Origin of the sequence: Alkalimonas collagenimarina (assembly GCF_030717845.1) — a bacterium.
Classification (GTDB): Bacteria; Pseudomonadota; Gammaproteobacteria; order Enterobacterales; family Alteromonadaceae; genus Alkalimonas; species Alkalimonas collagenimarina.
In genome coordinates this window covers 57,084-112,081 of sequence record NZ_JAUZVZ010000010.1, presented here as the reverse complement: position 1 = coordinate 112,081, position 54,998 = coordinate 57,084, and the positions used below count along the sequence as shown (strand labels likewise).

The window sequence follows — 54,998 nt, the reverse complement described above, 5'->3', positions numbered from 1 at the left end:
AGCGAACCCCAGGCACTTAAACCAATCAGATGTATGAGGAAGCTCGATGATTTGTATTGGGAAATCCAATGGTATCGTGTTGTAGTGGGTGAAAAATAATTTCTGATACTCTACAATGATTATACTTCGTTATAAATGATAAATAACAATGTCTATATTGCATAAAATCAATGTTTTACGTGATTTGTTCTCGCCGGGCGAAAAATTGTTAGCCGACTTCATCCTATCAAATCCGGATCAAATTCGTTACATGTCGTCGCGCACTCTGGCTGAAACGGCTGGTGTCAGTCAGGCCAGCGTAGTTAAGTTTACCCAAAAGCTGGGTAACAAGGGCTACACCGACTTTAAGTTTGATTTGAACGACAGCTTGCATCAAGACAACGAGAAACCATCGGTCCAATTGCATGGTCAGATCTCTTTAGATGATAGCTTTGATGTGACGGCTGATAAGCTGGTCGCCAGTAAAATTTCAGTGCTACACAACACCAGAGCCATTAATAGTCAACAAACATTTGAGCAGGTCTGTCATAAACTACTCAATGCTAAACGGATCATGTTGTGTGGTATTGGCGCTTCGGCATTAGTGGCTCGGGATCTGACATTAAAGTTACAGAAGTTGGGAATGGCTGCGATCACAGAAAGCGATACACATGTTCAATTGGCTAACGTAGCGAACTACAGTCAGCATGACTTGTTGTTTGTGATCAGTGAGTCAGGTGAAACCCCAGAGATTATCGCGACGGCAAAACATGCCAGAGCAAATCAGGTACAACTTATCAGTTTAACCGGTTACGGCAGCAACAGCATTAGCCGTCTGGCCGATGTGTGTCTGCATACGGTGGCGGATGAAACCTCTGCGCGTATCTCATCCATTCTGGCACGAACGGCGCAGGAACTGGTGATCGATACTCTTTTTATTCTGCTGACACAATCATCCGACAAAGGCCGAAAAATGCTGGAGGCTTCAAACAAGGCACTGCTTGATTTCCGCGCTGCGGCTAAATAAATCGGGAAGTGGTTTTCGTATTCAGCCACTACCTTACGCACTAGTGCATCGGTGCTAACCGTGCTTAGCTTGGGCTGTGTGGTAGCAAGACATAGGCGAAGCAAATAGATGTTGAGCAAGCAAGCAGGCACCATCCAGAGAGTTTCCTAATGCGGGCTGCACTCGTTGTTGAATCCCCTTTGGTAATAACGGGATGCTTATCTTTGCCAAACCACCAATCAGCATGAGTGGTAATTGTTTATCCAGCGTATTGATTAAGCGGAGCACCGCCTGAGTGTGTTGCTGCACTAAAGTTTCAGCTACAGAACAGGTAGTGTGAAGCGACCAAATAGCAGGCAATAAGGTTGCAAAATCAGTGCTTTTGGCAGAACGAAGAAAGTGCAAAATATCACTGCGCTTATCTCCTACTCGTGTGGTGATATAGTGTGCGGTTGGTGATAGTGGTTGCCTTGAGTCTAGCTCCCACAACAAGGCATTTACGGCATTGAGACCAAACTTTGCACCACTGCCTTCATCACCTGCTAATAGCCCCCAGCCACCAATCAGTGTTTCTTTTCCATCTCTATCCAGGGTCATTGCAACGGATCCTGTGCCTAAAGCGACCACAGCTACCGGTTTGCCCTGATTGGCGCCCCATGCAGATGTTTTTGCATCGCTAAATGTTTCGACCTGATAAAAGTAAGATTGCAATGCTTGTTGCGTTGCTGTACTCAAATTGCTATCACAGGCCCCTGCCAAGCCAGCCACTAAGGATATATCGGATAATTCGATACCCGCTCGTCGTGCTAACTCGTTGCCTTGTTGCACGATGCTGTTTACGGCCGGCTTGATACCAAATGATAACGAGGATGGGCCACCATGAGACTGCCAGCTTTGTCCTGTGCTGGTATTCATTAATCTGGCAACTGTTTTCGTACCGCCGCCATCGACACCTAAAATATAGTTTGTTGCTGTCATTTTTTCTCCACTTCTGTCGGCTCTGCTGTCTTGGCTTGATCAGTCATGCACTGCAACCTTGAGAGCTTCATTCCGCTTGGCAGTACAGTGGTACTGACAAATGAACCGGACATCTGTCTCAGCAAATAAATGGGAACTCACCAGCACTAACTTAGCATGAATCATAAATTTTGCAATCTATTATAACTGATTTGTTTGGATATGACGAATAAATGATTCTTGATTGGGTGCGTCTACGTAGAAATGACTAACTCTTGATCATGCAACTTCTATTGCAATTTGAGTAGGCTGTGCCTATGAATTTATTTACCCGGCGAGTCCAACCGTTGCCATAAGGTGTGCGATGAAAACCGCTGAAACGTGCTATATGTTAAGTCCCTCTGTGATCCGTTATACTCGTTCGCTTGATCTCACTTATTCCTATTCATTGCACCATGATAATACGCCTTGCTACAACCGCTGACTTTGACCAAATCTGGCCTATTTTCCACTCAATTGCCAAAGCTGGCGAAACCTATGCTTACGAGCGTGATATTTCGCAACCTCAAGCTTTTCAGTTGTGGATGGTAACTCCGCGCCAGACTTATGTCTGTGAAGAAAATGGCCAGATCCTTGGTACTTACTACTTGAAAACGAATCATGCAGGGCCTGGCAGCCATGTTTGTAACTGCGGTTATATGGTGGCTGAAGCGGCGCGTGGCCGGGGTATTGCCAGTGACATGTGTGAGCACTCTCAGCAGGTTGCCCTGGAGCTTGGCTACCAAGCTATGCAGTTTAACTTTGTTGCCTCAAGCAACGAGGGAGCCGTTCGGCTTTGGCAGAAATTAGGTTTTGCGATAGTGGGGCGTTTGCCGCAGGCATTTCATCACCCTACCATGGGATATATCGATGCGTTAGTACTGTACAAGTGGCTGAAAGCGGGCTGATGCTACCAGCGGATCTTACCACTCAGAACATCCTTAAACATCACCCAATCGCCTATCAAGCTGTACAGCGGGTATTTGAAGGTAGCAGGCTTGTTGTGCTCAAAAAAGAAATGCCCAACCCAGGCAAAACCATAGCCAATCACAGGGAGTAACCACAGCAACATCCAGTTACTGGTGATTACTGCTATAACCAGTACCAACAATATCAGGCTACTGCCAATAATGTGTAGCCGTCGACAGGTTGGGTGTTGGTGTTCTGCTAGGTAGTAAGGGTAAAACTCGCTAAAGCTGGCAAATTTCTGTTTCTCTATTGATGCACTCATAAAGTCCTCTACCGGATTGTACTACCAGAAAAATAATAGAGTAGCGAGTACAGCAAGTACAGCAAATACGCCACCCATTCGTCGTAGATCGCGAACGATCACATCCTTTTGCGCCAGCAACTCCCGTAGTTCATGGCTATCCAGTGTGCCGCAATCGGGGCACTTGGCTTTTATGTGGTGATTGTACAAAGTGCCACAGCGTTTGCAGGGGCTTTTGTGGCGCATTTCGCGTATCCAGCGCAGGCGATTTTCGATGTATAGCGGCATCAGTGTCGTACCTCAGCGGTGATTTGTTTCCATCATACTGTGGTGAGCGTCTGGCGCAAGATCTCTGGCATCAGCTATTTATCCACGGATTGCTGTATCTGCTTTCGTACCTGCTTGGCCAGTGCTCGTGCTGTGGTCCACTTGCCGCCACTGACTGTTAAGATCTGCTGCTGCCAATGCAGGTTGTATTCGCGGCTGGCGCGACTGCTGTCTTGGTTGCTTTTCAACAAGGGACGAACCCCGGCAAAACTATCCAGAATATTTGCGGCTTGTACCTGAGGTTGGAAGTAGTGGTTATACACTGTCAGTAATTCATCACGCTCTGCTTCGGAACAAGCGATAGGCTCATGCAGTTGTTGTCGCACTTCAGTAGTGCCAAGCAAGCACTGGTGTTGGTAAGGCAGTGCAAAGACGATGCGGCTGCTGTCTGGTACCTCCAGCATATGGCCGTATCGGCCAATAGCTGGCAGCAGTAGGTGGCTGCCACGCACTAAATCCAACTGTTGTTGCCCCGGTAGATCAGATTGCAGCAGCAAGGACTCACTCCAGGGGCCAGCTACATTGATGATGCGGTCAAATTGCTGCCAGCCACTGCTGAGTAATAGCTCACCGTCTGTGGTCAGCTTCAGTACTGGCTGTTGCTCAAAAATCTGCACTCCGGTTTTCCGGCACTGCTCAGCGACCCAAAGTCCCAGCTGATAGTCGTCCATTTGGCCATCAAAAAATAAATAGGCGCCTTGCAAGCCCTCGGAAACTAAGTGAGGTGAACAGCGGAGTGTTTGTGGCGCAGTGAGCCAGCGATGGCGGCCAATACCTTTGCGACCGGCGAAAAAATCATACAGGAATAGACCAACTTTCAACTGCCAGCGTGGGCGGCGTCCCTGACGATACATCGGGTACAGCAGTGGAATACGTCGCGTCAGGTGGCTGGTTTTACGCAGCCACCAGCGCCGCTCTTGCAAGGCTTCTCGCACCAGCCGGAACTCACCTTGCTCTAGATAGCGCAAACCACCATGCAATAATTTGGATGAAGCCCGGCTAGTGGCTTGCATCAACGCATCTCGCTCATAGAGCTGTACATCATGACCGGCCTTAGCCAGCTCCCAGGCTGTACAAAGCCCATTGATACCACCACCGACCACTGCGATGCGCATGCTTTTTTCCTTGGTTTGGTTGCAACAGTTACTGTATCAGAAGCCGAGCATTTTGCCTGTAGCCTCATTTAGTATTTGTTATATATTTATCATGCTTTGGTCAAGTACGGTGTCAAACTCTATCTATACTCATACTTTATAAGCGTTTTTCAGCGAGAGGTTGGCTGACAAGGAAAGGCTGAGCTTATGTCTGATGACTACTATCAATTGATTGCAGAGTCGACACCCGACGCTCTTGTCGCTTTGTCACCAGATGGTGAGGTGTTGCAATGGAACCAGGGGGCAGAGCATACCTTCGGCTATAGTAAGGAAGAGTGCCTTGGTCGATCGGTATTTAAACTGGTGGTGCCAGCAGATCTGTTGGCACAAGAGCGCACTATTCTACAGCAGGCATGTATGGAAAATATACCTGCCTATGAAGCCTACCGCGTTCGCAAAGATGGCTCACTGATTTACCTGAATATCTCGATGCAGGCTGTGCATCGAAGCGATGGACAACTCGATTTCATCCTGACCAATAATAAAGATGTGACGCACTTAAAAACAAAACGGGATGCCAGGTTTCTGGAAGCACGTTATCGTGACTTGCTGGATTCGACCCCCGATGCCATCGTGATGGTGAATGTATTTGGTCGCATCGTGCTAGCTAATGGTCAGGCAGAAAACGCGTTCGGCTGGCAGCGGGATGAATTGCTGGGTAAACCGGTGGAAAGCCTGTTACCTGAGCGCTATCACTCGTCTCATGTCGGCCATCGCTCTGATTTTTTTACCAATCCTCGTACCCGCTCGATGGGGGCTGGCCTGGAGTTGTATGGAGTGCGAAAAAATGGTGAAGAATTTCCGGTCGAGATCAGTCTTAGTCCGTTAAAAACGGAAGAAGGTGTTTTGGTGATGAGTGCCATTCGCGATATCACTGATCGAAAGCGCGTCGAACGCGAGCTGCAAAGTAAAAATATGGAGCTGGAGCGGGCCAATAATGCCAAAGATAGCTTTCTTGCGGTGATGAGTCATGAGCTTCGTACCCCGCTGAATGCCATCATTGGTTTTACCGGTACCCTGTTGATGAAATTACCTGGCCCTCTGACCTCCGAGCAAGAAAAGCAACTGAGTACGGTGCAACGCAGTGCCAAGCATTTGTTATCTTTAATCAATGATTTGCTGGATTTGGCAAAAATAAGCGCCGGAAAAATCAGTGTCGACATGGAAACGCTGGATGCAGGTACTATCGCCATGGAGGTGATCAGTACTTTGCAACCCGCGGCAGAGCAGAAAGGGCTTCAGCTAGAGCATAATTTGGCTGAAGATACGCCGAAGGTTCTGGCTGATAAGCGAGCGCTGCACCAAATTATTTTGAACCTGATTAACAACGCGCTGAAGTTTACCGAATCTGGCCGGGTTGACATCAGTCTGGAGCCGACGCTGGATGACGCTGGAAAACTCTGGGTGGAGCTGCATGTGAAGGATACCGGTATCGGTATTTCCTCAGAAGATCAGGCGAATCTGTTCTCGGCTTTCACCCGACTGAATTTAAACAACAACGCCGAGAAAGAAGGCACTGGTCTCGGGCTGCATTTAAGTCAGCAACTGGCCGGGTTGCAAGGTGGTCAGATCCTGTGCCAAAGCCAGCAGGGTAAAGGCAGTACCTTTACCCTGAGGTTGCAAGGAGCAGAGGAATGAGTGCCCGTATTCTGGTGATTGAAGATAACCAGGCAAATCTGGAGCTGATGGTGTATTTGCTGCAGCAGCAGGGAGGTCATGAAGTATTCACGGCAACTGATGGCATAGAAGGGCTTGCCGCAGCTGAAAAAGAGCAGCCAGCATTGATCCTGTGTGATGTGCGGATGCCAAATATGGATGGCTACGAGTTTGTGCGTTGTAGTAAAGCGGATTTAGCGCTTAAGCATATTCCAGTTGTTGCTGTCACCGCTTCGGTGATGGCTGATGAGCAACAGAAAATAGAGCAAGCCGGTTTTGATGGCTACTTTACAAAGCCGATTGATCCTGAGAGCTTCGTGCATGCCACCGAGCAATTTCTGTCAGTGAGTACGGGGGATTAGTCATGGTCACAATTCTGGTTGTTGATGATCACCCGGATGGTAGAGAATTACTGGTAACACTGCTAGGTTACCGCGGTTATCGAATGCTGGCTGCCAGTGATGGTCGCGAAGCCCTGTTGCTAGTGCAGCAGGAACGGCCTGATTTAGTCATAGCCGACGTGCTTATGCCCGTAATGGATGGCTACGAGTTTGTAAAACAATTACGAGCTAAACCTGATATTGCTCAGACCAGAGTCGTGTTCTACACCGCCAGCTATCATGAGAAGAGTGCGCTCGATCTGGCGAATAAGTGCGGTGTGCTGGCAGTGCTAACTAAACCGGCAGAACCTGCTGTGTTACTGTCGATGGTCGAGCAGGTGCTGGATGAGCTGCCTGAGCAGACGCCAGCCGTTGAATCGTCAGAGCTGGATCAGCAGCACTTACGGTTGATGACAGACAAACTCAAATTTATGGCGGATACGCTGGGGGTCGCTAATCAACGCTATGCTGCATTAATTGAAATTAATTTACAGCTGGCCTCGGAGCGCAACTCTCAACGATTACTCGACTGTTTGTGCCAACAGGGGAGGCAATTGGTTGGTGCTAGTCTGGCTTTTTTGCATTTGCCCGAGGAATCTGCAGATGGGGGCGCCGTAACCCTGGTCAGTGGTATGGATGCTAGTCTTGCTGCATTGAAAATTTCAGATAAGCAACTGCCGGAAGCATTTAGCCTCGTGTTGAGGGAAGGAAGTACCGAACGGCTGATGAATCGGACGGGTCAACCGCAGGCGGTAGGATTACCAGCGGCTTATCCAGCCGTGTTTTCGTTGCTTGTGGCTCCCATAGCTTCGCCGAATAAGGTGTACGGCTGGATTTGTCTTGGCAATCGTCTTGCTGACACTGAATTTAATGATGAAGATGCCCAGTTACTGGCTATTTTGGCGGCACAAGCCGGCCGAATGTATGAACACAGTAGTCTGTTTATTAAATTGCAGGAGCAGGAAGAACAATTTCGCCAGCTGGCAGAAAATATCAACGATGTATTCTGGCTGAAGTCTGTCGATACTGGCCAGAACCTTTACGTCAGTCCTGCCTATGAAGATATCTGGCAACAATCAAGACCAGAAGCTAGCGATCAAAGCAAAGTCTGGCAGAAGCAGGTTCATCCGGATGATCGAGGCTTATTGCCCGCACTTGAGGATGAAGCAGAGCAGTACGATATTACCTACCGTATTATACGGCCGGATGGGTCAATTCGCTGGATCCATGACCGAGGTTTTCCCGTGTTTAATGCCGAGGGTGAATTGTATCGGTTTGCTGGCATTGCCGAAGATATTACCCCTCGTAAAGAAAACGAAGAAAAAATTGCCCGCCTGACCCGTCTTTATGCGGTATTAAGCCAGATCAACTCGACCATAGTACGACAGCATGATCGTCAGTCGATGTTTGATGAATCCTGTAAGATTGTCATTAATCATGGTCACTTTGGCTTAGCCTGGGTTGGTTACTGGAGAGCAGACATTAAAAAAATCGAGCTGGCTGCTATTCAGGGCCGATTTAAAAGCCAGACCAGGCGTCGGCAAGTTATTGCGCTGAAAGGACAACGTTGCACGTTACCGGGAGGGGTGATGGCGCAGGCCGTTCGAAGCAAAGAGACGGCGTTTTGTAATGACGTGAGCTTGTTACCGCGTTTGGGGGCATCACCGCTGCATCGTTTGCGGGCAGACTTTGGTTCTGAGATCGCCTTGCCTCTTATTGTTGGTGGTGAGGTGGTAGGCTTATTTGTGCTGTATGCGAATGAAGCAGGCTTTTTCGATAAAACAGAACTGGCGCTGTTAAAAGAATTGGCCCACGATATTTCCTTCGCGCTGGAGTTTATTGAGAAAGAAGAACAGACCCATTATCTGGTGCACTACGATGTATTAACTGGCTTATCGAATCGATTTTTATTTCATGAGCGGCTGGGCCAATGGCTGCAGTCAGCAGAGCGCGAAGCTGAACAACTGGCTGTGCTCATTATAGATGTTGTGCGCTTTAAACAAATCAACGATACCCTGGGCCGTCAGGTTGGAGATGGTCTGGTGCTGGAGCTAAAGCGCCGCTTGCAGCTGTGTGTGCCACAGGCTGTAGACCTGGCCAGGGTTGGGCCAGATCAGTTTGCCCTGGCATTAGCGGATGTGCGTAGTCCGGGTGATATTGCCCGCTTGATTAAAGGCCCGATGACGGAGGAACTGGAGCAACCAATAGTTGTTGAACAACAAGAGCTGGTGGTGACTGTCCGGGTCGGGGTGGCGTTATTTCCAGATGATGGTAAAGACGCTGAAGCCTTATTCCTGCGTGCCGAACTGGCACTAAAACTAGCAAAACAACAAGCAGTACGCTATCTGTTTTTTAATCAGACTATGTCGAGTCAGGTGGCACAAAAGCTCGATATGGAGCATAAGTTACGCCGGGCGATAGAGCAGGCAGAGTTCCGTCTTTATTATCAGCCAAAGGTGTGTCTGCAGACGGGTACTATTATTGGCATGGAGGCCCTAATTCGTTGGCAAAGCCCTGAACTTGGTTTAGTAGCACCATTTCATTTTATCCCATTGCTGGAAGAGACAGGTTTAATCTTAGAGGTTGGCAATTGGGTGTTGCAACAGGCGATACTTGACCTGCAAGAGTGGAAACGTCAGGGCCTGGTTCCGCCTCGGGTGGCTATTAACCTCTCAGCACTGCAGTTGCGGCAGCAGCATTTTGTGCAGCACATTGAGCAGATGTTGCAGGAAAGCCCGGAAGCTGCCTTGCTGGACTTTGAGTTGACCGAGAGTGTGGTGATAGCCGATGTGGCCGATAGCCAGCGAAAGCTGGGGGCTCTTCGTGCGCTTGGTTTGCCGATTGCGATCGACGATTTTGGTACCGGCTATTCATCGCTAAGTTACATTGCCCGCTTACCGCTGGATACCTTGAAGATTGATCGCTCTTTTGTTGTTAAAATGACGGAGAATCATGCCGACAGAATGATCGTCTCTACCATTATAACTATGGCCCACAATATGAACTTAAACGTCGTGGCCGAAGGTGTGGATAGCACTGAACAGCTCGCTTTATTGCGCGAGCTGAAATGCAATCAAATGCAGGGGTATCTTTTTAGCAAACCGGTACCCGCTCAGGATATATGCAGTCTACTGCAACAAGGTACCCGATTAGAGCTCTGAATTTACCTTGATTGGTTACGTAGCTGGGAATGGAATAAACTCTTTCTCATCACCCGGTACTTTTTCAAAGCGACCTTGTTGCCAGTCCTGCTTCGCCTGCTCAATCCGATCTTTGCGGCTGGAGACAAAGTTCCATTCCATATAGCGCTTACCAATGCTTTCACCGCCAATCAGTGCAATGCGGCTGGGTTCGCTTGCAGTAATCATGACGCCTTCCGCTGCGGACAGTACTACCAGCTGATGAGCGTTTACCTGGCTGTCTTGCAACTGTATCTGCCCTGATAGCACATAAAGTCCACGTTCCGGGCTATCTGGCAGTTGCAGGCTTTGGCCTGCTTGCAACTCTGCTTCGATATACAACGTTTGATAAAAGGTTTTCACTGGCGATGCTACGCCATAGGCGCTGCCAATTAATACCCGCACCGGCACATTATTGATGGTTGTAGCCGGAATGTGGGCGGAAGGGTAATGGTAAAAGGCCGGATCGATCTCTTCATCGGCTTCTGGCAATGCCATCCATAACTGCAAGCCATGCAAACGGTGATCACGGTTGGTGACTTCTGGTCGCTCTCTTTCTGAGTGAACAATGCCTTTGCCTGCCACCATCAGGTTGATATCACCAGGTGTAATGGGCTGCTCACTCCCTAGTGAATCACGATGAAAAATCTCACCTTCGAACAAGTAGGTGACGGTGGCCAGATTGATATGTGGGTGCGGCCGAACATTGATACCACTGCCTGCGGCAAATTCGGCAGCGCCCATTTCATCAAAAAATAACCAGGGGCCAACACTGCGCCGCTCGCGCACTGGCAGGCTTCGTCGAACGGTAAAGCCGCCCAAATCATGTGGCCGTGGCTCTATTATCAGTTCAACTGCAGCGCAACCCTGTTGAATGGTGCAGTCAGATTCAAGTGTTTTACTTTGTGTGCTCATCGGATGCTCTTTCTTTAATTAGCCTTAGCAAGCTGTGGGTTTAATTTAGGCGCTCCGAACGGGTAAATCAAACCCGCGTGTCCGGATAGTTGTTTTTGATTATCGCTTAAACAACCAACCAGCCAGCAGCGATACCAGTCGTGGCATGATGATATAGACCACAAGGCCTACAATGATAGCCGCGCTGATGAAGTGACGGATCCCCCAGTAACCAAGCAGTGGCCAGGCATTAAAGGCCAGTTGCAGTACCGGAGGCACCAGTATCGTCAGCAAGCAAATCACGAACGTCGTCAGGAGCCATTGCTTCCAGCGCACCGGGTGAGGAACCGGGCTGTTTACAGGTTGAAACCAATGGTCAATACCGGTAGAAATGCGAACATTCTCGGGTAGTTGCAATAGTGGAGCTACATCTTCAATCAGTTGCTTGCGAATGTCTGACGTCAGCCATCGCTCAGCATCAGCCTGACTGGAAAAACGTACTGCAATGTCGTACTGCTGCTGTCCCTTCACTGGTTTTAGGATACTCACGCCCTGATGACCGGTAAATTCGGCAGCGGCCTGAATAATATCGGCCAGCCAGGATTCATAGCTATCCATACTATCTGGGCGCACCTGATGGTGGATCAGAATGGAAGCACCGGCTTGTGTCTGTTGTGGTGTTGCCATGATGGGCTCCATCATTGAACAGGGCCTGCATCCCGGATGCAGGCCCTGAGACGTTATTTACCAGCGGTTAAGGTGGTGAAGCTGTTGATCAGATTGCGGTAGTCTGGGATATGGTTGGAGAACAGTTGTCCCAGGCCTTCCACATCGTTGCGCCAGTCCCGATGCAGTTCACAGGCAACACCAAACCAGGTCATCAGCTGGGCGCCGGCATCCGACATCCGTTGCCAGGCCGAATCGCGGGTTAACTCGTTGAAGGTTCCGGAGGCGTCAGTAACGACAAAGACGTCAAAACCTTCTTCCAGAGCTGACAAGGTTGGGAAGGCCACGCAGACTTCGGTTACCACACCAGCAATAATCAATTGCTTTTTACCGGTAGCTTTAATCGCCGCGACAAACTCATCGTTATCCCAAGCATTGATTTGGCCGGGGCGGGCAATGAAAGGGGCATCGGGGAAGGTTTCTTTTAACTCAGGCACCAGCGGGCCGTTCGGGCCGTTTTCAAAACTGGTGGTTAAAATGGTGGGCAGCTTGAAGTAAGCGGCTAAATCGGCCAGGGCAAGTACATTATTTTTGAACTTGTCCGGGTCGATATCTCGTACCAGTGACAGTAATCCGGTTTGATGGTCAACCAACAGTACCGCTGCGTCGTCTTTATTGAGTCGTACATAGGGTTTGCTCATGGTTCGCTCCTGATGTATTCACCGGTGGCGGAAGTGCAACCGGTCATTGAAACTAAAGTCTAAATGGTGAACAAAAGAAGCGGTAGACTGCTAAAATGCAATGCAGCGTTCTTAAATTGGAACAATGAGGGCTCTATGCAGGATTTGAATGATCTTTATTATTTTGTGCAGGTGGTTGAGCATCAGGGGTTTGCCGCAGCAGGCCGGGCGCTCGGTATTGCTAAGTCTAAGTTAAGCCGCCGTATTGCGCTGTTGGAAGAGCGATTAGGCGTGCGGTTGATCCAGCGCTCGAGCCGTCATTTTTTGATCACCGACGTAGGTCAGCACTATTTAGCGCATTGCCGGGCCATGCTGGTCGAAGCTGAGGCAGCTCAGCAAGCGATCGATGCGGTCAGGGCTGAGCCGTGTGGCACCATTCGGTTAACCTGCCCGGTTGGTTTATTGCACTTTCATGTGGGGGCTATGTTGGCAGAGTTCATGCGGTTGTACCCTAAGGTCAATGTTCAGCTTGAAGCGACAAACCGGCGGGTTGATCTCTTGGCGGAAGGTGTGGATTTGGCCCTTCGGGTACGTCCTTTACCGCTTGAAGACAGTGATTTAATGCTGCGTATCCTCTCGGATCGTGGCCAGTGTCTGGTGGCTAGCCCTGAACTGGTGCAGCAGCAGGGTGGGTTACCCCAACAAGTTGGCGATTTGTTGGCCTGGCCAAGTCTGAGTCGGGCAAACCCGCAGGAACACCATGAGTGGTGTTTGCAGCATGCCGATGGCCGGCTGCAAAAGCTAGCCTTTCAGCCACGTTATACCACCAGCGATATGTTGACCTTAAAAACAGCGGCACTTGCGGGTGTGGGCGTGGTGCAGTTGCCACTATTGATGCTGCAACAAGAACTAGCAGCGGGCAGCTTGATCCATCTATTGCCTGAATGGGAACCGCGTCGTGAGGTGATCCATCTGGTATTTCCATCGCGTCGAGGCATGCTGCCAGCGATTCGCGCATTAATAGACTTTCTGGTTGAACGCTATGCCCGAATTATGGAAGACTAACTGTGTAAAGCTTAAATTGAAGCTGAGTAAAGTGTCTGTTCGGTGGTTAGTCGACGGTCTGACCTAGCAGCTCTTGCTCTATCTGTTGTAGTAAAAAGGTTTCACGCACAATGGATAGCCCCATGCTGTTGGTTTGGTGCTGCATCACTTGCTGATTATGTTGTATAGCCTCGGCAACAGGCACCCAGAGCGGTCGCATGCCGTTTTGCTGCTCATAGTGCTCTAGTTGCTGGGCACCAAGTTCATCAGCCATACTGCACTGGTAGCAATACGAACGCATAAACAGCACATTGCAATCGTTCTTGTACCAGGGGCGGTACTCCTCCACGATGCCAAAATCAGCTAGGATCTCAATATCACGGGCACCGGCTTCCTCAGCTAGTTCCCGTTCTAATGCTTGATGCAGAGATTCGTCGGCATCGACGCCTCCGCCTGGCAAGCTGAAGTCGTTGTAGCGTTCGGTAAACAACAGCAAGATGCGATCATCTTTTAAAACAATGCCACGAGTCACCAGACGTTGCTCAACCCGGCAATTCGGCGTGGGGGTGATGTGATGAAATTGCTGCAATAAGCGCATCTTTTTATTCCATTCGATCTGGGCTGTCTGTATACAGGCGGCCGATACTAGCAAAGTCTGTGTTGGGATGCAGCTATGCAGCCATCTTATCGCTATATTGATTCTTTTTATTAGAACAAAACGATTCTAATTATCCAATTTTATAATTCATTGCTCTGATCTATTCTAACCTTATCGACAACGCACTGGCATGAATGGCCACGGGTCGACATCAATCAATTACAGCGAGGGTGTTAAGATGAACAAAGCAATCACATTACTGAAAAAACTGATGGCCACAGAAGCAGGCTGGGGCGCTTTGGTGCTACGGGTGCCGATAGGCATAATCTTTGCCGCACATGGAGCACAAAAATTGTTTGGCTGGTTTGGTGGCTACGGTTTAGAAGGCACTGGGGGCTGGATGGAAAGTATTGGTCTTGCTCCAGGTGTGCTGATGGCTTTTTTAGCAGGTTCAGCTGAGTTTTTTGGTGGTTTGGCGCTGATAGTTGGTGTGCTGACGAGACCTGCAGCAGCGGTGCTGGCGTTGACCATGTTGGTCGCTATTTTTGCTGTACACTTTGAACATGGCTTTTTTATGAGCAACAACGGATATGAGTTCGGCTTGGCATTGTTAGCAGCCAGTGTTTCTTTGTTGTTTAGCGGTGCCGGTAAAGTATCGCTGGATGCTGTTCTAAGCCGCTCTCGTTAATCCATGCTGCATAAACCCGGTTAAGGCCGGGTTTAATTTTTTCTTTGAAGGAGGAAGTTATGGCCCGTTCAACCCTGGAGCAATGGCGAATGTTTCAAGCCGTTGCTGAACATGGTGGTTTTCATCAGGCTGCCGAGGCTGTGTTTAAAAGCCAATCCAGTATTCATCATGCGGTGCATAAACTGGAAGATGTGCTTGGTGTTACTTTGTTTCAGGTGGAAGGGCGAAAAACCCAGCTGACTGCCGCTGGCGAGCAGCTGTTGCGCCGAATCAACTTTCTGATATCAGAAGCCGGGCGTATGGAACAAGTTGCCATCAATCTGCAATCCGGTGTGGAATCGAAGCTAAGTATTGCGGTCGATGAAGCGTTTCCCCGCAGTATTCTTTACCAGACGCTGGAGGCCGTATCGCATGAGTATCCGTTGATCCGGATTGAGCTGATGGAAAGCATATTATCAGGTGCCAATGAGTTGTTAGCGCAGGGAAAGGCGGAAATAGCTGTGTCACCTTTTACTCTGGCCGATAACCTTAGTGAAGACATCTGTCAGGTCGAGTTTGTTGGAGTCGCAGGGGCTGGGCATCCATTGCATCAGTTGGATCGTGAGTTGACGCTGGAGGATTTAAAAGAGTGTAGACAAATCGTGCTGCGCGACTCTGGCTTAGCTCGGGAGAAAGAGCATGGTTGGTTAGGTTCAGAGCAACGCTGGACCGTTAGCCATGTCGGCACCTCGATAGAGCTGCTACTTAAAAATCTTGGTTTTGCGTGGATCCCACGGCATGCGGCTCAGTCGTTTCTGGCTAGTGGTCAGTTGATTGTGCTGCCTCTGCCTCGAGGAAGCAGCCGTAGCATGACCTTTTATCTCAACTTCAATGACGCCGATACGCTTGGCCCGGTTGCTCGGGCTTTTTTAGGGCATCTTCGTTATCTGGCGCAGCATGCTTAGCGACATATTGACTAATCCGGGTAAGTTTCCAATACCACGATCAAGTCATTTGGTTTTAGCTGCAGTGGCTGACTAAGATCCGGATTGAGCTGCAATGGTTTTTGCGCTGTTGATGGGGGCGTTGCGTAATAGATCCCTAAAGCAATTTCGCCCTGATCCCAGGCCTGTTGGCGGATCGAGCCAAACGAGGTGGTACCGGGCTGTAACTTATAGTCGGCTAAAGAGCGAAAGCTTATTTCCGGCCCTCCGGCGCTGAACAGGTCATTTATGGCAACCAGCAGCTCGCGGCGCAAAGCAACATGTATCAATAAGTGGCTTAACATCAGTGGGCTGATGATCACTTCACCTGCCCGGTGACCCAGCAAGCGTTCATTGCTTGGATCAGAAAACTCTAGCAGCAGTTGAGGTTGTTTTCTGGCATGTTGCAGTAGGTTTTCCAGTTGCAGGTAGCCAACAATGGAGCGAGCATCGGCCTCTTCACCAGAGCCAAGCCGATCGCTACTCATTAGGACGATACTGTCGAAATTGGCCAGCACCAGATGTTGCCACTCAACTTCATTGGTCACTTCGGCGACGATATGCTTCAAGGTGATGCCTGGGTGGTCCAGGTTTTCTGCGGCGAGTAACTGCTCCCGTTCTGCCACCGTCCGGCTGGACATAATGGTAATGTGGTAATGATCATGTCGATAGCTGGTAAATTCACGCAATAACGCAGGAACCTTTCGGCTCCATCCCGCAATAAGAATGCTTTTTTCCTGGATTTTCTGTTGTGCTTTTTGCTGTATTTGTTCTGGTTGAAGCAGCTTGCTGCTTTTCGTTTTAACAACCAGCCCGGGGGTAGGTGGCAATCGATGCTGAGCTTGCTGGTAGTCAGCTGCCAGTAACAATACGGCATCATCCGCAGTCAGTGGTAAATCTGCAGCTGGGTTGAGCATGGCGGTAAACTGATCTCCCTGGCTACGGATCAGGCCACAGAAGCAGGCCTGAGGAAAGCGGCTACGGATCTGTCCTACCAACTGACCAGCCAGAGCTGGATCACGGTGCAAGTAGAAGCTCTGACCAAGATGATGACTGAACAGCTCGAGGTAAATAGACGATAAACCCGGATGACGGATATTTTGCACCATCAGCCGGCTGATGGTGCAATCGCCGCTGATGATCTCCAGCGGGCCATGATAGGCTCTGCGGGCAATGGCAACTTTATGCGGGCTTTGTATTTCAGCGACCACGTAGGGCAGTGCTGTGGTCACTGTATTGGCTTGGCCATTTAACGCCAGTAGTACTTTTATGGTTTCAACATCAGCGGAAACGCTACTGTCCTGAGCAAAGGTTTTAGCAGGGACGATAATCGCCGCAGCTTGCTGGCAGGCGGCACGCTGCAAATGCTCACTGTTCAGTGATGAGCCTGAGCGCAGTATAATCTCATTGAAATGTTTGCCGAGGACTGGATCGGATCGCAGCTCTTCTGCCAGTTCTGGCCGAAGATCGTCTGCTAGTACCACCACTCGTAAGCGGCCGGATGCACCTAGTCGAAACAAAAAGCGCTTGGCTCCGCCTTCAGCCATCCATAGCTCGCGCAATAAAGGCAGAGTGCTATCCGTCCAGCCCAAAACAACAATATGATGCTTTAGGCTGACGGGAGTGAATCCGCGCTCAAGTGAGCGCATCTGGCCACTGAGCCACTGTGTCAGGATAGCGATGAGCGCACCCATGAACACGACGTAACCACTGACCGTCAGAATGGTAGAAACGATACGACGCCACACGCCTTCATCATCGCCGAGATAACCTGGATCGGTTAGTCGTAAAAATGCCCACCAGATGCTGTCTAGAATGTTTTCGCCGGTCTCACCAGTCCCCAAAGCCAGCACGCCGCCCAGTACCGAAATAAGACCGACCAACGCGGCCATCACAAGTAACTGATATTGGGTGCCGCGCACGAATTGACGTTCGAGAAAGTAGCGAAGGCGGTTTAACAGATTGGTTCGCATCATGATAAGGATAAACGGATAAGGATAGTTGAGGGTACTATAGCTGCTTTTATCGCAATTCAGTAGCTAAGTATCTGTTATGAGATATGGTTAAACTATTATTTAGTTGCGGTAGAGGGTTTTAATCAAATGGAAGCCAAACTGTGTTTTTACCGGTCCATGCACTTCTAAAATTGTCTTTTTAAAGACCACCTCGTCAAAAGCGCGCACCATTTGTCCTCGACGAAACTCACCTAAATCGCCACCTTTTTTCCCTGAGGGGCATAGTGAATGCTTTTTAGCTAAGGAGCCAAAATCAGCACCTTTGGCCAACTGTCGTTTCAGCCGTTCAGCTTCGGCTTGGGTTTTTACCAGTATATGCAGGGCGCAGGCTTTAGCCATAAAAACACTCACGGTTCATGGGTTGATGAATGGTCGGGGTTGGAATGGCGTTGCCTTCGACAACGCTCACTGCAATATTTTACCTGATCCCAGCATTTTTCCCACTTTTTCCGCCATGTAAAAGGACGCAGACACACCGGGCAGGTTTTTTCAGGCAGATGTGGTTTTTGATGCGCCATAAGGAACTAGAAAGAGCCCTAACTGGTGTAGATGTTTTTGATGTCGTGCTGATGCAGAAGCTCACCCAGCTCGGGCAATTGAAACAGTTCGAGCCCCAGTACATCAAGGATCTGCGGAGCGAATTGATCCCACTCTGGATCCAAAGTGAGATCCAGCAAAATACGGCTTTCTCCGCTCATGTGTTCAGCCAGTTTCAACATGGCAAAAAGGCGCTGTTCTAATTCACTATCTGAAGCCAAAATCAATGCCGGACTATGGTGATACGCGATGACATTGCAGATCTCTGCAGGCAAGCCCCACGATTGAGCAATCAGATAACCGAGGATTTCATGGCAGGTGGCAAAGCGTTGTTCCTCGGTTTCACTGTACCCTTGCCCAGCCAGCAAACCCAAGCGAAGCATGTCGGTGTAATTATTCGCCTGTGCAGTAATAAGAGCAATGCCGGCATTACGAAATAGCCCCAGGGTGTAACAATCGTCAGCTGTTTCTTGGCTCCAGTCCAAGTGCTTGGCCAAAGTGGCAGCGGTGGTAGCCACCAGCAAGGCATTGGACCAAAGTTTTTGCGAGAAGGGATCTTGCTGCTGCCCTTGTTCCAGAGTAAAGCGTAACAGCACGCTGCGCACCAGCTTGACAACACGGGTCACGCCCAAGAACTTGCATGCATGCTCAATCGAGGTGATTTTTGTGCGTAAGCCAAAGTAAGCGGAGTTGACTACTTTCAGGGTAAAGCCAGCCAGGCCGATGTCCAGATTGATCAGCGTAGCCAGGCGTTGAGCATTGGGTTCTGGTTGCTGCAGCAACTGCTGAATGTGCAGCAGCACATCAGGTTGTGGTGGGATGGTAAAGCCTTTTAGTGCCTGTTCTATGGCATTCATATCCAGTGGCTGGGCCATCCGGTTGTCTCCACAACGGTTAAGGAATAATCAATATTATTAAAGCAAAATCCACTACAGTTGCCAACTTAAAACGACAGCTAAGCGTTGGTTACCGATGGTGAGATAACTCAGGAATCGAGGTAGGGTCGGCCACTCATCAGGCTCTGTGCCAATTGCCATTCAGCATCTTTATCGGCACCGGACAAATCATTGAAGTGTACTTCGAACTGAATGTAGTCTTCTTCGGCAGGATGGCTGCTGATCAACCGATCGGGAACTTGACCAACCTGACGACAGGCGTGAATAGCAACCTGAGCAGCTTGCTCCATCAAGGCCAGAAACTTGCCTAAAGGCAATTGCTGAAAAATAGCATCATCAAGTTGCGACCAGCCCAGTAAATCAGCGCTGATATGACCATCTTTGTGATCGGTAAACAGCATCGAAACGGCAGGTGAGTCTGGGTTTTCTCCGGCCTTGTAACGGGCTAGATCATCGGCATCAAACAGCATGACATAGCCAAAGGCCGGGCAGCCTTCAGCATCCATATCGTCAAAAGACGGATCATAGATCAGAAAAAAACGTTGTTCAGACATCAAGGCCCCTGTTCTTATACAAAGGCATATTGTACCGAACTGTCACGCTGAGCTAAAGGGCTATTTTTACATCGCTTCAGCTTGGTATGGGATCTCCAGCAATAAAGAAAGCGCAAGTAATTGTACTTGTTGCTGATCAGAGACCACTTCATCGGCCTGACTGGTGGCTAAAATAGCTTGCCATAGGGTTTCTTTCAGTTTAGGGCTGGCTGCCATCAAGATAGGTAGATGCTGCTGAAGCTGTTGATAATCGCTCTCCGGTTTGGCCTGCTCCGTGGGTAGCTTCAATGCGGCCAAGCCAGCTTGCCAGCTTTGCAGTTGGCGCTGCTGATCCTGATGGGTGGCCGTGGCGATAAGACTCAACAATTGCAAACCAGGCTCGCGAATGGTTTTAAACTCAGTCGCTGAAGTTTTGCGTTGTACATCGCTGCTACGAAACTCGCTGGCTACCACATGATCAACCAGCTGGGCAATGGCCCACTCCAATAAATCAAGCTGGCCATCGGCTTGGATCAATGCCAGCAGTAATTGTTCAAATCGTTCAAAGCGAACCGGAGTTAGCGTCTTAAGGCTGGGGATACTAAGTTGAGCCAACATCAGCTTTTGGCGATCTGATAAGTGCTCCACCTGACTGAGCATCCGATCAACATCTTGCAGCAAGGCAACTGAGCTTTGCTCTCGGATCAGCGTCAATTGCTGTTGTCGATGCTCGTCATGTTCGCTGATCAACATGGCGAGAAGCAGTGGTTCAGCTTGCATGGGTTGATGAGCACTTTGCACCAGTAACATTGGCAGTGCCGCCAGTAACCGCTCGCCGGCACTGCCAGGGCGAGATGTTGTCTGTGATGCTGAGGACTGTGTTGCCGTTGACTCTTCAGCATCACTGGTGTTTTGTTCGGCGGCAGTTAAATTTGCGGCTGAAGTACGTGCCTCTGGTAAGCGGCCATTCCAACGAGGATCCAGCCGTTTAATGCGATCATTTAGTGGTGGATGAGTAGCAAAAATACTGGCCCAGCGGCTGATACCTTCGCCAAAAAACAGATGGCTGTTTTCATCGGCGTTGGGGTGTTTAAGTTTGGTACCGCGAGAGCTGGCGGCAATTTGTTTTAGTGCTCCGGCAATGCCCTCCGGGTTACGAGTAAACTGAACGGCAGAGGCATCCGCCAGATATTCACGTTGTCGACTAACTCCTGCTTTAATCAGATTGCCAAAAAACGCCCCGAGATAACCCAGAATGGTCAGGCCAAGCCCGAGCAATAAAATGGCTGCGGCGCCTCCACCGCCTTTATTGTTGCTTCGGCGACTTGATACCATGATGGCGCTGCCACGGCCACCTCGAAGCAGCAAATAGCCAATATGTCCGACAAACAAAATGCCGTTAAGCACAGCAATCATCTTGATGTTCATTCTCATATCGCCATTGAGTATATGGCTGAACTCATGAGCGATTACGCCTTGCAGCTCATCACGATTCAATTGCTCTAAGCAGCCTTCGGTGACACCCACAACCGCATCGGCTGGGCTATAACCAGCGGCAAAGGCGTTGATACCTCGTTCGGGTAAAATATAGACGGCAGGGGCTGGTAAGTTGGCTGCTAAGGCCATTTCATCAACCACATTCAGTAACTGGCGATGTCGTGGGTCAGCACTGTCAGGGCTTAACCGCACCCCTCCCAGCGATTCGGCCACCACTTTGCCCCCCTGACGCAGTTGTTGCCACTTAAACAGCATGGCACCACCAATGGTTGTCAATACCACCAGGCTGGTCCAGAGGATCAGATCCAATTTGACGAGTCCTTGCTGTAAGCCAGTTTGAATGGCTTGGCTATCGGCAAAACCAAAAGCTATTGCTACCAAAATATTGGTAAGAGTCAGTAGCACTAATACTGCGATGGCAAATAAGCCCACTAAAATACGGGTATTACGGCGGGCTAAATCTTGTTGACTAAAAAAATTGGTAGCCATAACTGTTTAGAAGCTGACTTTAGGGGCAGCTTGAATCGCTTGGCTGTCTTCAAACTCCATTAGTTTAGCATCGGTTGCGTGGCCAAAACTTGGCGCCAGCACCACCTGAGGGAAGCTTTGTTTGTAGCTATTGTAGCTGGTGACGGCATCATTAAAGGCTTGGCGAGCAAAGGCAACGCGGTTTTCGGTACTGGTAAGCTCTTCGGACACCTGCATCATATTCTGGTTAGCTTTTAAATCCGGGTAGGCTTCCATCACCACATTAAAGCGACTCATCGCACCTTGCAAGGCCGATTCGGCACCCACCAGTTGACTCATAGCCGCTGGGTCTCCCGGATTGTTGGCCGCAACTTTCAAGCCAGCTGAGGCAGCATTACGTGCATTGATCACAGCTTCCAATGTATCGCGTTCATGTGCCATGTAGGCTTTAGCCGTTTCAACTAAATTAGGAATTAGATCATAGCGCCGCTTTAGTTGCACCTCTATTTGTGCAAAGGCGTTCTGGTAGCGGTTTTTCAGCTTGACCAAGTTGTTAAAGATACTGATGACAAAGAAGATCAAAATCAGTACGACGGCTAGCACAATCAGGGAGGTCATGGTTTTTCCTTATTTATATGGCGGCATGATGTCATTACTTGTCTAGTGTTAACGTTAGTTTAATCATTTGTCCAGCCCTACCTGATAAAAAGTGATAAATGTGCGATATTTTGATGTTATAGCGATGTTTTGTCGGCTCTGGTGATGGATCTAAAGCAAGCTAAAAATGGTATACTCCTGTCATCGGTATTGATAGGGAAGGACCATGACGGATTTTAAACATATTTCAGTGGCTGAAACGGCAGAGCGACTTGCTAAACAGCAAGTGGTGATTGCTGATATACGAGATGAACAAAGCTTTGCCACGGCGCACATCGAAGGTGCCTATCATTTAACATCCACCAGTTTAAGTGTTTTTATGCAACAGCATGACTTTGATGCCGCTGTGGTGGTGGTGTGCTACCACGGCAATTCCAGCCAAGGTGCAGCTCAGTATCTGGTGCAGCAAGGTTTTGACGAGGTCTACAGCATGGATGGTGGTATGGCAGCTTGGCAGTTGACACTTCCAGTCATGAGCAGCACCGATGAATAAAATTGGCGAGCTAAACTCAGTTCGCGCGGCCATGGTGTTTGCTGACTATTGTGTCACTCGTGGTTGGCCAGTGCAGGCGGTACCCGAACCGGCAATGGCTGAGCAGCCTGAGCTGGCGGCCTTGTATGTTGAGCCTGATTATGAGGCAGATGTGGTTGCTGCATTGCAGCAGTTTTTGCAAGAGCCTGATCATCCACGTTATCGCTCAGCTGCCTGGCAACGTAGTCAGGTTGCTGTATCCGGGCCGGGCCAAAGTGTATTCAGTGGCTTGGATGCGCGTGCTTTTTCGGGGCTTGTCACCATACTGGTGTTGTCGGCTTGTCTGTTGGTGTATGGCTGGCAACAGCTGGCCCCACAAGTCGCATTTGGCTGGCTGGGAAGTTTTACTCAGCCAGAGTCGATCAGCTGGCTGCAGAGCTGGCGTTGGATTACACCGGCTGTGTTGCACTTTTCGCTATTGCATTTGGTGTTTAATCTTATGTGGTGGTGGTTTTTAGCCGGGCAGTTTGAGCGGGTGCTTGGGCGTTGGCAGTTGATATCCTTCACCTTAAGCTGCGCTTTGTTGTCGAATGTAGCGCAATATCTACTGGTTGGGCCCTATTTTGGTGGTTTGTCTGGCGTGGTATACGCTTTATTCGGTTATTTTTGGTGGGCTGGCAGGCTTAATCCATCACAAGGGCTGCAGTTAAGCCCCGGGCTGGTTGGCTTCATGCTGATTTGGATGCTGTTAGGCTTTTTGGATGTGCTATGGATCCAAATGGCGAACTGGGCTCATTTGGCTGGCCTGTTGGCAGGGTGCAGCTGGGCATGGTTGTTACGGCACAAACAACCACGACAGCACTAACAACATGATAAGTACAGCACCACTATTGATACAGGTATTTGGTAAACAGGAGATCACGCAGCATTTGCTGGCCGGTCTCTCGCTCCAGAATTTGTTGCAGTTCTTGCAGGATGGTTTGGCGGATCTCTTCCCGGCCAGTTAGTGATTTGATTTTATCTTCGTGCTGCTGATTAAAAATTCGGATAATGGTATTTAGGATCAGTGGTTCATGGTGCTCGATATCGGCCAAGTATCGTCGATCAGCGACCATCAATTCGACAGTGACGCGGATATAACCCAACGAGCGACGGCCAGAGGTCACGTAATTGGTCACGATATCGGGATCGAAGCCATAATAAACAATATCTTGCTCGTTCTGTCGAGCCTGACTCGGTGCAGCAAACAGGGCGGTGCACAGCAAGGTTGCCACTAGGGTGGTAAGCATCAACGCACGTAACATCATAAAACCAAGCTTCCTTTGTCATCTATCAATCAACATGGCATGGCATCATGCCACTCATGCTACCTATGGTAAATTTGTACAGCAACGCTAGTCTAATGATCATAGCAGCTTTTCCCGCATGCAAGTAGAGCCGTCGTTTTGCAAAATAGAAGGGGGCTGGTTGGTTATCGGCCATGAAAGCAAAAGCTGAAATGTAGCGCTGAACTTGCTATGATGCGGCGGTTTTTAACCAGATATCACAACCATGCCGATACAGACTGCAGATTATTTACTTCAAGCCCACTGGCAAGCTCCGGCTCAACTCCATTTGGCGCCGAACCTGAGCTCGTGGCTGTTGGAAACCGACTCGTTAACCGCTCGTTTGAAAAGCAAGAGCAGTCTCTTTCAAGTGCAACTTCTGAGTGAGGCAGAATATGCATTACCATCCCGGTTACAACGCGAGTTGGCTGATGCGAAGCGAGCTGTATTGCGGGAAGTGATCCTACGTTGCGATCAGCAGGCAATGATTTATGCACAAAGCTGGTTACCGCTGACGACTCTGCAGGCGATTGCCCCTTTAGCTGTTCTTGGCGAGCAACCACTTGGGGAGTTTATTTTTCGTCATCCAGCATTGCAACGTGGCCCTATCGAGTTGGCGCGGTTGGATAGTCGGCGACTCGGGCTACACCATGAATGCCCACAAGCAGATATTTGGGCTCGCCGCTCTATTTTTGTGCTAGACCAACATCCGTTGCAGGTGGTAGAAGCATTCTTGCCGCAGGTGTATCAGCTATGAACTGGCAGTTACAAGGTAGCCATTGGCCTTATTACCGGCAATTGATGCGCTTGGACAAACCCATTGGCATTTATCTTTTGCTCTGGCCCACCTGGTGGGCGTTATGGCTGGCTGCGGAAGGAGTCCCGCCATGGTCGATATGGTTGGTGTTTACGCTGGGGGTGGTATTGATGCGCTCGGCCGGCTGTGTCATCAATGACTATGCCGATCGCCATCTGGATGGTGCGGTGAGCCGGACCCGACAACGGCCATTAGCGGCAGGGCTGGTGTCGGCCACCGAAGCGCTGCAGCTTTTTGTCTTGTTACTTGTCGTGGCGGCAACCTTGTTGGTGTGGCTCAACTGGCAAACGGTATTACTTTCCTTTGGTGCGGTCGCACTGGCAGCCTGTTACCCCTTTATGAAACGCTATACCCACTTACCGCAAGTGGTGCTGGGGGCTGCATTTAGTTGGGGCATGCCCATGGCCTTTATGGCCATTCAGTTGCAATTGCCAGCCATCGTCTGGTGGCTGTATCTGGCCAATTTATGCTGGACCGTGGCCTACGATACCTACTATGCCATGGTAGATCAGCCTGATGATGAGAAGATAGGTATTAAATCGACAGCTATCTTATTTGGCCGTTATGGTTTTCATGTGATTTTGGCTCTGCAGAGCCTGACTCTACTGCTGTTAGCTTACGTTGGTTATCTGGCAGCATTAGGATGGATCTATGGGGTGGCATTATTGGTTAGTGCTACTCTGTTTGTCTATCAATACCGACTGGCACGACGAAGCCGCCAGCACTGCTTCCAAGCCTTTTTGCACAATCATTATGTCGGTCTGGTGGTCTTTATTGGCATAGCACTGGATTACGCAGCAAAGAGTGCAGGGCTATAAAACAGCTTATCAGAATACTGGCGGATCTTGCCGAAACCAGCCTGCGATGCTGTATCGGTGCTGAGCAGTGGGTTTGACTTCATGCGGGAAGCGGCTGCTTTCAAACAAGATTAATGTGCCTGCTCGCGGCGGCAATATCAGCACAGGTTGTTGTTGCTCGTCATAGACCACCAATTCACCACCTTGCTCCACATCATTTAAGTAACAGACGCTGGTCACGCGCCGGCTGGCTTGATCGGAGAATGCATCCAGATGTGTCCGATAGAAATCGCCGGGTTGATAGTGAGAAAAATGACATTCGTAACCGGTTAAACCAAGAAAAAAAGAGCGATTTAATTGAGTTAAAATGGCATTGAGCTGCTGCATATATAGTTGCTGAGCAATGCTTTCCCCAGTGAGCCAGCAGGTTTTATCGCGACGGATATCTTGTGCAAGCTGCAAGGTATTGGCCCGACCGATGGCCGCAGGTTGTAACTTGGCCTGATGTTGCACTTCTTTCTTGAGGCTTTGAATAAGCTCAACTGGCAAAAAGTGAGGGAGCACTACAAGGCCATGCTGTTCAAATTCAGCAAACCCAAGTTCAACTGGTTGTAGTGGGACAACTTGGTCAATGCCTGGTTGGTCGATGTTTGAGTGAACGGCAGCCAGTGCAGTTTCCATCATCAGCTACCTTGTTGAGAAAGAGCGCAGTTATACGATGACGACTGCTTGCTGTCTAACAAGTTTAATTGCTGCTCAGGATAAGGAATTTTTCTGGTATTAAAGCTGAGCTAAAGCGTTAGCCGCTTCGTATTATTATAAAAATGGAGAATCGTATGAAATCTATAATATGGGCTTTAGCTGTTCTTGTATTGGCGGGCTGCAGTCGCTCGGTGATGGATTATAAAGCGGAGCAACCTCAATTACTGCTTAATGAGTTCTTTGTCGGCTCCGGTAAAGCATATGGGGTACTGCAAGATTGGCGAGGCCGTCAAACATTGCGCTTTACTGCCGATTTGTGTGGCGAGTGGCACGGACAGCAAGGCGATTTATATGAAGTATTTTATTTTAGCGATGATCGGGTCGAGTACCGCCACTGGCAATTGCAGCTGCACGCCGATGGTAAGGTGACTGGGACTGCGCATGATGTGATTGGTGAAGCAGCGGGGCAGTTAGCAGGTAACGCTCTATTTTGGGAATATACCTTACGTATTTCATACCAAGACAGTGATATGGATGTTCGGGTGAAAGACTGGATGTATCTGGTGAGTGATGACCAAATCATCAATCGCACCAGTTTGCATAAGTTTGGTGTGAAAGTAGCCGACCTGACCTTGTCATTGCAACAGCGCGATACTACTGCCGATTGTGGTCCGCTCAAGCAACAATTGCAGGAGCTGGCAGCCGCAGAGGGATAAGCTACTCCTTGCGGCCTTCCATCGATTCCAGCTCGATGTATATAGCATCGCAGGAAATTTGAATTTCATACAACGATAACGCCAGGCTGAGCAATAAACTGATCAGGCTGGCGGCAAAGCTGAGCTGGCCTGCAAACTCCCACTGCATAAACAAGCAAAACATCGACAAAGTGCACAACAGGAAGCTGAGCACCCCATAGGCTTGCATGGATCGGATCAAGCCAATACGTTTTTTTAAGTTAGCAATCTGCCGTATAACCAGCGCACGAACCTGCTTGCCCTCGCGTTCATTTAACTCCCGGATTAACTGTGCCAACACCAGGAATCGATTGGTATAGGCCAGCAATAACAGTGAAATTGCCGGAAACAATAAGGCTGGTGTGGTTAAACTCATCATGGTAAAACTCTCTTCAGTTCGGGTGGCTGTGATGGCAAGGTTTTGATTCGCTTATTCTGCGCTAAACTATTACACTAAGTCGAATTTATGATGAAAAGTCAATCTTTCTGTATCCGTGTTTTATGGCCTGTGCTGTCAGAACACCATCAGAGGTGAAGTGGTTAACTATGGCAACAAACAATAAAAAAGAAGTGGCCGTTGCGCCAGAGCAATTGACCCACTCGATGAAAGAACAGTTGACCAGCTTATTGGCTGGTTTTAGCGAGCAGTTGGTTGAACAGCAACAGCATCAATGGCAAAGCATGAGCCAACAGCTACTCGAAACCAGCCAGAAACAGTGGCAACAGCGCCTGATAGAGCAAGAGCAAGCGTATCAAAAGTTATTCAAAGATTGGCAGCAAGCAAAACAACAGCTGGATATGGCGATTCCATCCGATCCTGAACAACTGGAAAGCCTGAAAAAATCCCAACAGCAACTGGATCAAGCGATTCAGCAGAAGAAACAGCAAGACACTGAATTCAAAGCCTTGCAGCAGCAACATCAACAGTTGCAAGATGATCTGGCCCAAGTGCAGGAAAAACTGCAGCAGGCACAACAAGCAAACAAAGCCGAGCATAATGAAACCGCGGCAGCCCTTCATAAAGACATTGACCAGTTAAAGCATCAACTGGCCGCCGATCAAGCGCAGTTAGCGCATTATAAAGATGATCTGAAAGCAAGTCGGCAGCAGCAAGCTGAGCAAAAAAAGCTTCGGCAGGAAGCTGAAACGAAACTGCAGGCATTAGAGCAGCAAAACGAAAAACAGCAGCAAAAGGGTGGGGCTGAGCTCACCCGGTTGCAAGAAGACAACAAAGCGTTGCAAGCATCGTTAAAGCCACTGAAGCAAGAACTGCAACAGGCGCAAAAAGAACTGCAGCAATTAAAGAAACAGCAGCAGCAGGCTGAGCAGGAGCGTGAACGCTTGGTTACTGAGAACCAAAGCTTGCAGCAGCAAATACAACCAATAAAACAACAGCTTGTAGAAGTAGAGCAAGAGCTTGGTGAGCTGCAGCAAACGCATAGTGAGTTGACGCAGCAATTGGTAGAGCAGGGCGCGGCGCAAAAAGAAAAGTTACAGGCATTGGCTAAAGTGCAGCAGGAGCTGCAAAGTCTGAAATCCTCTTATCAGCAGCAAACAGATTTATTACAGCAGGTCGATGCAGAGAAAGTTGCCTTGCAGCAACAATGCAGCAAGGTACAGCAACAGCTGGCGGAGTTAGAGCCCAAATTAAATGAGCTGCAGCAAGAGCGAGAGCTACAACGTGCAGAGCTTGACGAGTTGCAAGAACTGCAGCAACGACACGATAAAGTGAAGGCTCAGCTTGAGCATGCACAAAATCGTCAGCAAGCGGCGGAAGAAAAGCAACAACAGGAAGCGGATGCATCCAGAGAGACCATTCGGGAGCTGCGGCAGCAACTACAAAAAGATCAGCAAGAGCAGCAAGAGCAGGTGAGCAGTCTGGAAGAGCAACTGATGGAGTTCAAGTTGAAATTTGAGTATGCCCAAAAACAACTGCAGCAGAGCTAAGCGAACTTATGAGTGAGCCTGACTGGCAACTGGTGTATCATGCCGCCACTGAATTTGAAGCGGCTTTGCTGGCTGGTTTATTGGCCACGCATCGTATCGAGGCGAGGTATCACGGGCAAATGTTGCTAGGTGCTGTTGGTGAGCTCGCTCCCACCGATATTCAGGTAGGTCTTTGGGTGGCACCCCGTCATGTCGAGCAAGCTGAGCGTATTTTACAACAAGCACGACAGCAAAATGGTGCCGATTGGCAATGCCAATGTGGTGAGGACAATGCTGCAGGGTTCGATTTTTGTTGGTCCTGTGGTCGGGATAAAGATGAAAGCAAATAATTTTCAACGCCTGCGAGAGCTGGGGTTTTATCAGCAAGCAGCCGTGGCAGCGACGCTGATGGAGCGAATGCTGCCAAACTATCAGTTATTCAGCGAAGTGATGAAATATGGTGATGCTGAACTGCTGCGCCATACTCTGGATTTAGTCTGGGAATGGCTGTCGGTCAAAAAAGCAAAAATTAACTTCCCTCGGCTGGCTGACGAGCTGGCAGAAGTGATCCCTGAGCTCAATCATTACGATTGTTTTGGGGTTTACCCAGCCGTGGATACTGCGACTGCATTGGATAGTTTGTTATCTGGTATCAGCAACAAAGATGGCGCTGAATTTATCAATGTCGCCAAAATTTCTCAGGCCTCGGTAGCACGTTTAATTGAACACGAATCGGCCGATCTGGATATCACCAGTGAAGCGGAATTAAAGCAGCATGTTCGTAAGCATCCGTTAATGCAATACGAAATGGACTGTCTGGCGGAGCTGATGGATATCGTCAGTGGTATTCGTCAGTTTGAACGGTCCGACGTCAAACAGCTGCAAGCCTGGGTAAAAGAGCAGGGTGTTAGTAACCTGGGTATGGAATTAGCGTAAAGGTGGTATGAATTACTATGAGTACAGATGTCGTTTTTGGCATTCATGCCATACAGGCTATTTTGCAGCGTTCTCCGCAAGACATACTGGAAGTCTTTGTCGCGAAAGATCGCGATGATAAGCGCATGAACCCGCTGGTACAGCAGCTGCGGCAGCAGGGCATTGCTGTGCAGTTTTGTCATAAAAAAACGCTGGATCAAATGGCCGAAGGGCAGCATCAGGGCATTATTGCCAAGGTGCGGCTGGCAGCCCCTGGTTCCGATGCAGATTTAATGGCGTTAGTAGAACAGCAATCCAGCCCACTTTTGCTTGTGCTTGATGGGGTCACCGACCCGCATAATTTAGGTGCCATCTTACGCAGCGCTGACGCTGCTGGTGTGCATGCCGTGGTGGTACCAAAAGACCGGGCAGCCAAACTCACCCCTGTGGTGCGTAAAGTCGCCTGCGGTGCCGCAGAAACCGTGCCCTTTATCGCCGTAACGAACTTAGCTCGCGCTTTACGCCAATTACAGGAAGCAGGTGTCTGGGTGATAGGCACGGCCGGTGAAACCGACCAAACCCTGTATCAGACTGAACTGACCGGGCCACTCGCTATCGTACTAGGCGCAGAAGGCGATGGCCTACGTCGGTTAACCCGTGAAACCTGTGATGCGCTGGTGAAAATTCCAATGCAGGGCAGTGTATCCAGCCTGAACGTCTCGGTGGCAGCCGGTATTTGCCTGTTTGAAGCCATGCGCCAGCGGTTGGCGGTTTAGAACATCTGACCTACCTCAGGCGATACTGAAAAGCAGTGCTTGTGATTTAGCCAATTCCTCAGTATAATTCGCGCCCTTCGGCCATCTACTATGTTCCTTGCCTTTATGCAGGCCCGGCCGAGCCTGACTGAGGCTAACTAACCGTAAGGAGCTGCAATGCGTCATTACGAAATTATTATTATGGTCCATCCGGATCAAAGCGAGCAGGTCCCTGGCATGATTGAGCGTTACACTGGCTCGATCACTGAAGCTGGTGGTACTGTTCACCGTTTGGAAGATTGGGGTCGTCGTCAACTGGCTTACCCAATTGAAAAGTTACACAAAGCGCATTACGTGCTGATGAATGTGGAAGCCCCACAGAACGTGATCGACGAATTGGAAACCGTTTTCCGTTTCAACGATGCTGTGCTGCGCAACATGATCATGCGTACCAATGGTGCCGTGGTTGAACCATCACCGATGGCTAAGGTTCGTGAAGAGCGTCGTGAACGTGCTCCTCGTGATTCTGAGCAACAGGCTGCAGCGTCTGAAGAGTAAGTTGTAATGGACAATCAACTGGTGTGTGCTGGGCAGTTATGCCGCCAGCCCTCGCGCAGTGAGAGTCCGGCCGGTATCCCACATGTTAGCTTGGTGCTTGAGCACCGCAGCCAGCAACAGGAAGCCGGGTTGAGTCGTCAGTGTTATGTCCGTATTCAAGTGATATGCAGCGGCGATTTAGCACAACAAACTCAGCATTTAATGTTGGGAGATACCGTGCGGGTGCAGGGCTTTTTAAACCGACACCAGCAACGCAACGGCCAGAGTAAGTTGGTCTTGCACGCCCAACACATTGAACAAATTCGTTAGGAGATCGTGTTATGTCACGTTATTTTCGTCGCCGTAAATTCTGCCGTTTTTCTGCAGAAGGCGTTAAAGAGATCGATTACAAAGATATCGCTACTCTGAAAAACTATGTCACTGAAAGTGGCAAAATCGTACCCAGCCGTATTACGGGTACCAGTGCGAAGTATCAACGTCAGCTGGCTCGTGCTATCAAGCGCGCACGCTACCTGTCTTTGCTGCCTTACAGCGATTCACATAGCTAATCGCCTGGTTCAACCGAATACTGAGAGGGTTCAGAATGAATATTATTCTTTTAGACAAAGTCGCAAACCTGGGTAGCCTGGGTGACCAAGTCGCAGTAAAAGCCGGTTATGCGCGTAACTTCCTGTTCCCACAGGGTAAAGCCGTACCAGCTAACAAAGACAACATCGAAAAGTTCGAGCAACGTCGTGCTGAACTGGAAGCCAAGCTGGCTGCTGATTTAACAGCTGCTAACGAGCGTGCTGAGAAAGTTGCTGCTTTAGGTGAAGTGACTATCGCTTCTAAAGCCGGTGATGAAGGCAAGCTGTTTGGTTCTATCGGGACTCGCGACATCGCTGACGCTATCACTGAAGCTGGTGTAGCGGTATCTAAGTCTGAAGTAAAACTGCCACATGGCACTTTACGTGAGACTGGCGAATTCGATATCGACCTGCAGCTGCACGCTGAAGTAACTGCTACCGTTAAATTGGTAGTTGTTGCCGAAGCCTAAGCCGTCTGGTTTGAAAAAACAGGCAGTCTCCTCACGGAGCTGCCTGTTTTTTTATGGCTAATTTTTTCTCTGCCTTGCTTTTTATTCCGCTGCGCTCGGGGTAGGATGGCAGGGTCATTTCATTGTATTTCGGAATTATGCAAAAGCAAAAAGATAAGCAGGTAGCTGCAGTAAAAATGCCGCCGCATTCCATCGAGGCTGAGCAGTCGGTGTTGGGTGGCTTGATGCTCGATAACGAGGCTTGGGATCGGGTGTCAGAAAAGGTGGTGGAGCAAGATTTTTATCTACGCGCTCATCGCTTGATCTTTACCACCTTGAGCCGGTTAGCCGAACGCAATCAACCGATGGATTTAATCACGGTGTCACAGGCGCTGGAACAAAACCAGCAGCTCGATGACGTAGGTGGTTTTGCCTATCTGGGCGAAATTGCAAAAAATACCCCGAGTGCGGCCAACATTCTGGCCTACGCGGAAATTGTGCGCGAGCGAGCGGTGATCCGCGATATGATTGGCGTGGCGCACGATATCGCCGATGCAGGCTATGACCCGCAGGGTCGCACCAGTGCCGAGCTATTGGACTTTGCTGAAACCCGGGTATTTAAGATTGCTGAGCAGCGCGCCAATGCCAATGAAGGGCCCGAGCCTATTCATGACATTTTAGGTAAAACCATTGAGAAGATAGATGAGCTGTTCAGCAACCCATCCGATGGGGTGACTGGTGTCTCTACCGGCTATGTTGATTTAGATAAGATGACCAATGGCATGCAGCCATCGGATCTCATCATCGTTGCCGCCCGGCCCTCGATGGGTAAAACCACCTTTGCCATGAACTTAGCAGAGCATGCTGCCATCACCTCAGACAAACCGGTGCTGATATTCAGCCTGGAGATGCCGTCGGAACAAATTATGATGCGGATGCTGGCATCGATTGGTCGCATCGATCAAACCCGGATCCGTACCGGTCAGTTGCAGGATGAAGATTGGGCACGGTTGTCTTCAGCCATCGAATTGCTCAACAGCAAAGGCAAGATGTACATTGATGATGCCTCTGGTCTGACACCAACTGAGGTGCGCTCACGATCACGTCGTGTCGCCCGTGAGCACGGTGGCTTAAGCATGATCATGGTTGACTACCTGCAGTTGATGACGGTGCCTGGTATGAGCGAAAATCGCACCTTAGAAATCGCCGAGATTTCGCGTTCATTGAAAGCTCTGGCTAAAGAGCTGAAAGTGCCGGTGGTGGCGCTATCGCAGCTAAATCGTAGTTTGGAGCAACGGGCCGATAAGCGGCCGGTGAACTCGGATTTACGGGAATCCGGCTCCATCGAGCAGGATGCAGATTTAATTATGTTTATCTATCGTGATGAAGTGTATAACGACGACACTGCGGACAAAGGTTCTGCTGAAATCATTATTGGTAAGCAGCGGAATGGCCCGATCGGCCGGGTACGGCTGACTTTTCATGGCCAGTATTCCCGCTTCGACAACTATGCCGGTAGCTATCGTTTCGACGAGGATTAACCATGCTGCGTAAGCCAGTGGCTCGTATTGATCTAACGGCGCTGCAGCATAACTTGCGGCAGGTTCGACAATTGGCGCCAGAGAGTAAAGTATTGGCGGTGTTAAAAGCCAATGCCTATGGCCATGGTATGTTAAAGGTTGCCGAGCAACTGCAACAGGCCGATGCATTTGGCGTCGCAAGGTTGGATGAAGCGTTATCCTTGCGGGCAGGTGGAGTGGTGAAGCCCATCGTGCTGCTTGAAGGGTTCTTTGATGCAGATGAATTGCCACAAATTGTTGCCAGCAATTTGCAAGTAGTGGTGCATCAGCAAGAGCAGGTGGATGCCATCGTTGCCGCTGAGCTGGATGCACCGATCCGGGTCTGGTTAAAAATGGATACTGGTATGCATCGGCTTGGTTTGATGCCGGAACACTATCAGACCGCTTACCAGCGGTTATCACAAAGCCCCAATTGTTTGCCTGCTTTTCGATTGATGTCACACTTTGCCTGCGCTGACGATAGACAAAGCCCGGATACTCAGGCACAGCTGCAGTGTTTTTATCATCATAGCCAAGGTCTTGCCGGTGAAGTCTCACTGGCTAATTCTGCCGGCGTGTTGGCGTGGCCTGAGAGCCACCAGCAATGGGTGCGCCCTGGGATCATGCTGTATGGGGTTTCGCCGATGCTGCAGCAACAAGCGATGCCTATTGAGCTAAAGCCAGTAATGACGTTATGCAGCCGGGTAATTGCAGTACGCTCTATTGCTGCAGGAGAAACCGTTGGCTATGGCTCGGCCTGGCAAACCCCGCAAGCGACTCGCCTGGCCGTGGTAGCCATTGGCTATGGCGATGGTTATCCACGCAATGTGCCCAATGGCACGCCAGTATTAGTGCATGGCAAACGCTACCCGATCGTAGGCCGGGTTTCGATGGATATGCTGACCATTGATATTGGTACTGATGCTGTTCAATCAGGTGATGAAGTGGTGTTGTGGGGGCAAGGCTTACCCGTGGCAGAGATTGCGGCTAAGGTGGGTACCATCCCGTATGAGTTGCTGTGTAATATCACTCCTCGGGTTGATTTTCACTACAATAGTTCGGCGCTATGAGCGGTATTAACCGCCCATATTATCGAAGCTAACTTCAATATGCACCTTACCGAACTCTGAGTTAAACGGCATCAGGATCTTCGGGCCATCCGATTTATGGGTAATGGTGTGCTCTCTACCTGAGACCACCACTGGCGTCGCCATGGAAAACTCATAGCCCTTCTCACCCAAAATACGCTTGGCACCACCAGTGACCATATTGGTGATTTCACCCACCATATCCGTGACTTCTTCATTGATTTTTGGTGGCCGCTCACCCAGCATTCGAAACATGATCTCAAGCGCGAGCTTCTCTTCAAAGGTAATGGAGAATGAGCCTTTGGTTTCATTGCCAACCATGCCAATTAAACCAGACACATCGCCTCTTGCGACCTCATCTTTTTTTAACCGCGGTTGACCAGGCGTAATGGTGGTATTGGCCATAGTGGCCAATACATTGACTAGAGAAGAGAGAAATGGATTGACGAATTCAACATTCATGTAAAATAGGCCTGTCAGGTTAATTTAGATACAACACAAAGGGTTAATTATAAGCGTAGATAGAGTTTATTGAATAAACAAGTACAGCAATACGCTTTACACCGCTTAGTGGTTTGCTTTGCAACGTGCACAAAGCCCATGCGCTTCCATAGTTTGTCGGCTGATGATAAAGCCTTCTTTAGCTGCTTGTTGCGTAAACTGTTGCTGAATAGTGTGAGAGTGCAATTCGGCAACATGACCACATTGCTCACAAATCAACAGTTGTGCCGGGTGCTGGTGATCAAAGTGATGGCACAGCATAAAGGCATTGCTGGATTCGATTTTATGAATAAATCCTTGCTCGGTGAGAAAATCCAATGCCCGGTAGATGGTAGCAGGCTTCGCACCGGGTTCGGTGGCTTTCAGTTGTTCCAGCAGCTCATAAGCACCGACACTGCTTTCAGTAGTAGCTAATAATCGAAATACCTTTTCGCGGATCGCGGTAAAGCGACTGCCGTTTTGTATGCAATGCGAGCGTGCTTTCTCGACCAAAACTTCAATGGACATGATGGGCTCCTGTCTTTTATTGCTTCAGTTTACCATAGCAGCATCCGCTGTCACCCGACAAATACACGGTAGATGATTTGCTATTATTATGAAAACATCGAATACTCAAATCTAACCCATTTAAATACAGCTGAGCCAATGGAATTTTCATGACAGCAGCTCCACTTCCGGCTGACGAAGCCGAGCGCTTAACCGCACTGTATGAAACCGGGCTACTCGATTCTGCGCCTGAGCAGCGGTTTGACCGTATCACCCGGCTTGCCAAGCAGCTATTTTCAACCGACATTGCACTGATTTCGCTCATCGATGAGCATCGGCAATGGTTTAAATCAAAAATAGGTATGGATGAATGTGAAACGGCCCGGGAACTGTCCTTTTGTGCTCATGCTATTTTAAGTGACGATATTCTGTTGGTGCCTGACACACTATTGGATGAACGCTTTGTTAACCATCCGGCGGTAGTCGCTGACAATGGTATCCGCTTCTATGCCGGAGCTCCTTTGCATCATCCGAAAGGCTACCGGCTTGGCACTTTATGCCTGGCTGGCCCAAAGCCACGAAGTATGGAGCAGTACGAGTTGAAGCTGTTGCGGGACTTGGCAGATATTGCTGAGCGGGAGATTGCAGATAGTTTGCTGCATGCGCAATTTGCAGAGTGGCAGCAGGAGCGAGCTCAGCTTAAACAGCTAGAACAGCAGCAACTGCGTTTAAGTGCGATTCAGGCCGGGGTCCTGGCTGCGCCGCAGTTATTCTCTACCACAGCAGGTAGTGCATGGCGCTATTTAACTGAGCAAATCAGTGAGGCATTGCAGGTGCAGCGGGTCAGTATTTGGCTGTTTAACGCAGATGGCGCGGCTTTGCTTACCGAAGACTTATTTGAGCGTAAATCGCAACAACATAGCTCGGGTGCTGAACTTCGGCAGCAATGCTACCCACGGTATTTTGCTGCGTTGCAAAGTAACAACGTTCTAGCAATTGATGATGCACAACACAACCCGGCGACGGCTGAATTTAATCAGGACTATCTCAAGCCTTTGGATATCAAATCGATGCTGGATGCTGTGATTGTATCAGAGCAGGGCATGGTAGGAGTTATTTGTGCAGAACAGGTAGGCACCTCACGACACTGGCAATCCAGTGAGCAAAACTTTATGACTGCCATGGCATCAGTGGCCAGTACAGTGCATAGCTACTTGCAACAACACAAGTTGCATCAGGAATTATCACAGGCGCAGCAGCGACTTGATGAAACTTGCCGGCTGGCGCGAATTGGCTTCTGGGAGCTGAACCTGAACAGCGGCGAGTTGGAGTGGACGCCGATTGTGTTCGATATTTTCGGGCTTGATCCGCAGCAACCTATGTCTTTTGAGCGTTATATGGAAATGGCTCACCCAGACGATCATCAGTTGCTGGAAGTCAGCAAACAGCAAGCGATTGAAGATGGGCACCACAGCCTGGCGCATCGCATAACCTTGCCTGATGGCGCTATCCGCTGGGTACATCTCATGGCTCGTTACATACCTGCCACCGCTATCAGCGCCGGACGTCTGGTTGGTTCTGTGCAGGATATTACTGACATTAAGCAGGCCGAACAAGAACGTGACCAATTAACCTATTTACTGCAGAATGTGATGGATGCAGCCTCCGAAGTATCGATTATTGCGGTTGATAATGACGGTATTATTCAATTGTTCAACTACGGAGCCGAGCGAATGCTTGGTTACACTGCCGGTGAAGTCATCGGCAAAGCCACTCCGGCCTTATTCCATGATCAAGCTGCCGTTCAAAAACGAGGCGAAGAGTTAACTGAGTTGCTAGGCTATCCAGTCCATGGTTTTCGGGTCTTTGTTGAATTGCCTGAGCTCCATGGTTCTGAAAGCAGGCAGTGGACTTATTATCGAAAAGACGGTCAAGCGCTGCCTGTGCAGTTGCTGGTCACTCCCCGGCGGCATCAGGATGGTAGTATCCATGGCTACCTGGGTATTGCCTATGACATCAGTGAACGTTTACGTCTGCAACAAATGAAAAATGAGTTTATTTCCACCGTCAGTCACGAATTAAGAACACCATTAACCTCCATCAATGGTGCGCTTGGACTTGTGTTATCAGGCACACTGGGTGACTTGCCAGAGCAAAGCCAAACCTTATTAAAAGTGGCTCAAAGTAATACCAAACGGCTGAATTTTCTTATCAATGACTTGTTGGATATTGAAAAGCTTGAAGCGGGCAAAATGCAGTTTGATATCGCACCACATTCACTACTACAGATAGTAGAACAAGCCATCGAAGAGAATCAGCCCTATGGGCTTAAGTGCGATATCAGACTACTACTGGACAATCAATTGCAGGGAGCGGTTGATGTGATAGCTGATCCACAACGCTTGTTGCAGGTACTGGCCAATGTACTATCTAATGCCATTAAGTTTTCGCCAGATCATGCCGCTGTGCAAGTTGTGGTACTAGCCACTGAGACGGTAGCACGGGTGGAAGTACATGATCATGGGCCAGGCATCAGCGACGACTTCAAAAGCAAGATTTTCCAGAAGTTCTCCCAGGCTGATAGCACCAGCCGCCGAGCTAAAAGCGGCACCGGGCTTGGGCTGGCACTGAGCAAGGAGTTGATGGAAGCCATGTCAGGCAGCATCGGTTTTGACTCCGTGTTCGGTCAGGGCAGCTGTTTTTATATCGAAATGAAAGTAGCAAGTGAGTAATCGTCACATATAAACGGAACGCCACCAGAGTAGCACTCTACAGGGGCTTATCGATAGGTTGGTGCTCGTACTGACTTAAAATTAAGCTTCGTTGGCTTCCGTTACCGTCTTTCTGCATCCTATGCTTTTCCTTTATTTTGTGTATAATCTACTTTATATACGCCATTGACGCAGTCGTGAGGGCTGATAGTGATATTCGTTGAAACCACCATTTTTACGAAACGGCTTAAAGAGCTAATGAGTGAGGATGAGTATCGCAAGTTTCAACAATATCTTGCTAATACACCAAATGCAGGAAAAATAATTAAGGGTAGCGGTGGCTTGCGAAAAGTACGGTGGGGCATGCAAACCCACGGGAAAAGTGGCGGCGTAAGGATCATTTATTATTATGTTCAGCCCGACAGTCATATAAGGCTGCTGCTGATTTATCCGAAGAATGAACAGGATAGCTTAACAGACAAACAACTGAAGTTATTGAGAGATATAGTTGAGAGGTGGTGATATGAACGACAATCTATTTAATGAACTGCTGGCAAGTACTCAGCAGATGGATGAAATTGTTCGAGGTGAGCGCCAACCTTCCCGTGAAACCTTTGTTGCTGCAGTGCAGGTAAAAGCGATCCGTAAAAAAACTAAATTAACGCAGGCGGCTTTTGCAAACTTAATCGATGTACAGTTAGGTACTTTACGGAACTGGGAGCAAGGACGGCGTGAGCCTACCGGGCCTGCAAAGGCGCTACTTCGAGCCATTGAGCGCGATCCAGAGCACGTCATTGCTGCTTTGAATTAGTGCTTATCCCAATAAACTAGGAATAACATCATGACAAAGAGTACTAAGTTTTTAACAGCAAATGACCTGACAGAAATGGGCCTGCTTAGCGCCCCGGGTGGTGCTGGTACTCATTTTCACGATTTCCTGCAACGTAAGAACCTGACTGCTGCTGATGCAGCCCGCGATCTTGGTGTGACCAAGTCAACGATTACCTGCTTAATTAATGGTGAAAGTGAATTGACCGTAGGGCTAGCAGCAAAAATGCAGCGAGTATATGACGCACCTGTTGGATTATTTTTCAGACTCGATGCCAAGTACAAAGCTTACAAAGTAAATGAGATGGTTAAAGCGCAAGCGATGGTGTAAGCACTGTCAGGCCACATGATTAATGATTAGAAGGGGCCATCTGGCCCCTTTGCTTTATTACTGAGCAGTATGAATTGATTTTTTACAGTGACTTTAGCGTCGAGTCGTTCAATGCTAAAATAGCCAGCTAATTTTTTGCTGTATAGAGAACATCGTGACCGCTGCTATCAACCACACCTTCTCCGTTGCCCCGATGCTTGATTGGACGGATCGGCATTGCCGTTATTTTCATCGTTTGTTGTCGAAGCGGGCGGTGCTCTATACCGAGATGGTGACGACCGGCGCCATTATTCATGGCAAAGGCGATTACCTGTTGTTTGACCAGGCTGAGCACCCGGTGGTGTTGCAATTGGGCGGGTCCGATCCTGTGGATATGGCGCGTTGTGCTGCCCTTGCTGCTGAGCGTGGTTACGATGAGGTTAATATCAATGTCGGCTGTCCGTCGGATCGGGTGCAGAATGGGATGTTCGGTGCCTGCCTGATGGCCCGGCCTGAGCTGGTAGCTGCTTGTGTGGCCGAGATGCAAGCCAAAGCGGATATTCCGGTCACGGTGAAAACCCGCATTGGGATTGATGAGCAGGATAGCTACGAGTTTCTGGTTGATTTAGTGCAGCAATGTGCTGATGCTGGCTGCACACATTTTATTATTCACGCCCGCAAAGCCTGGCTGAAAGGCCTGAGCCCGAAAGAAAACCGTGAGATCCCACCACTGGATTACCCTCGGGTGCATCAATTGAAACGGGATTTTCCGCAGCTGAGTTTTTCATTGAATGGTGGTTTAAAAACGCTGGCCGATTGTCAGCAGCAATTGGCTGGCCTGGATGGTGTGATGATGGGGCGAGAAGTCTATACCAATCCGTGGATGCTCAGTCAGGTAGATGAGTTGTTGTATGGCGAGGATGCTTTTGCCTTTACTCCGTACGAAGTGGTAGAGCAGATGATTCCGTACATCGAGCTGCAGATGCAGCAAGGCGCCCGCTTCTGGCAAATTGCCCGCCATATGCTGGGTCTGTTTCAAGGGGTGCCCGGTGCCAGGCAGTGGCGGCGTACTTTATCTGAAAAAGGCCACTTAGCAACATCGGGGCCTGATTTATTGCTGGCGGCATTGGCTCACGTCCGCCGATAACGAAGCTAAGCTTCAAGCTGCTTGTTGGTAGGGTGGTGTATTTCACTACATCAGTGGTTAAATTCACCATCGTATAATTCTCTCCTTACCTCCTGTCTCATCTCTTACTTCATGAATTTAATATAAGTCATTGATATTTAATGATTAAATTTTATTTTTAAAGTTGGCACGGCTCTTGAATTACCTTGGTGGTCATTATGACAATAATTAAATCACCAAGGAGAATACCATGATAACCAAAACAATTTTTGCTGCCACCGTTGTACTTTGTGCCACTGCGTTTCAACCTTCAGCTGAAGCTAATGACATCAATATGAGTCAGCTGATGACCGAGTTGCTGCAAAAGCAGGCGATTGAATTGCAAGAGCAGATCAAGCAAAACTCTCGGGATTGGATCCTGCAGATGACTCAGCAAGCAGCGCAATCTATTCCACATACTGCCGAGGTTGATGTTAAATCAGCAGCCAAAGCCGATGTAGAGCTGGTCGTGGCTAAAAAGCAACATGACGAGCTGGGCGAGTAATGTTATTTGCAACCGAGTTACTGCTGCTGCTATTAACACCAGTACTAAGCATGATCCCAGTGGTCGCTGTATGCTTCTGGTTACGGCCTAAACTGGATGGTTAAGCCCGCGTTTGTAGTCCGGGCTGTTTATTGACAAGAGTGAATGAAGGAGTCATACCATGAGAGAGCAATACAACCAAAAATTGCGGCTGGATCGTCAGCACGGTAAATTAGCAGGCGTCTGTGCTGGCTTTGCCAAGCACTACGATCATTCTGTTGGCCTGATCCGTCTAATGGCCATCGTGCTTTTTATTTGTTTTCCATTGGCCATGCTGGTGGCGTACGGCCTTGCTGCCATGATTTTACCTAATTATTAATTTTTTGCTTTAGTCGGGTATGACAAAGGCTGGTGCCTGAGCACGAGAAAGGATATGCTGTAGTCCTCTGTATTTCATAGAAAAGAGGCTGCTATGAACGCATTCCGTGTCGTTACTTTAACTCTGTTATTTATTTTATTTGGTTTATTTACCCCAGTGATGGCGGCGGTTCCAGCCACGATCTCTGCAGATGAGGTCATAGTTCGGGTTCCCATGCCTGGCCGAACCGTGACAGCCGGTTACCTCACTCTGGTCAATCATACGGATCAACTCCAGCAATTAACAACCGTTGCTTCAGACGCTTTTGAGCGTATTGAGTTGCATACCCACACCCATGTAGATGGCATGATGCGGATGCAGGAAGTGGATCATATTGAAATCCCTGCTCATAGTGAAGTCGTGCTACAGCCGGGTGGTTTGCACCTGATGTTATTCAATCCGTCGGTTGAATTGATTGCGGATCAATCTGTGGAATTGACTTTGCACTTTGCTGATGGCCACTCAATACCAGTACAAGCACAGCTTACTATGCCTCCTCGGCGTTAAGGATTATATGATGAAAAAATTAGGGAGCGCTCTGTGTGCTTTGCCATTACTGATGTCTGGTTATGTTCAGGCAGATTTCTTTTCTGTGGCATTGCATCTTGATAGCTGGCAATCCAAGGCTGACGGATCCTTTGGTCAGACCGGAGTGATGCATCCATTCGATTATAAAAATAAAAATCAGCTAGCATATGGTGTGACGTTGGAGCATCCACTGCCATTTATTCCAAATGCACGACTTGGCTATCAATCACTAAAACACACGGCCTCAACAGAACTCGATCAAACCTTTGCGTTGGCTGGACAGCAATTTTCGGTAGGCTCTGTGTTGGATGCTACCCTTGATCTATCGCACTGGGATCTGGTGTTGTATTACGAAGTTTTGGATAACAACTTGGTCGAGTTGGATGTAGGGATCCAGTTTAAGCGACTGGATGGAGCTGCAGAGGTTGCTCTTGCGACGTCTCAAAGTGCCAGCCGTCAAACGCTTGATGATACGCTGCCTATGCTCTACGCAGCTGGCGGTGTAAATATAATCGGTACAGGTCTGCAGGTGTTTGCTGAGTTGAGCGGGCTGACTCAAGGTCGGCATGATGTTCGCGCTTTTCGTGGTGGCTTGAGTTACAACATGATGGATACTATAGCACTGGATGCAGCGGTGCGGCTGGGGTATCAGTCTATGCAGTTCACGCTGGATAATATGGACGGACTAAGCACGGATGTCGATGCTAAGGGCGTCTTTGCCGGCTTAGAACTTAGGTTCTAGGCCGGTGAGGATGGATTTAGTGGTTGTTAGGAGAACGCGCATGAGTATCAAGCTATGAGTCGTGTCATTGGCCTGAGCTTACTATTAGCCCTGTTATTTACCACTTTTCTTTCCTTCTTTCAGGTGCATCATCAGGTTCGTGACGATCATCAACAGCAATTGACCACTATGAATCAGTTGCTGGCAAAGGCGACTCAATTGCTACTGCAAGATGCAGGCGAACAGGACATCAATAGCTTATTTTCGGAAGCCCAGCACCAAGCGCTATTTCCTATCCACTCCATTACCTTATTAAATGCTGAACGCGATGTTCTTAACTCAACCGGGTTAGGAACCTTAATCGAGCAGCCTGAATCTGGCTGGTTTGGTAACGAACATCAGTTTCATCGTGTACATCATGATCGAGTGCTGTCTAGTCAGCCATTAACACTTTCTGTCGAACCGACGGAGTGGGGGTATTTGTTGATTGAAGCCGGAAGCCCGGAGTTTCCTTGGGGACTGTGGTTATGGCAAATGTTGATTTGGTTGATGGTACCCTGTTTGTTGCTGTTTGCGCTGTGGTTAACTGCACAGAGGCAGAAAAACTTTTTGCAGTTAAGTAGCGAAGATCTTAAGCAACTAGCACTACGCTGGCTCGATGGTGATCACCATGTCCGGCTTGCTCAGCAGCATCCGTTATCTTCAGTCTTTAATCAGTTATTTGAACAGATCCAGCAACAGCAACAACAGCATGAATTACAACGAACGGAGCTGGCGGAGCAACTGGTAGAATTGCAGCAGCAGTGGCAACAGCATGATAGCGAGCAATCGACCCAAGCGGAACAATTGCAACATGCCCAGCAGCGGCTTGCTGAACAAGAGTGCGAGTTTACAGAGCTGTTGGCTCAGGTAGCTGATACGCCTGATCAATGGTTGAAGCAAGTGTTGCTCGAGGGCGTGGCTTTGAAGCAACGGCAGATAAAGCCTGTCGCCACTACAAAGCTGATGTTGGCCGATTGGATTGCATCGCAGATGTCTGGCTGGCGCTCCTGTGTTCAGGAGAAACAGCAGCTGCAGGTGTATGAAGACTTGCAAGCGGTCGATTTTAGCATCAGTGTGAGCGAGGCCGATCTGGCTTTGTGTTGCCAATCATTGATCCGCTTATGTTGTCGCTCGACCCAGCAGAGTCAGCTGGCATTGCATTGGCAGTTACAGCCTGAACTAGGGCGGTTGCAATTATCCGTGCTGATGAAAGGGGAGTCTCTTTCGGAAGAGTTGTGTCAGTTGCTTGAAAGTGCTCCGTTGGCCATAACGCCAGATACACCATTAGAGGTGTATTTTATCACGCAAGCCTGTCGACGATTGAATGCGAAGCTGTCGGTTGCTTGTTTGCATGAACTAGGCAGCTCTTTTCTATTGGAATGTCCGGTGCAAGTGAGCAGCCACTCACCGGCAAATCGGCTTGAGCGGTTGTACTGTTTTAAAGATAAAGCATCGATAGAACCTTCGTTAATGCATAATCTTAAAGGGTTGACGCATCAATTGAATGTGCTTCAAGAGTGGACTGACCTGCCATCGATGACTCAGCGTGCTGATGCGCCAATGTTGGTTCTGATGCCAGCGCAGGTTCCGGATGAAGCGATCAGCCAATGGCAGGCATTATTGGCTCAGCCACATGTTTTGCTGCTCACAGACGGTAAGAGCCCGCAGGCGTGGCTAAGCGATCAGGCCGTCCCGAAGTTGGTGTTACCGGTCAGTAACCAAGAAATCATGCAGCACTTGCCGACCTTAACGGCATCAAGCACAGAGCAATTAACCACAGAGCGACGCTTTAGTTTGTTGATCGTCGATGACAATGAAACCAATCAGGCATTTTTACAGGCTGTGCTGGCACCATATCCATTTACCCTCGCTGCTGAATACACTGGCCAAGCTGCTTTAGCTCGATGTGCACAGCAGCAGTTTGATTTGATCCTAATGGACATTCAGTTGCCTGACATGTCAGGCATTGAGGTGACACAGCAGTTACGCACACACGCTGAGTTTGAGCATACCACTATCTTGGCATTTACCGCGCACGCTTTACCTGATGAGATTGAACGCTTTAAACAGGCAGGGATGAACGATGTGGTGATAAAGCCGCTCGACAGCAACAAAGTAGCTACTTTGTTGCGTTGGTGTCTTCAGCCGCCTGATGCGAATGAGGCTGTGCTGTAACTGTGAAGTCTTTACTGAGTAACTGTTGTAATGCGGCAAGGTAGTTCGGTTGCGACGGTACATTAAGCAGTGGCAGCAGCTCCTCGCCTAACGGACTGAACTTGTAATATTGCAACACAAGACCACTTTTAAGAGCTTCACATTGAAAGCGCTGCTGCTGAATATTCAACTGGAAGCTGTCACCTGAAGCAATTTCGCCACTCTCAATTTCAGCATGATGCAGTAGCCCTGTATCCATTAAGCTGAGTATCGTCGGGTAGCTTAAATTATACTGGCTCAGGTTCAATAATCCTTGGCTACTGCCAGTCAATAAACGAAAAAATGAAGGCCGACGAAATACTCCAAAGTAGATCCGTCCTGATTGCTCATTCGGTGCTCTGCTGCACAAACTAGCTGCGTGTTGCAACGCAATGGCTTCTTTATAGCTCATCTGTTTTAGTACGTACAACGTCTTCAATGAAAATTGCCCTGGCTCCGCAATTTCGCAAGCTAGAATTTTTGCCCATAACTGTTGCATGGCTGCATTGGAGATATTCAGAGCCAGCTCGCAGTAGTGATGGAACCAATCTGGATCCACATCGCGCTCTGCAACGTATTCAGGCGCATAGTCTGCACTGAATGCAATGATGCGCTCTAAGTTAAGTTGTTGGCGTTCTTGCTGCATGCGTAAGCGACGCTCTGCTCGTTGTTGTACCGGTAGTTTGTCGCTACCTCCACCTCCACCGCCAGTAAGGTTAACGCCAGCATAAGCCGCCAAGCGGTTGTATTTATTTATGAAGTGGTGTTTGCGAGTCTGGCTTTTTCCTGTACGTGAGCTGCCAGGACGCGATGTTTTTTTCGTCAGGCCCGAGCGCTGTACTGGTGCTACCCCAGTGGTTGTACTGTGCGGAGAAATCTTGGTCATGCCTACCTGCAGTACCGGTCTTTATATGATAACGATACTGGCAGTTGTTCCAATCAAGGGCAAGTATTAGTTGTGGTTTCGTTTCATTATGGGGGACATAATCGGGTTGCATGAGACAAAACACATTAATTCAGTGATATTTATAACGAAATGATTCACTAAGCATTGCGATTATAGGATCAAGGTATATTATTATAGTTTATAGCGGTGATAGAAGTGCGGTCCATCCGACGGCAATAATCATGTTGTAATAAGGATTTTGAATGGTGCCTGAAACAAATACCAATGATTTTCTGTTTTTGGCGGATGAAGCTGAGCCAACGGAGCCTTTGGATTTTTCTCGGGGTGAATGGCATGTATTGATCGTTGACGATGATGACGAAATTCATACGGTCACTAAGCTGGCACTCTCTGATGTGGTGGTCGAGGGAAAGCAGCTGCATTTTCATCATGCCTACTCTGGTAAAGAGGCGATCGAATTTCTGAGTACGAATGAGAACATTGCCTTAGTACTGCTCGATGTTGTGATGGAAACTGATGATGCCGGCCTTAAGGTGGTGGAGCAAATTCGTCAGGATCTTGGCCTCGAGGATACGCGAATTATTTTGCGGACAGGTCAGCCAGGTTATGCCCCTGAAGAAAGCGTCATTAAAGAATACGATATTAACGATTACAAAACCAAAACCGAGTTAACCCGCAGCAAGTTAGTCACTACCATTATTGCCTCTATTCGCTCCTACCAGCAAATACGTACCATCAACCAGAATCGCATTGGCTTGCAAAAGATCATCAATGCCGGCGCTAACCTGCTGGAGCAGCACTCTCTGCATGAGTTTTCCGAAGGGGTGGTCACACAGATTTCGTCCCTGATTGGTCTGCATGCCGAGGGGGTGCTTTGTGCTCAAATAGAAGATGATGGCAGCAATGCCGATGCTATTTACGTGTTAGGTGCGGCTGGGCATTATGCGCCTTTTATAAAGTGCCGCTTGGAACGCATTGAAAATAAAAGAATTACTCAGCTCATCAACGAATGTTTGAGCTTGAAAACGCATATCTTTGATGCTCGAGATACAGCCTTATATCTTGGTACTGGCCAGCATTGCGCGGCGGTTTATTTAGAGACCAATCGGCCGATTGAAGATTTTGACCGGCAATTGATCGAGGTGTTTCTCAGCAATATCTCTATTGGTTATGAAAACGTCACCTTGTTTCAGCAGCTTCGGCACGCCGCTTATATTGACCCCCTCACTAAAACACCGAATAGAAACGAGTTCACTACCTTATTGGCAGATACCCGCCGTCTAGGTGCCAAAGATAGTGTGGCGGTTTTGATTGATATTAATCACTTCTCCGATGTGAATGACGGTTTAGGGCAGGATGTGGGGAATGAGTTATTGATTGCGGTGACGCAACGATTGGTTCAACAACTGGGTAACGATGCTCAGATTGGCCGGATCGGCGCTGATGTTTTTGGTTTGATTGGCTCAGAGAAGGTGCTTACTCCTGAAGTGTTGAATACGTTATTTATGGAGCCTTTTCAAGCATCAGAACATAGCTTGCAAGTAGATGCCACATACGGCTTTTGCCGCTTGGCTGACAGTAGTGAGCTGGGACTGAGCATTCTCAAGCATGTTTATATTGCTCTGAATAAGGCAAAGAAAAATATTAGCCACAACTTTGAGTACTACTGCCCGGAAATGGAAGAAGAAACGGCTGATCGGCTGGCGATGCTGCGTACCCTTCGACATGATTTTGCCCAGGATAAACTGCAACTTTGGTACCAGCCACAGATCTGTTTGAAGAGCCGCCAGGTGATTGGTATGGAAGCTCTGCTACGCTGGCCGCAGCAAGGCGGTGGTTTTGTCTCGCCTGCAGTCTTTATTCCTTTGGCTGAATACTCCGGGCTGATTGTAGAAATTGGGGCCTGGGTGTTGCAGCAGGCTTGTATGCAGGTGCAAGAGCTAAAGCGGCAGGGCTTTCATGGTCTTCGGATCGCCGTTAATGTATCCATGCCACAATTTCGCAGTCCGCACTTTGTTGAGTCGGTGATTGATTGCGTGAATCAATTTCAGATCAAACCTGAATTACTGGAACTGGAGATCACTGAGTCGGTGGTGATGGATGACCCCAAAATTGTTATCTCAGCTTTAAAAGAGCTCAAAAGTTTCGGTATTAAAGTTGCCATTGATGATTTCGGTATTGGCTTCTCGTCGCTTAGTTACTTGCAGCAATTGCCTTTGGATCGCATCAAAATCGATCGTGCCTTTGTCAATGACATCGAAAAACCGAATGGTTCCGCTATCGCTGAAACCATTATTAATTTAGGTAAGCGGCTAGGGTTGTCCACCATTGCTGAAGGGGTAGAAACTACTGCTCAAGAGCGTGTGATTATTGGTATGGGCTGTGATGAAGTGCAAGGGTTCTTGTACGCTAAACCGATGGCAAAAGCTGAATTATTGCAGTTTATTCAACAGCAGAAAAAGTGAATAATTTGAGTGTGTTAAAATAAAAAGCCCGGTCAATATCACCGGGCTTTTTGCTATTCATATCGGGCAACTGATCGCTATGTGAGTTGTCATTATACCCTAAATTGACGGGCTACGCTTTCCAGACTTTGCGCCAGGCTGGCCAACTCGCTACTGGCTTTGGCAATGTTATCGGCACTGCTGGAGCTATGCTCGGTATGGGTATAAATATCATCGACATGGTTCACTATGGTGGTTGCCATGGCTTGCTGATCTTCAGTAGCGTCAGCAATTTGCTGGTTCATCAGGCGGATTTGGTGAATACTTTGGGTGATCAGTGTCAGTGCTTCGCCAGCCTGATTGGCCGAGGTGACACTTTCTTCGGCTTGGCTGGTGCTCTGCCCCATTTTTTGCACCGCAGAGCGGGCTGCATTTTGCAACTGCTCGATGGTTTTTTGAATTTGTTCGGTTGATTTTTGCGTGCGTGATGCCAGCGTTCGCACCTCATCTGCTACCACAGCAAAACCCCGACCTTGATCGCCAGCTCGTGCCGCTTCGATGGCTGCGTTCAAAGCCAATAAGTTGGTTTGTTCGGCAATGCCTTTAATGACATCCAATACCGCGCCGACTTGATTGGCATCATTTTCTAGCTGTGTAATCACCGCGGATGCTTCGACGACATTGGCGGCCAGCAGCTTGATACTACTGACCGTTTGCTCAACGGTGCTCTGGCCTCGATTGGCGGCTTCACCGGATTCGTTGGCTGCATGGGAGGCCTCATTGGCACTACTGGCCTCAGCCATCACACTATGATTCATTTGATCAACCGCTTGTTTCGCCTGATCGGCGGCCTGCTGTTGGACATGAATGGTTTTCTTGGTGTCTTCTGTCAACTCGTTTAAATCTTTGGCTAAAGAAGAGAGCGGCAAAGCAGTATTGACGACATCTTTGACGATACCCTGCAATTTCTCCATAAAGGTGTTAAACCAATAGGCTAAATCACCGAGTTCATCTTTACTCTCTGTCTTGATGCGCACCGTTAAATCGCCATCTTCTTTCGCTAAATTCCGCAGGGTTTCAATCATGCTGTTCAGGTTTTTACGAATACCCAACACGATAGGAATAGCGGTACCAAACAACACCAGTGTAGTGATAATGCCCATCAGAATACCAACCATGATTAAACGAGAGGCTTGTTGATTGGCATCATCGATGGCATTGGTAAAATCCGCCTCTGTGGCGTCGCGAAAATCAGATAGTAACTGCAAGGTTTGATCGTAGCTTTCATTCATTCGTTCGCTACGTTCTGCCAGAGTACTAAAGTCAGCAGTATTATTGACCATTTCTTCAGATATAGTATAGGCAGCACGGTAATAGCCATCAAAACTTCGACTTATCGACTGCATCTCTTGCTGAAAGCGATTGTCGAGTTGGCCAATTCGTTGCAGTCCTTGAGTTAATTGCTGCGAAAATTGAGCTGCAATTTGCAGTGACTCGTCATCACCTGTGGTGACCGCACTAGCCAGTGATTCACTGATCCGCTCCAACAATACCAAGCTACTTTCAGCCGCTTGCAATACTGGAAATTGCACATCACGGGTATTTTCCAGCGTTCTTGCATTATTTTGTGCGGTACTGGTTGCAAGCACCAGATAAATCAGAAAACTGATGGTACCAATTAACGGGATCAGGTAAATCTTTTTGGCAATGGAGAGTTGTTTCAGTTGTTCCATAAAGCGGTAGCCTCTTTCATTACATCATTCGGGCGATTTTTGTCATTTTAACAAGTATAGTCAGAAAGCGACAAAGTACAGGATTAACTTAGAAAAAAGCAATTCTCAGCCATGGTGATAGCCTTGAGCATAAAAAAGGGCAGCTGTTGCTGCCCTGATTTTTATTAAGCGTTTTTAGCACGCTCGAAGGAGCTTAAAATTTCAGCTTTAGCCGCTGCGGCATCGCCCCAACCGGTAATTTTTACCCATTTACCAGGTTCTAACTCTTTGTAGCGTTCAAAAAAGTGTTGAATTTGTTGTTTTAGTAGCTCAGGCACATCATTAATGTCTTGAATGTGATCGTACAACTTAGTGAGCTTGCTCACTGGCACTGCGATCACTTTAGCATCTTCACCTGACTCATCGGCCATATTCAATACGCCAACGGGGCGACATTTGATGACAGCACCTGGCACTAATGGATAAGGTGTCGGTACCAACACATCAACCGGGTCGCCATCCAATGACAAGGTTTGGTTGACGAAGCCATAGTTGCATGGATAAAACATTGGTGTGGCCATAAAGCGATCAACCCAGACCGTGCCGGTATCTTTATCGACTTCATATTTAATCGGGTCGGCATTGGCCGGAATTTCAATGATGACATTGACTTCATCTGGCATCTTGTTGCCAGCAGTTACATCGCTTAAGCTCATACTTAGTGTCCTATAGGTGCATTAAATGCCGCTTATTATACCGATAGCCATAAAAATGGCTATCGTCGATTGGTCTTAGTTTGTGCTCTGGTGATACGCCAAACAGGTTTCCACCTCATGGCGCGAGCCCAGAATAACGGCAACGCGCTGATGAATATCTTCTGGCTGGATCTCCATAATTCGTTCACTGCCGGTAATACTTAGACCACCAGCTTGCTCTACCAGCATGCTCATCGGGTTGGCTTCATACATTAACCGCAGCTTATAAGGTTTGTTTGGATCTTTGTTGTCGGCAGGGTAAGCAAAAATGCCACCACGGCACAAAATACGATGCACATCACCCACCATGGCGGCAATCCAGCGCATATTATAGTTTTTGCCACGCTTGCCTTCCTTGCCTTTAATTAAATCGGCAATATACTGCTGCATCGGCAACTGCCAGAAACGCTGGTTCGACATATTAATGGCAAACTCTGAGGTGTACTTTGGCAACGTCACTTTGTCTTCAGTCAGCAAGAAACCGCCATAGGTTTTATCCAGTGTATACATGCGAGTACCATGGCCAGTGGTTAAAGCCAGCATCGTGGAAGGGCCATACAGCACATAACCCGCTGCGACCTGAGCGGTGCCTGGCTGCAAAAATTGGCTGGCATCATCGGCGTCCTTATCCGTCGAGGCCGGTAAAATAGAAAAAATGGTACCAATTAAACTGTTGATATCGGTGTTGGAGGAACCGTCCAGTGGATCAAAGGTAACCAGATACTTGCCATTTGGATTGCCTGCGACAATATCATCTTCTTCTTCTGAGCTAATGGCTTTAACGACACCGGTTTCCAGAATCACTTCTTTTAGTAACTCATTGGCGATAACATCCAATTTTTTTTGTGTTTCACCCTGAACATTTTCAGACAGTGTGGAGCCTAGCACGCCAGCCAACTCGCCCTGACTGACTCGAAACGAAATTTCACGGCAGGCAGCCAGAATGGTTTTCAATAAAGCGATGAGATCACTTTCGACTCCATCCTGCTGCAGAACCGGGGATATACGGCGCATGAGAGCTTCCTTTTATCATTGTGTAGTGTGAGGTAGATTCTTTTTCAGTCATTTTAAAGAATTTCTGCCTAAATTGCAGTTTCAATCGCAGCTTTGCTGACATTTGTTACAATGGCGCGAGACGACCTTGAGATTTTTCGACATGCATATACATATTTTGGGTATTTGTGGCACCTTTATGGGCGGTATTGCAGCCCTGGCTAAAAGCTTAGGCTATCAAGTGACTGGCTCAGATGCGAATGTTTATCCGCCGATGAGTACTCAGCTTGAACAGTTGGGTATTACGTTGACAACTGGCTTTGATGCCAGCCAGTTGGAGCCAGCCCCTGATCTGGTGATTATCGGCAATGCGTTATCACGCGGTAATCCGGCGGTGGAGGCCGTGCTGGAGCAGCAACTGCCTTATACCTCCGGTGCAGAATGGTTGTCCCGCCACGTGCTACAGCAGCGCTGGGTGCTGGCGGTGGCTGGCACCCACGGCAAAACCAGCTGCAGCAGTATGCTCACTTGGGTTCTGCAGCAAGCAGGCTTAGCCCCCGGGTTTCTGATTGGTGGTGTGGCACCGCAACTTGGCGTATCGGCCCAACTTGGTCAGAGCCCCTTCTTTGTCATCGAAGCGGATGAATACGACACCGCTTTTTTTGATAAGCGTTCTAAATTTGTCCATTACCGGCCTCGAACCCTGGTGATTAATAATTTAGAGTACGATCATGCTGATATTTTCCCGGATTTGGCGGCCATCCAGCGCCAGTTTCATCATCTGGTACGCACAGTACCCGCTTCAGGTTTAATCCTGACACCCGCTCATGTTCCGGCCATTGAAGATGCGTTGGCACAAGGTTGCTGGAGCGAGCGTCAAGCCTATGATGCCAGTGCCAAGCTGGCTGATACCGACTGGCAGAGCCGTTGCATCAAAGCCGATGGCTCTGTTTTTGAGGTAATACTTCAAGGGCAAGTACAGGGGCAAGTGCAATGGCAGTTGCTGGGCCAGCACAATGTCGATAATGCCATGATGGCTATTGCTGCCGCCCGACATGTTGGCGTGCCTGTAACGGTAGCGATTGAGGCGCTGTGCTTGTTTCAGGCTCCGAAACGGCGGTTGGAGCTGTTAACTGATAGTGCCGGTATTTGTTTGTACGATGATTTTGCCCATCACCCGACAGCCATTCAGACCACGTTAGCCGGGCTGCGTGCAAAAGTGGGCCAACAACGAATTGTGGCCGTACTGGAAGCGCGCTCCAATACCATGAAGCAAGGCGTGCATCAGGCGAGTTTGCCTGCGGCTTTAAATGAAGCGGATAAGGTATATATTTTTCAGAGCCAAGGTGTCGGGGATGGGATGGAACACGTCGCTGGTGTGTTGGGCGATAAGGCCAGGGTGTTTGCTGACTTGTCAGCACTGAAAGCCGAACTGTTGCAGCAAACCGAGGCCGGCGATCACCTGTTGTTGATGAGCAATGGTGGCTTTGGTGGTTTGCAGCAGCAGTTGCTGCAGGCATTACAACAAAAGGAAGCAGATTATGTCTGAAGCAGTAGAGCGTGAAATTACGCTGGCATTTACCGGCGCATCCGGTGCCCCTTACGGGTGGCGATTATTGCAAAGCTTGTTGCAACAAAATGTCACGGTGCACTTGTTGATTTCCAGTGCCGCCCGGGTGGTGTTCGCCACAGAGCACAACATCAAGTTATCCGCTGCACCAGACAAGTGCCGCCAGCAGTTGCTTGAAAAGCTGGCCTGTCCACCCCATCTACTGCAGGTGTATGGCAAAGATGACTGGTTTTCTCCGGTCGCCTCTGGCTCGGCCGCACCGAAACAAATGGTGGTATGCCCATGTTCTACCGGCACTTTGGCTTCTATTGCCAATGGCAGCAGCGAGAACCTGATTGAGCGCGCTGCCGATGTGGTGCTTAAAGAGCGTGGACAGCTTATTTTGGTTCCGCGGGAAAGCCCACTCAATGCCATTCACCTGGAACATATGCTCAAGCTGGCGCGGCTAGGGGTAACCATCATGCCTGCTGCGCCAGGCTTTTATCATCAGCCTCAACAGATCAGTGATTTGGTCGATTTCATGGTGGCACGAATGCTGGACCACTTAGGTTTGCAGCAAGCCCTGGTGTCGCGCTGGGGTTATCAAGGGGAAACGAAGTGACACTGGCACTGAATATCAAGCAATTGCATAAGGTGTATAAAAATAAGGTTGAGGCCCTAAAAGGGATCGATCTTGAAGTACAGCAAGGTGATTTTTTTGCTTTGCTTGGGCCAAACGGCGCCGGTAAAAGTACGACGATAGGTGTGATCACCTCGTTGGTCAATAAAACCAGTGGTCAGGTTGAAGTGTTTGGTCATAACATTGATCAGCAACTGGAGCTGGCAAAAAGTCAGCTTGGTTTAGTGCCGCAGGAGTTTAATTTCAACCAGTTTGAAACCGTCCTGCAGATTGTTGTCAATCAGGCGGGCTACTACGGCGTGCCAAAAAAAATAGCCATTGAACGTGCGGAAAAATACCTCGGGCAGTTAGGGCTATGGGATAAACGCAACAGTCGGGCGCGCGAACTATCAGGTGGTATGAAACGCCGCCTGATGATTGCCCGGGCACTGATGCATGAACCGAAGCTGTTGATCCTGGATGAGCCTACTGCAGGCGTCGATATTGAATTGCGCCGCTCGATGTGGGACTTCTTGCGTAGCATTAATCAGCAAGGGGTCACCATTATTCTGACCACGCACTATCTGGAAGAAGCCGAGATGCTGTGTCGGAACATTGCCATTATTGACCAAGGCATGATCATTGAAAACACCACCATCAAAGCGTTGCTGAACACCTTGAGTCAGGAAACCTTTGTGCTGGATGTCGATACCAACCCGGCTACCCTGCAACTGGATGATTTACCGTATCGGGTGATCGACGATCATAGTCTGGAAGTGGATGTTGAAAAGTCGGCTGGCTTGAATGATATTTTTAACGTACTAACCAAACAAAACGTTAAGGTCTTGTCGATGCGCAATAAAGCCAATCGGTTGGAAGAACTGTTTGTTAAATTGGTCGAGCAAGGGCGTGGAGAAAAAAGCGCATGAGTCAGCATGAATTTTCCA

At 48.8% G+C, this 54,998-nt stretch carries 63 protein-coding genes (2 of these 63 cut by a window edge); 39 read left to right on the top strand and 24 right to left on the bottom strand.

Annotation, left to right across the window (positions count from 1 at the left end; genetic code table 11):
• Together Q3O60_RS08965 and Q3O60_RS08960 are read left to right on the top strand one after the other, a co-directional pair.
• Positions 1–37: the 3' portion of an FAD-binding and (Fe-S)-binding domain-containing protein gene (locus Q3O60_RS08965; protein WP_305893582.1), read on the top strand. It extends 2,816 nt beyond the left edge of the window; only the last 37 of its 2,853 coding nucleotides appear in the window; the start codon falls outside the window, past its left edge; the stop codon is at positions 35–37.
• A gap of 111 nt (positions 38–148) precedes the next feature.
• The gene (locus Q3O60_RS08960; protein ID WP_305893581.1) at positions 149–1,006 is read left to right on the top strand and encodes a MurR/RpiR family transcriptional regulator; all 858 of its coding nucleotides are present in this window, start codon (positions 149–151) and stop codon (positions 1,004–1,006) included.
• A gap of 54 nt (positions 1,007–1,060) precedes the next feature.
• On the opposite strand, the gene Q3O60_RS08955 is transcribed toward Q3O60_RS08960, so the two are convergent.
• Positions 1,061–1,963, bottom strand: a complete 903-nt coding sequence (locus tag Q3O60_RS08955; protein WP_305893580.1) for a glucosamine kinase nucleotide-binding domain-containing protein — start codon at positions 1,961–1,963, stop codon at positions 1,061–1,063.
• A 434-nt stretch (positions 1,964–2,397) separates the two neighbouring features.
• On the opposite strand from Q3O60_RS08955, the gene Q3O60_RS08950 reads away from it, so the two are divergent.
• Entirely contained in the window at positions 2,398–2,889 is a 492-nt protein-coding gene (locus Q3O60_RS08950; RefSeq protein WP_305893579.1) for a GNAT family N-acetyltransferase, read from the top strand.
• Positions 2,890–2,891: 2 nt separating this feature from the next.
• Here Q3O60_RS08950 and Q3O60_RS08945 read toward each other — a convergent pair whose 3' ends face one another.
• The 3 genes from Q3O60_RS08945 to Q3O60_RS08935 all read right to left on the bottom strand — a co-directional run bounded on the left by Q3O60_RS08945 (position 2,892) and on the right by Q3O60_RS08935 (position 4,633).
• Entirely contained in the window at positions 2,892–3,212 is a 321-nt protein-coding gene (locus Q3O60_RS08945) for an Mpo1-like protein (protein ID WP_305893578.1), read from the bottom strand.
• A 21-nt stretch (positions 3,213–3,233) separates the two neighbouring features.
• Entirely contained in the window at positions 3,234–3,479 is a 246-nt protein-coding gene (locus Q3O60_RS08940) for a hypothetical protein (protein ID WP_305893577.1), read from the bottom strand.
• A 74-nt stretch (positions 3,480–3,553) separates the two neighbouring features.
• Positions 3,554–4,633 carry a glycerol-3-phosphate dehydrogenase/oxidase gene (locus Q3O60_RS08935; protein ID WP_305893576.1) on the bottom strand — a complete coding sequence of 360 codons (1,080 nt, stop codon included), beginning with the start codon at positions 4,631–4,633 and terminating at the stop codon, positions 3,554–3,556.
• Between the two features lie 186 nt (positions 4,634–4,819).
• Between Q3O60_RS08935 and Q3O60_RS08930 the strand changes: the two genes are divergently transcribed.
• From Q3O60_RS08930 to Q3O60_RS08920, 3 genes are read left to right on the top strand one after another with little or no spacing between them, the layout of a single operon-like run.
• Positions 4,820–6,310 (top strand): PAS domain S-box protein, encoded by a 1,491-nt coding sequence (locus Q3O60_RS08930; RefSeq protein WP_305893575.1) that lies wholly within the window; start codon positions 4,820–4,822, stop codon positions 6,308–6,310.
• Positions 6,307–6,690 (top strand): response regulator, encoded by a 384-nt coding sequence (locus Q3O60_RS08925; RefSeq protein WP_305893574.1) that lies wholly within the window; start codon positions 6,307–6,309, stop codon positions 6,688–6,690. Before Q3O60_RS08930 ends, Q3O60_RS08925 begins: the two co-directional genes overlap by 4 nt.
• A gap of 2 nt (positions 6,691–6,692) precedes the next feature.
• On the top strand, positions 6,693–9,869 hold the full coding sequence (locus tag Q3O60_RS08920) for an EAL domain-containing protein (RefSeq protein WP_305893573.1): 3,177 nt from the start codon (positions 6,693–6,695) through the stop codon (positions 9,867–9,869).
• Positions 9,870–9,884: 15 nt separating this feature from the next.
• Here the strand turns inward: Q3O60_RS08920 and Q3O60_RS08915 are convergent, their stop codons facing one another.
• From Q3O60_RS08915 to ycaC, 3 genes are all read right to left on the bottom strand, one after another.
• Positions 9,885–10,802: a pirin family protein gene (locus Q3O60_RS08915; protein WP_305893572.1), complete on the bottom strand. Its 918-nt coding sequence runs from the start codon at positions 10,800–10,802 to the stop codon at positions 9,885–9,887.
• A gap of 99 nt (positions 10,803–10,901) precedes the next feature.
• Complete coding sequence (locus tag Q3O60_RS08910) at positions 10,902–11,468, bottom strand: putative antibiotic biosynthesis monooxygenase (protein WP_305893571.1); 567 nt, start codon at positions 11,466–11,468, stop codon at positions 10,902–10,904.
• A 53-nt stretch (positions 11,469–11,521) separates the two neighbouring features.
• The gene (ycaC, locus tag Q3O60_RS08905; protein WP_305893570.1) at positions 11,522–12,148 is read right to left on the bottom strand and encodes an isochorismate family cysteine hydrolase YcaC; all 627 of its coding nucleotides are present in this window, start codon (positions 12,146–12,148) and stop codon (positions 11,522–11,524) included.
• Between the two features lie 135 nt (positions 12,149–12,283).
• On the opposite strand from ycaC, the gene Q3O60_RS08900 reads away from it, so the two are divergent.
• Positions 12,284–13,192, top strand: a complete 909-nt coding sequence (locus Q3O60_RS08900) for a LysR family transcriptional regulator (protein ID WP_305893569.1) — start codon at positions 12,284–12,286, stop codon at positions 13,190–13,192.
• Positions 13,193–13,238: 46 nt separating this feature from the next.
• Here Q3O60_RS08900 and Q3O60_RS08895 read toward each other — a convergent pair whose 3' ends face one another.
• The gene (locus Q3O60_RS08895; protein ID WP_305893568.1) at positions 13,239–13,769 is read right to left on the bottom strand and encodes an NUDIX hydrolase; all 531 of its coding nucleotides are present in this window, start codon (positions 13,767–13,769) and stop codon (positions 13,239–13,241) included.
• 238 nt (positions 13,770–14,007) lie between these two features.
• On the opposite strand from Q3O60_RS08895, the gene Q3O60_RS08890 reads away from it, so the two are divergent.
• Entirely contained in the window at positions 14,008–14,457 is a 450-nt protein-coding gene (locus tag Q3O60_RS08890) for a DoxX family protein (protein WP_305893567.1), read from the top strand.
• 59 nt (positions 14,458–14,516) lie between these two features.
• A complete protein-coding gene (locus Q3O60_RS08885) occupies positions 14,517–15,401 on the top strand; it encodes a LysR family transcriptional regulator (protein WP_305893566.1) in 885 nt (294 codons plus the stop codon).
• An 11-nt stretch (positions 15,402–15,412) separates the two neighbouring features.
• Here the strand turns inward: Q3O60_RS08885 and Q3O60_RS08880 are convergent, their stop codons facing one another.
• From Q3O60_RS08880 to Q3O60_RS08850, 7 genes are all read right to left on the bottom strand, one after another.
• Complete coding sequence (locus Q3O60_RS08880; RefSeq protein ID WP_305893565.1) at positions 15,413–17,395, bottom strand: CASTOR/POLLUX-related putative ion channel; 1,983 nt, start codon at positions 17,393–17,395, stop codon at positions 15,413–15,415.
• A 99-nt stretch (positions 17,396–17,494) separates the two neighbouring features.
• A complete protein-coding gene (ppiC, locus tag Q3O60_RS08875; protein ID WP_305893564.1) occupies positions 17,495–17,773 on the bottom strand; it encodes a peptidylprolyl isomerase PpiC in 279 nt (92 codons plus the stop codon).
• An 8-nt stretch (positions 17,774–17,781) separates the two neighbouring features.
• Positions 17,782–17,952, bottom strand: a complete 171-nt coding sequence (locus tag Q3O60_RS08870; protein ID WP_305893563.1) for a DUF2256 domain-containing protein — start codon at positions 17,950–17,952, stop codon at positions 17,782–17,784.
• An 18-nt stretch (positions 17,953–17,970) separates the two neighbouring features.
• Positions 17,971–18,846 carry an HDOD domain-containing protein gene (locus Q3O60_RS08865; RefSeq protein WP_305893562.1) on the bottom strand — a complete coding sequence of 292 codons (876 nt, stop codon included), beginning with the start codon at positions 18,844–18,846 and terminating at the stop codon, positions 17,971–17,973.
• Positions 18,847–18,956: 110 nt separating this feature from the next.
• Entirely contained in the window at positions 18,957–19,421 is a 465-nt protein-coding gene (locus Q3O60_RS08860; protein WP_305893561.1) for a hypothetical protein, read from the bottom strand.
• 66 nt (positions 19,422–19,487) lie between these two features.
• A complete protein-coding gene (locus Q3O60_RS08855) occupies positions 19,488–21,386 on the bottom strand; it encodes a M48 family metallopeptidase (protein WP_305893560.1) in 1,899 nt (632 codons plus the stop codon).
• 6 nt (positions 21,387–21,392) lie between these two features.
• Positions 21,393–21,983 carry a LemA family protein gene (locus Q3O60_RS08850; RefSeq protein ID WP_305893559.1) on the bottom strand — a complete coding sequence of 197 codons (591 nt, stop codon included), beginning with the start codon at positions 21,981–21,983 and terminating at the stop codon, positions 21,393–21,395.
• 205 nt (positions 21,984–22,188) lie between these two features.
• Here Q3O60_RS08850 and glpE point away from each other — a divergent pair, with 205 nt between their 5' ends.
• Entirely contained in the window at positions 22,189–22,515 is a 327-nt protein-coding gene (gene glpE / locus Q3O60_RS08845) for a thiosulfate sulfurtransferase GlpE (RefSeq protein WP_305893558.1), read from the top strand.
• Positions 22,508–23,359 carry a rhomboid family intramembrane serine protease GlpG gene (gene glpG / locus Q3O60_RS08840; protein WP_305893557.1) on the top strand — a complete coding sequence of 284 codons (852 nt, stop codon included), beginning with the start codon at positions 22,508–22,510 and terminating at the stop codon, positions 23,357–23,359. Before glpE ends, glpG begins: the two co-directional genes overlap by 8 nt.
• Before the next feature lie 22 nt (positions 23,360–23,381).
• On the opposite strand, the gene Q3O60_RS08835 is transcribed toward glpG, so the two are convergent.
• On the bottom strand, positions 23,382–23,801 hold the full coding sequence (locus Q3O60_RS08835) for a flagellar basal body-associated protein FliL (protein ID WP_305893556.1): 420 nt from the start codon (positions 23,799–23,801) through the stop codon (positions 23,382–23,384).
• A gap of 244 nt (positions 23,802–24,045) precedes the next feature.
• On the opposite strand from Q3O60_RS08835, the gene Q3O60_RS08830 reads away from it, so the two are divergent.
• On the top strand, positions 24,046–24,576 hold the full coding sequence (locus Q3O60_RS08830) for a chorismate--pyruvate lyase family protein (protein ID WP_305893555.1): 531 nt from the start codon (positions 24,046–24,048) through the stop codon (positions 24,574–24,576).
• Positions 24,573–25,454 carry a 4-hydroxybenzoate octaprenyltransferase gene (gene ubiA, locus Q3O60_RS08825; protein ID WP_305893554.1) on the top strand — a complete coding sequence of 294 codons (882 nt, stop codon included), beginning with the start codon at positions 24,573–24,575 and terminating at the stop codon, positions 25,452–25,454. Before Q3O60_RS08830 ends, ubiA begins: the two co-directional genes overlap by 4 nt.
• Positions 25,455–25,463: 9 nt before the next feature.
• Here ubiA and Q3O60_RS08820 read toward each other — a convergent pair whose 3' ends face one another.
• Complete coding sequence (locus tag Q3O60_RS08820) at positions 25,464–26,117, bottom strand: 2OG-Fe(II) oxygenase (protein ID WP_305893553.1); 654 nt, start codon at positions 26,115–26,117, stop codon at positions 25,464–25,466.
• A gap of 152 nt (positions 26,118–26,269) precedes the next feature.
• Between Q3O60_RS08820 and Q3O60_RS08815 the strand changes: the two genes are divergently transcribed.
• Positions 26,270–26,851, top strand: coding sequence for a DUF3833 family protein (locus Q3O60_RS08815; RefSeq protein ID WP_305893552.1), 582 nt, complete (start codon positions 26,270–26,272; stop codon positions 26,849–26,851).
• A gap of 1 nt (position 26,852) precedes the next feature.
• On the opposite strand, the gene Q3O60_RS08810 is transcribed toward Q3O60_RS08815, so the two are convergent.
• Positions 26,853–27,245 (bottom strand): DUF2721 domain-containing protein, encoded by a 393-nt coding sequence (locus Q3O60_RS08810; RefSeq protein WP_305893603.1) that lies wholly within the window; start codon positions 27,243–27,245, stop codon positions 26,853–26,855.
• Between the two features lie 170 nt (positions 27,246–27,415).
• Between Q3O60_RS08810 and Q3O60_RS08805 the strand changes: the two genes are divergently transcribed.
• The 10 genes from Q3O60_RS08805 (at position 27,416) to alr (ending at position 34,667) form a co-directional block, all read left to right on the top strand.
• Entirely contained in the window at positions 27,416–28,816 is a 1,401-nt protein-coding gene (locus tag Q3O60_RS08805; RefSeq protein ID WP_305893551.1) for a coiled-coil domain-containing protein, read from the top strand.
• 8 nt (positions 28,817–28,824) lie between these two features.
• On the top strand, positions 28,825–29,145 hold the full coding sequence (locus Q3O60_RS08800; protein WP_305893550.1) for a putative signal transducing protein: 321 nt from the start codon (positions 28,825–28,827) through the stop codon (positions 29,143–29,145).
• Positions 29,132–29,731 (top strand): YjaG family protein, encoded by a 600-nt coding sequence (locus Q3O60_RS08795; protein WP_305893549.1) that lies wholly within the window; start codon positions 29,132–29,134, stop codon positions 29,729–29,731. Before Q3O60_RS08800 ends, Q3O60_RS08795 begins: the two co-directional genes overlap by 14 nt.
• Before the next feature lie 17 nt (positions 29,732–29,748).
• Complete coding sequence (rlmB, locus tag Q3O60_RS08790) at positions 29,749–30,486, top strand: 23S rRNA (guanosine(2251)-2'-O)-methyltransferase RlmB (RefSeq protein WP_305893548.1); 738 nt, start codon at positions 29,749–29,751, stop codon at positions 30,484–30,486.
• A gap of 156 nt (positions 30,487–30,642) precedes the next feature.
• Positions 30,643–31,023 carry a 30S ribosomal protein S6 gene (rpsF, locus tag Q3O60_RS08785; protein WP_305893547.1) on the top strand — a complete coding sequence of 127 codons (381 nt, stop codon included), beginning with the start codon at positions 30,643–30,645 and terminating at the stop codon, positions 31,021–31,023.
• A gap of 6 nt (positions 31,024–31,029) precedes the next feature.
• Entirely contained in the window at positions 31,030–31,332 is a 303-nt protein-coding gene (gene priB / locus Q3O60_RS08780) for a primosomal replication protein N (protein WP_305893546.1), read from the top strand.
• An 11-nt stretch (positions 31,333–31,343) separates the two neighbouring features.
• Positions 31,344–31,571 (top strand): 30S ribosomal protein S18, encoded by a 228-nt coding sequence (gene rpsR, locus Q3O60_RS08775; protein ID WP_091343326.1) that lies wholly within the window; start codon positions 31,344–31,346, stop codon positions 31,569–31,571.
• 35 nt (positions 31,572–31,606) lie between these two features.
• Complete coding sequence (gene rplI, locus Q3O60_RS08770) at positions 31,607–32,059, top strand: 50S ribosomal protein L9 (RefSeq protein WP_305893545.1); 453 nt, start codon at positions 31,607–31,609, stop codon at positions 32,057–32,059.
• Between the two features lie 137 nt (positions 32,060–32,196).
• Positions 32,197–33,579, top strand: coding sequence for a replicative DNA helicase (gene dnaB / locus Q3O60_RS08765; RefSeq protein WP_305893544.1), 1,383 nt, complete (start codon positions 32,197–32,199; stop codon positions 33,577–33,579).
• Between the two features lie 2 nt (positions 33,580–33,581).
• Positions 33,582–34,667, top strand: a complete 1,086-nt coding sequence (gene alr, locus Q3O60_RS08760; protein ID WP_305893543.1) for an alanine racemase — start codon at positions 33,582–33,584, stop codon at positions 34,665–34,667.
• Positions 34,668–34,673: 6 nt separating this feature from the next.
• Here the strand turns inward: alr and Q3O60_RS08755 are convergent, their stop codons facing one another.
• Entirely contained in the window at positions 34,674–35,147 is a 474-nt protein-coding gene (locus Q3O60_RS08755; RefSeq protein WP_305893542.1) for a chemotaxis protein CheX, read from the bottom strand.
• A 105-nt stretch (positions 35,148–35,252) separates the two neighbouring features.
• Positions 35,253–35,693 (bottom strand): transcriptional repressor, encoded by a 441-nt coding sequence (locus Q3O60_RS08750; protein WP_305893541.1) that lies wholly within the window; start codon positions 35,691–35,693, stop codon positions 35,253–35,255.
• 149 nt (positions 35,694–35,842) lie between these two features.
• Here Q3O60_RS08750 and Q3O60_RS08745 point away from each other — a divergent pair, with 149 nt between their 5' ends.
• From Q3O60_RS08745 to Q3O60_RS08700, 10 genes are all read left to right on the top strand, one after another.
• Positions 35,843–38,404: a GAF domain-containing sensor histidine kinase gene (locus tag Q3O60_RS08745; RefSeq protein WP_305893540.1), complete on the top strand. Its 2,562-nt coding sequence runs from the start codon at positions 35,843–35,845 to the stop codon at positions 38,402–38,404.
• Positions 38,405–38,593: 189 nt separating this feature from the next.
• Positions 38,594–38,905 (top strand): type II toxin-antitoxin system RelE/ParE family toxin, encoded by a 312-nt coding sequence (locus Q3O60_RS08740; protein WP_305893539.1) that lies wholly within the window; start codon positions 38,594–38,596, stop codon positions 38,903–38,905.
• A gap of 1 nt (position 38,906) precedes the next feature.
• On the top strand, positions 38,907–39,194 hold the full coding sequence (nadS, locus tag Q3O60_RS08735; RefSeq protein ID WP_305893538.1) for a NadS family protein: 288 nt from the start codon (positions 38,907–38,909) through the stop codon (positions 39,192–39,194).
• A gap of 30 nt (positions 39,195–39,224) precedes the next feature.
• Complete coding sequence (locus Q3O60_RS08730; RefSeq protein ID WP_305893537.1) at positions 39,225–39,542, top strand: helix-turn-helix transcriptional regulator; 318 nt, start codon at positions 39,225–39,227, stop codon at positions 39,540–39,542.
• 154 nt (positions 39,543–39,696) lie between these two features.
• Entirely contained in the window at positions 39,697–40,668 is a 972-nt protein-coding gene (gene dusA / locus Q3O60_RS08725; protein WP_305893536.1) for a tRNA dihydrouridine(20/20a) synthase DusA, read from the top strand.
• A gap of 229 nt (positions 40,669–40,897) precedes the next feature.
• Entirely contained in the window at positions 40,898–41,191 is a 294-nt protein-coding gene (locus Q3O60_RS08720) for a hypothetical protein (protein WP_305893535.1), read from the top strand.
• Positions 41,192–41,351: 160 nt separating this feature from the next.
• On the top strand, positions 41,352–41,549 hold the full coding sequence (locus tag Q3O60_RS08715) for a PspC domain-containing protein (RefSeq protein WP_305893534.1): 198 nt from the start codon (positions 41,352–41,354) through the stop codon (positions 41,547–41,549).
• Between the two features lie 93 nt (positions 41,550–41,642).
• On the top strand, positions 41,643–42,095 hold the full coding sequence (locus Q3O60_RS08710) for a copper chaperone PCu(A)C (protein WP_305893533.1): 453 nt from the start codon (positions 41,643–41,645) through the stop codon (positions 42,093–42,095).
• Positions 42,096–42,102: 7 nt separating this feature from the next.
• Positions 42,103–42,858 (top strand): TIGR04219 family outer membrane beta-barrel protein, encoded by a 756-nt coding sequence (locus Q3O60_RS08705; RefSeq protein WP_305893532.1) that lies wholly within the window; start codon positions 42,103–42,105, stop codon positions 42,856–42,858.
• Between the two features lie 54 nt (positions 42,859–42,912).
• Positions 42,913–45,054 carry a response regulator gene (locus tag Q3O60_RS08700; protein ID WP_305893531.1) on the top strand — a complete coding sequence of 714 codons (2,142 nt, stop codon included), beginning with the start codon at positions 42,913–42,915 and terminating at the stop codon, positions 45,052–45,054.
• Here the strand turns inward: Q3O60_RS08700 and Q3O60_RS08695 are convergent.
• Entirely contained in the window at positions 44,999–45,958 is a 960-nt protein-coding gene (locus Q3O60_RS08695) for a TIGR03899 family protein (protein ID WP_305893530.1), read from the bottom strand. The genes Q3O60_RS08700 and Q3O60_RS08695 overlap by 56 nt on opposite strands.
• Positions 45,959–46,221: 263 nt before the next feature.
• On the opposite strand from Q3O60_RS08695, the gene Q3O60_RS08690 reads away from it, so the two are divergent.
• Positions 46,222–48,444: an EAL domain-containing response regulator gene (locus Q3O60_RS08690; protein ID WP_305893529.1), complete on the top strand. Its 2,223-nt coding sequence runs from the start codon at positions 46,222–46,224 to the stop codon at positions 48,442–48,444.
• Positions 48,445–48,536: 92 nt separating this feature from the next.
• On the opposite strand, the gene Q3O60_RS08685 is transcribed toward Q3O60_RS08690, so the two are convergent.
• From Q3O60_RS08685 to Q3O60_RS08675, 3 genes are all read right to left on the bottom strand, one after another.
• Positions 48,537–50,156: a methyl-accepting chemotaxis protein gene (locus tag Q3O60_RS08685; RefSeq protein WP_305893528.1), complete on the bottom strand. Its 1,620-nt coding sequence runs from the start codon at positions 50,154–50,156 to the stop codon at positions 48,537–48,539.
• A 164-nt stretch (positions 50,157–50,320) separates the two neighbouring features.
• The gene (gene ppa, locus Q3O60_RS08680; protein ID WP_305893527.1) at positions 50,321–50,851 is read right to left on the bottom strand and encodes an inorganic diphosphatase; all 531 of its coding nucleotides are present in this window, start codon (positions 50,849–50,851) and stop codon (positions 50,321–50,323) included.
• 75 nt (positions 50,852–50,926) lie between these two features.
• Entirely contained in the window at positions 50,927–51,904 is a 978-nt protein-coding gene (locus tag Q3O60_RS08675) for a class 1 fructose-bisphosphatase (protein WP_305893526.1), read from the bottom strand.
• Between the two features lie 142 nt (positions 51,905–52,046).
• Here Q3O60_RS08675 and mpl point away from each other — a divergent pair, with 142 nt between their 5' ends.
• The 4 genes in view from mpl to Q3O60_RS08655 are tightly spaced (each overlapping or abutting the next) and all read left to right on the top strand, a layout consistent with a single transcriptional unit that may run on beyond the window.
• A complete protein-coding gene (mpl, locus tag Q3O60_RS08670; RefSeq protein WP_305893525.1) occupies positions 52,047–53,432 on the top strand; it encodes a UDP-N-acetylmuramate:L-alanyl-gamma-D-glutamyl-meso-diaminopimelate ligase in 1,386 nt (461 codons plus the stop codon).
• Positions 53,425–54,054, top strand: a complete 630-nt coding sequence (locus Q3O60_RS08665) for a flavin prenyltransferase UbiX (RefSeq protein WP_305893524.1) — start codon at positions 53,425–53,427, stop codon at positions 54,052–54,054. The genes mpl and Q3O60_RS08665 overlap by 8 nt, the downstream gene beginning before the upstream one ends.
• Complete coding sequence (locus Q3O60_RS08660) at positions 54,051–54,980, top strand: ABC transporter ATP-binding protein (protein WP_305893523.1); 930 nt, start codon at positions 54,051–54,053, stop codon at positions 54,978–54,980. Before Q3O60_RS08665 ends, Q3O60_RS08660 begins: the two co-directional genes overlap by 4 nt.
• Positions 54,977–54,998: the 5' end (the start) of an ABC transporter permease gene (locus tag Q3O60_RS08655; protein WP_305893522.1), read on the top strand. The gene runs 767 nt beyond the window's last position; only the first 22 of its 789 coding nucleotides appear in the window; the start codon lies at positions 54,977–54,979; its stop codon lies off the right edge, out of view. The genes Q3O60_RS08660 and Q3O60_RS08655 overlap by 4 nt, the downstream gene beginning before the upstream one ends.

What these genes read in the sequence shown, in the direction of transcription:
- Q3O60_RS08960 (WP_305893581.1), top strand. Translation starts at nt 149, where the DNA reads ATGTCTATATTGCATAAAATCAATGTTTTACGTGATTTGTTCTCGCCG.
- Q3O60_RS08955 (WP_305893580.1), bottom strand. Translation starts at nt 1,963, where the DNA reads ATGACAGCAACAAACTATATTTTAGGTGTCGATGGCGGCGGTACGAAA.
- Q3O60_RS08950 (WP_305893579.1), top strand. Translation starts at nt 2,398, where the DNA reads ATGATAATACGCCTTGCTACAACCGCTGACTTTGACCAAATCTGGCCT.
- Q3O60_RS08945 (WP_305893578.1), bottom strand. Translation starts at nt 3,212, where the DNA reads ATGAGTGCATCAATAGAGAAACAGAAATTTGCCAGCTTTAGCGAGTTT.
- Q3O60_RS08940 (WP_305893577.1), bottom strand. Translation starts at nt 3,479, where the DNA reads ATGCCGCTATACATCGAAAATCGCCTGCGCTGGATACGCGAAATGCGC.
- Q3O60_RS08935 (WP_305893576.1), bottom strand. Translation starts at nt 4,633, where the DNA reads ATGCGCATCGCAGTGGTCGGTGGTGGTATCAATGGGCTTTGTACAGCC.
- Q3O60_RS08930 (WP_305893575.1), top strand. Translation starts at nt 4,820, where the DNA reads ATGTCTGATGACTACTATCAATTGATTGCAGAGTCGACACCCGACGCT.
- Q3O60_RS08925 (WP_305893574.1), top strand. Translation starts at nt 6,307, where the DNA reads ATGAGTGCCCGTATTCTGGTGATTGAAGATAACCAGGCAAATCTGGAG.
- Q3O60_RS08920 (WP_305893573.1), top strand. Translation starts at nt 6,693, where the DNA reads ATGGTCACAATTCTGGTTGTTGATGATCACCCGGATGGTAGAGAATTA.
- Q3O60_RS08915 (WP_305893572.1), bottom strand. Translation starts at nt 10,802, where the DNA reads ATGAGCACACAAAGTAAAACACTTGAATCTGACTGCACCATTCAACAG.
- Q3O60_RS08910 (WP_305893571.1), bottom strand. Translation starts at nt 11,468, where the DNA reads ATGGCAACACCACAACAGACACAAGCCGGTGCTTCCATTCTGATCCAC.
- ycaC (WP_305893570.1), bottom strand. Translation starts at nt 12,148, where the DNA reads ATGAGCAAACCCTATGTACGACTCAATAAAGACGACGCAGCGGTACTG.
- Q3O60_RS08900 (WP_305893569.1), top strand. Translation starts at nt 12,284, where the DNA reads ATGCAGGATTTGAATGATCTTTATTATTTTGTGCAGGTGGTTGAGCAT.
- Q3O60_RS08895 (WP_305893568.1), bottom strand. Translation starts at nt 13,769, where the DNA reads ATGCGCTTATTGCAGCAATTTCATCACATCACCCCCACGCCGAATTGC.
- Q3O60_RS08890 (WP_305893567.1), top strand. Translation starts at nt 14,008, where the DNA reads ATGAACAAAGCAATCACATTACTGAAAAAACTGATGGCCACAGAAGCA.
- Q3O60_RS08885 (WP_305893566.1), top strand. Translation starts at nt 14,517, where the DNA reads ATGGCCCGTTCAACCCTGGAGCAATGGCGAATGTTTCAAGCCGTTGCT.
- Q3O60_RS08880 (WP_305893565.1), bottom strand. Translation starts at nt 17,395, where the DNA reads ATGATGCGAACCAATCTGTTAAACCGCCTTCGCTACTTTCTCGAACGT.
- ppiC (WP_305893564.1), bottom strand. Translation starts at nt 17,773, where the DNA reads ATGGCTAAAGCCTGCGCCCTGCATATACTGGTAAAAACCCAAGCCGAA.
- Q3O60_RS08870 (WP_305893563.1), bottom strand. Translation starts at nt 17,952, where the DNA reads ATGGCGCATCAAAAACCACATCTGCCTGAAAAAACCTGCCCGGTGTGT.
- Q3O60_RS08865 (WP_305893562.1), bottom strand. Translation starts at nt 18,846, where the DNA reads ATGGCCCAGCCACTGGATATGAATGCCATAGAACAGGCACTAAAAGGC.
- Q3O60_RS08860 (WP_305893561.1), bottom strand. Translation starts at nt 19,421, where the DNA reads ATGTCTGAACAACGTTTTTTTCTGATCTATGATCCGTCTTTTGACGAT.
- Q3O60_RS08855 (WP_305893560.1), bottom strand. Translation starts at nt 21,386, where the DNA reads ATGGCTACCAATTTTTTTAGTCAACAAGATTTAGCCCGCCGTAATACC.
- Q3O60_RS08850 (WP_305893559.1), bottom strand. Translation starts at nt 21,983, where the DNA reads ATGACCTCCCTGATTGTGCTAGCCGTCGTACTGATTTTGATCTTCTTT.
- glpE (WP_305893558.1), top strand. Translation starts at nt 22,189, where the DNA reads ATGACGGATTTTAAACATATTTCAGTGGCTGAAACGGCAGAGCGACTT.
- glpG (WP_305893557.1), top strand. Translation starts at nt 22,508, where the DNA reads ATGAATAAAATTGGCGAGCTAAACTCAGTTCGCGCGGCCATGGTGTTT.
- Q3O60_RS08835 (WP_305893556.1), bottom strand. Translation starts at nt 23,801, where the DNA reads ATGATGTTACGTGCGTTGATGCTTACCACCCTAGTGGCAACCTTGCTG.
- Q3O60_RS08830 (WP_305893555.1), top strand. Translation starts at nt 24,046, where the DNA reads ATGCCGATACAGACTGCAGATTATTTACTTCAAGCCCACTGGCAAGCT.
- ubiA (WP_305893554.1), top strand. Translation starts at nt 24,573, where the DNA reads ATGAACTGGCAGTTACAAGGTAGCCATTGGCCTTATTACCGGCAATTG.
- Q3O60_RS08820 (WP_305893553.1), bottom strand. Translation starts at nt 26,117, where the DNA reads ATGATGGAAACTGCACTGGCTGCCGTTCACTCAAACATCGACCAACCA.
- Q3O60_RS08815 (WP_305893552.1), top strand. Translation starts at nt 26,270, where the DNA reads ATGAAATCTATAATATGGGCTTTAGCTGTTCTTGTATTGGCGGGCTGC.
- Q3O60_RS08810 (WP_305893603.1), bottom strand. Translation starts at nt 27,245, where the DNA reads ATGAGTTTAACCACACCAGCCTTATTGTTTCCGGCAATTTCACTGTTA.
- Q3O60_RS08805 (WP_305893551.1), top strand. Translation starts at nt 27,416, where the DNA reads ATGGCAACAAACAATAAAAAAGAAGTGGCCGTTGCGCCAGAGCAATTG.
- Q3O60_RS08800 (WP_305893550.1), top strand. Translation starts at nt 28,825, where the DNA reads ATGAGTGAGCCTGACTGGCAACTGGTGTATCATGCCGCCACTGAATTT.
- Q3O60_RS08795 (WP_305893549.1), top strand. Translation starts at nt 29,132, where the DNA reads ATGAAAGCAAATAATTTTCAACGCCTGCGAGAGCTGGGGTTTTATCAG.
- rlmB (WP_305893548.1), top strand. Translation starts at nt 29,749, where the DNA reads ATGAGTACAGATGTCGTTTTTGGCATTCATGCCATACAGGCTATTTTG.
- rpsF (WP_305893547.1), top strand. Translation starts at nt 30,643, where the DNA reads ATGCGTCATTACGAAATTATTATTATGGTCCATCCGGATCAAAGCGAG.
- priB (WP_305893546.1), top strand. Translation starts at nt 31,030, where the DNA reads ATGGACAATCAACTGGTGTGTGCTGGGCAGTTATGCCGCCAGCCCTCG.
- rpsR (WP_091343326.1), top strand. Translation starts at nt 31,344, where the DNA reads ATGTCACGTTATTTTCGTCGCCGTAAATTCTGCCGTTTTTCTGCAGAA.
- rplI (WP_305893545.1), top strand. Translation starts at nt 31,607, where the DNA reads ATGAATATTATTCTTTTAGACAAAGTCGCAAACCTGGGTAGCCTGGGT.
- dnaB (WP_305893544.1), top strand. Translation starts at nt 32,197, where the DNA reads ATGCAAAAGCAAAAAGATAAGCAGGTAGCTGCAGTAAAAATGCCGCCG.
- alr (WP_305893543.1), top strand. Translation starts at nt 33,582, where the DNA reads ATGCTGCGTAAGCCAGTGGCTCGTATTGATCTAACGGCGCTGCAGCAT.
- Q3O60_RS08755 (WP_305893542.1), bottom strand. Translation starts at nt 35,147, where the DNA reads ATGAATGTTGAATTCGTCAATCCATTTCTCTCTTCTCTAGTCAATGTA.
- Q3O60_RS08750 (WP_305893541.1), bottom strand. Translation starts at nt 35,693, where the DNA reads ATGTCCATTGAAGTTTTGGTCGAGAAAGCACGCTCGCATTGCATACAA.
- Q3O60_RS08745 (WP_305893540.1), top strand. Translation starts at nt 35,843, where the DNA reads ATGACAGCAGCTCCACTTCCGGCTGACGAAGCCGAGCGCTTAACCGCA.
- nadS (WP_305893538.1), top strand. Translation starts at nt 38,907, where the DNA reads ATGAACGACAATCTATTTAATGAACTGCTGGCAAGTACTCAGCAGATG.
- Q3O60_RS08730 (WP_305893537.1), top strand. Translation starts at nt 39,225, where the DNA reads ATGACAAAGAGTACTAAGTTTTTAACAGCAAATGACCTGACAGAAATG.
- Q3O60_RS08720 (WP_305893535.1), top strand. Translation starts at nt 40,898, where the DNA reads ATGATAACCAAAACAATTTTTGCTGCCACCGTTGTACTTTGTGCCACT.
- Q3O60_RS08715 (WP_305893534.1), top strand. Translation starts at nt 41,352, where the DNA reads ATGAGAGAGCAATACAACCAAAAATTGCGGCTGGATCGTCAGCACGGT.
- Q3O60_RS08710 (WP_305893533.1), top strand. Translation starts at nt 41,643, where the DNA reads ATGAACGCATTCCGTGTCGTTACTTTAACTCTGTTATTTATTTTATTT.
- Q3O60_RS08705 (WP_305893532.1), top strand. Translation starts at nt 42,103, where the DNA reads ATGATGAAAAAATTAGGGAGCGCTCTGTGTGCTTTGCCATTACTGATG.
- Q3O60_RS08700 (WP_305893531.1), top strand. Translation starts at nt 42,913, where the DNA reads ATGAGTCGTGTCATTGGCCTGAGCTTACTATTAGCCCTGTTATTTACC.
- Q3O60_RS08695 (WP_305893530.1), bottom strand. Translation starts at nt 45,958, where the DNA reads ATGACCAAGATTTCTCCGCACAGTACAACCACTGGGGTAGCACCAGTA.
- Q3O60_RS08690 (WP_305893529.1), top strand. Translation starts at nt 46,222, where the DNA reads ATGGTGCCTGAAACAAATACCAATGATTTTCTGTTTTTGGCGGATGAA.
- Q3O60_RS08685 (WP_305893528.1), bottom strand. Translation starts at nt 50,156, where the DNA reads ATGGAACAACTGAAACAACTCTCCATTGCCAAAAAGATTTACCTGATC.
- ppa (WP_305893527.1), bottom strand. Translation starts at nt 50,851, where the DNA reads ATGAGCTTAAGCGATGTAACTGCTGGCAACAAGATGCCAGATGAAGTC.
- Q3O60_RS08675 (WP_305893526.1), bottom strand. Translation starts at nt 51,904, where the DNA reads ATGCGCCGTATATCCCCGGTTCTGCAGCAGGATGGAGTCGAAAGTGAT.
- mpl (WP_305893525.1), top strand. Translation starts at nt 52,047, where the DNA reads ATGCATATACATATTTTGGGTATTTGTGGCACCTTTATGGGCGGTATT.
- Q3O60_RS08665 (WP_305893524.1), top strand. Translation starts at nt 53,425, where the DNA reads ATGTCTGAAGCAGTAGAGCGTGAAATTACGCTGGCATTTACCGGCGCA.